The 56,905-nt window shown below is 66.6% G+C and carries 51 protein-coding genes (1 of these 51 cut by a window edge); 29 read left to right on the plus strand and 22 right to left on the minus strand.

Features of this window, described 5'->3' with window-relative positions:
- The 3 genes from petA to ACJ7C5_RS09815 form a co-directional block, all read right to left on the minus strand.
- Positions 1–532, minus strand: partial view of a ubiquinol-cytochrome c reductase iron-sulfur subunit gene (gene petA / locus ACJ7C5_RS09805; protein ID WP_010486121.1) — the 5' portion only. The gene continues 89 nt to the left of window position 1, outside the view; only the first 532 of its 621 coding nucleotides appear in the window; the start codon lies at positions 530–532; its stop codon lies off the left edge, out of view.
- Positions 533–743: 211 nt separating this feature from the next.
- Positions 744–1,673: a lytic transglycosylase domain-containing protein gene (locus ACJ7C5_RS09810; protein WP_412703768.1), complete on the minus strand. Its 930-nt coding sequence runs from the start codon at positions 1,671–1,673 to the stop codon at positions 744–746.
- A gap of 46 nt (positions 1,674–1,719) precedes the next feature.
- Positions 1,720–2,688: a helix-turn-helix transcriptional regulator gene (locus tag ACJ7C5_RS09815; RefSeq protein ID WP_097049171.1), complete on the minus strand. Its 969-nt coding sequence runs from the start codon at positions 2,686–2,688 to the stop codon at positions 1,720–1,722.
- An 80-nt stretch (positions 2,689–2,768) separates the two neighbouring features.
- On the opposite strand from ACJ7C5_RS09815, the gene ACJ7C5_RS09820 reads away from it, so the two are divergent.
- Both ACJ7C5_RS09820 and miaB read left to right on the plus strand, forming a co-directional pair.
- Positions 2,769–3,389: a glutathione S-transferase family protein gene (locus ACJ7C5_RS09820; RefSeq protein WP_313300275.1), complete on the plus strand. Its 621-nt coding sequence runs from the start codon at positions 2,769–2,771 to the stop codon at positions 3,387–3,389.
- Between the two features lie 186 nt (positions 3,390–3,575).
- Entirely contained in the window at positions 3,576–4,994 is a 1,419-nt protein-coding gene (gene miaB / locus ACJ7C5_RS09825; protein WP_412703769.1) for a tRNA (N6-isopentenyl adenosine(37)-C2)-methylthiotransferase MiaB, read from the plus strand.
- Positions 4,995–5,120: 126 nt separating this feature from the next.
- Here the strand turns inward: miaB and ACJ7C5_RS09830 are convergent, their stop codons facing one another.
- From ACJ7C5_RS09830 to ACJ7C5_RS09840, 3 genes are read right to left on the minus strand one after another with little or no spacing between them, the layout of a single operon-like run.
- Positions 5,121–6,233: an ABC transporter permease gene (locus tag ACJ7C5_RS09830; RefSeq protein ID WP_285316849.1), complete on the minus strand. Its 1,113-nt coding sequence runs from the start codon at positions 6,231–6,233 to the stop codon at positions 5,121–5,123.
- Entirely contained in the window at positions 6,230–7,153 is a 924-nt protein-coding gene (locus ACJ7C5_RS09835; RefSeq protein WP_125430865.1) for an ABC transporter ATP-binding protein, read from the minus strand. The genes ACJ7C5_RS09830 and ACJ7C5_RS09835 overlap by 4 nt, the downstream gene beginning before the upstream one ends.
- Before the next feature lie 20 nt (positions 7,154–7,173).
- Complete coding sequence (locus ACJ7C5_RS09840) at positions 7,174–8,130, minus strand: HlyD family secretion protein (protein WP_412703770.1); 957 nt, start codon at positions 8,128–8,130, stop codon at positions 7,174–7,176.
- Positions 8,131–8,668: 538 nt separating this feature from the next.
- Between ACJ7C5_RS09840 and ACJ7C5_RS09845 the strand changes: the two genes are divergently transcribed.
- The 8 genes from ACJ7C5_RS09845 (at position 8,669) to ACJ7C5_RS09880 (ending at position 15,287) form a co-directional block, all read left to right on the plus strand.
- The gene (locus ACJ7C5_RS09845) at positions 8,669–9,655 is read left to right on the plus strand and encodes a PhoH family protein (RefSeq protein WP_412703771.1); all 987 of its coding nucleotides are present in this window, start codon (positions 8,669–8,671) and stop codon (positions 9,653–9,655) included.
- A complete protein-coding gene (ybeY, locus tag ACJ7C5_RS09850) occupies positions 9,652–10,137 on the plus strand; it encodes an rRNA maturation RNase YbeY (RefSeq protein ID WP_057500243.1) in 486 nt (161 codons plus the stop codon). Before ACJ7C5_RS09845 ends, ybeY begins: the two co-directional genes overlap by 4 nt.
- Positions 10,138–10,185: 48 nt before the next feature.
- Positions 10,186–10,794 (plus strand): hypothetical protein, encoded by a 609-nt coding sequence (locus ACJ7C5_RS09855; protein ID WP_125430859.1) that lies wholly within the window; start codon positions 10,186–10,188, stop codon positions 10,792–10,794.
- A 95-nt stretch (positions 10,795–10,889) separates the two neighbouring features.
- Positions 10,890–11,480, plus strand: a complete 591-nt coding sequence (locus ACJ7C5_RS09860) for a hypothetical protein (RefSeq protein ID WP_412703772.1) — start codon at positions 10,890–10,892, stop codon at positions 11,478–11,480.
- Positions 11,481–11,507: 27 nt separating this feature from the next.
- Positions 11,508–12,065 (plus strand): hypothetical protein, encoded by a 558-nt coding sequence (locus ACJ7C5_RS09865; protein WP_094000133.1) that lies wholly within the window; start codon positions 11,508–11,510, stop codon positions 12,063–12,065.
- A gap of 64 nt (positions 12,066–12,129) precedes the next feature.
- Positions 12,130–13,011, plus strand: coding sequence for a CorC family transporter (locus ACJ7C5_RS09870; protein ID WP_005408827.1), 882 nt, complete (start codon positions 12,130–12,132; stop codon positions 13,009–13,011).
- The gene (locus ACJ7C5_RS09875; protein ID WP_412703773.1) at positions 13,008–14,258 is read left to right on the plus strand and encodes a lipoprotein N-acyltransferase Lnb domain-containing protein; all 1,251 of its coding nucleotides are present in this window, start codon (positions 13,008–13,010) and stop codon (positions 14,256–14,258) included. Before ACJ7C5_RS09870 ends, ACJ7C5_RS09875 begins: the two co-directional genes overlap by 4 nt.
- Before the next feature lie 15 nt (positions 14,259–14,273).
- Positions 14,274–15,287, plus strand: a complete 1,014-nt coding sequence (locus ACJ7C5_RS09880; RefSeq protein ID WP_412703774.1) for a magnesium and cobalt transport protein CorA — start codon at positions 14,274–14,276, stop codon at positions 15,285–15,287.
- A gap of 223 nt (positions 15,288–15,510) precedes the next feature.
- Here ACJ7C5_RS09880 and ACJ7C5_RS09885 read toward each other — a convergent pair whose 3' ends face one another.
- The 7 genes from ACJ7C5_RS09885 to ACJ7C5_RS09915 all read right to left on the minus strand — a co-directional run bounded on the left by ACJ7C5_RS09885 (position 15,511) and on the right by ACJ7C5_RS09915 (position 23,409).
- A complete protein-coding gene (locus tag ACJ7C5_RS09885) occupies positions 15,511–16,875 on the minus strand; it encodes an NAD-dependent succinate-semialdehyde dehydrogenase (RefSeq protein ID WP_412703775.1) in 1,365 nt (454 codons plus the stop codon).
- An 83-nt stretch (positions 16,876–16,958) separates the two neighbouring features.
- Complete coding sequence (locus ACJ7C5_RS09890; RefSeq protein WP_004151945.1) at positions 16,959–17,801, minus strand: ABC transporter permease subunit; 843 nt, start codon at positions 17,799–17,801, stop codon at positions 16,959–16,961.
- Positions 17,798–18,730 carry an ABC transporter permease subunit gene (locus ACJ7C5_RS09895; RefSeq protein WP_032130238.1) on the minus strand — a complete coding sequence of 311 codons (933 nt, stop codon included), beginning with the start codon at positions 18,728–18,730 and terminating at the stop codon, positions 17,798–17,800. The genes ACJ7C5_RS09890 and ACJ7C5_RS09895 overlap by 4 nt, the downstream gene beginning before the upstream one ends.
- Positions 18,727–19,863, minus strand: coding sequence for an ABC transporter ATP-binding protein (locus ACJ7C5_RS09900; RefSeq protein ID WP_010486163.1), 1,137 nt, complete (start codon positions 19,861–19,863; stop codon positions 18,727–18,729). Before ACJ7C5_RS09900 ends, ACJ7C5_RS09895 begins: the two co-directional genes overlap by 4 nt.
- Positions 19,864–20,052: 189 nt before the next feature.
- A complete protein-coding gene (locus ACJ7C5_RS09905) occupies positions 20,053–21,162 on the minus strand; it encodes a polyamine ABC transporter substrate-binding protein (RefSeq protein ID WP_004151739.1) in 1,110 nt (369 codons plus the stop codon).
- Between the two features lie 91 nt (positions 21,163–21,253).
- Complete coding sequence (locus tag ACJ7C5_RS09910; protein WP_097049183.1) at positions 21,254–22,651, minus strand: glutamine synthetase family protein; 1,398 nt, start codon at positions 22,649–22,651, stop codon at positions 21,254–21,256.
- On the minus strand, positions 22,648–23,409 hold the full coding sequence (locus ACJ7C5_RS09915) for a gamma-glutamyl-gamma-aminobutyrate hydrolase family protein (RefSeq protein WP_412703776.1): 762 nt from the start codon (positions 23,407–23,409) through the stop codon (positions 22,648–22,650). The genes ACJ7C5_RS09910 and ACJ7C5_RS09915 overlap by 4 nt, the downstream gene beginning before the upstream one ends.
- A 161-nt stretch (positions 23,410–23,570) precedes the next feature.
- Between ACJ7C5_RS09915 and ACJ7C5_RS09920 the strand changes: the two genes are divergently transcribed.
- The 3 genes from ACJ7C5_RS09920 to ACJ7C5_RS09930 all read left to right on the plus strand — a co-directional run bounded on the left by ACJ7C5_RS09920 (position 23,571) and on the right by ACJ7C5_RS09930 (position 28,288).
- Positions 23,571–24,848 (plus strand): NAD(P)/FAD-dependent oxidoreductase, encoded by a 1,278-nt coding sequence (locus ACJ7C5_RS09920; RefSeq protein ID WP_412703777.1) that lies wholly within the window; start codon positions 23,571–23,573, stop codon positions 24,846–24,848.
- A 51-nt stretch (positions 24,849–24,899) separates the two neighbouring features.
- A complete protein-coding gene (locus ACJ7C5_RS09925) occupies positions 24,900–26,507 on the plus strand; it encodes an MASE1 domain-containing protein (protein WP_412703778.1) in 1,608 nt (535 codons plus the stop codon).
- Positions 26,508–26,698: 191 nt separating this feature from the next.
- Entirely contained in the window at positions 26,699–28,288 is a 1,590-nt protein-coding gene (locus ACJ7C5_RS09930; RefSeq protein ID WP_412703779.1) for an MASE1 domain-containing protein, read from the plus strand.
- A gap of 105 nt (positions 28,289–28,393) precedes the next feature.
- Here ACJ7C5_RS09930 and ACJ7C5_RS09935 read toward each other — a convergent pair whose 3' ends face one another.
- Entirely contained in the window at positions 28,394–28,813 is a 420-nt protein-coding gene (locus ACJ7C5_RS09935; RefSeq protein ID WP_228756488.1) for a hypothetical protein, read from the minus strand.
- A gap of 345 nt (positions 28,814–29,158) precedes the next feature.
- Between ACJ7C5_RS09935 and ACJ7C5_RS09940 the strand changes: the two genes are divergently transcribed.
- From ACJ7C5_RS09940 to ACJ7C5_RS09950, 3 genes are all read left to right on the plus strand, one after another.
- On the plus strand, positions 29,159–30,694 hold the full coding sequence (locus tag ACJ7C5_RS09940; protein ID WP_412703806.1) for an MASE1 domain-containing protein: 1,536 nt from the start codon (positions 29,159–29,161) through the stop codon (positions 30,692–30,694).
- A 95-nt stretch (positions 30,695–30,789) separates the two neighbouring features.
- The gene (locus tag ACJ7C5_RS09945; protein ID WP_097049187.1) at positions 30,790–32,133 is read left to right on the plus strand and encodes a diguanylate cyclase; all 1,344 of its coding nucleotides are present in this window, start codon (positions 30,790–30,792) and stop codon (positions 32,131–32,133) included.
- Positions 32,134–32,218: 85 nt separating this feature from the next.
- Complete coding sequence (locus ACJ7C5_RS09950; RefSeq protein ID WP_004151683.1) at positions 32,219–32,680, plus strand: bacteriohemerythrin; 462 nt, start codon at positions 32,219–32,221, stop codon at positions 32,678–32,680.
- Here ACJ7C5_RS09950 and ACJ7C5_RS09955 read toward each other — a convergent pair.
- Positions 32,661–33,932, minus strand: coding sequence for an MFS transporter (locus tag ACJ7C5_RS09955; RefSeq protein ID WP_412703780.1), 1,272 nt, complete (start codon positions 33,930–33,932; stop codon positions 32,661–32,663). The two genes, ACJ7C5_RS09950 and ACJ7C5_RS09955, sit on opposite strands and share 20 nt — an antisense overlap.
- A 177-nt stretch (positions 33,933–34,109) precedes the next feature.
- Here ACJ7C5_RS09955 and ACJ7C5_RS09960 point away from each other — a divergent pair, with 177 nt between their 5' ends.
- A complete protein-coding gene (locus ACJ7C5_RS09960; protein WP_412703781.1) occupies positions 34,110–34,751 on the plus strand; it encodes a hypothetical protein in 642 nt (213 codons plus the stop codon).
- A 145-nt stretch (positions 34,752–34,896) separates the two neighbouring features.
- On the opposite strand, the gene ACJ7C5_RS09965 is transcribed toward ACJ7C5_RS09960, so the two are convergent.
- On the minus strand, positions 34,897–36,393 hold the full coding sequence (locus ACJ7C5_RS09965; protein WP_412703782.1) for an aldehyde dehydrogenase: 1,497 nt from the start codon (positions 36,391–36,393) through the stop codon (positions 34,897–34,899).
- Positions 36,394–36,497: 104 nt separating this feature from the next.
- On the opposite strand from ACJ7C5_RS09965, the gene aptA reads away from it, so the two are divergent.
- From aptA to ACJ7C5_RS10000, 7 genes are all read left to right on the plus strand, one after another.
- A complete protein-coding gene (gene aptA, locus ACJ7C5_RS09970) occupies positions 36,498–37,850 on the plus strand; it encodes an omega-aminotransferase AptA (RefSeq protein ID WP_412703783.1) in 1,353 nt (450 codons plus the stop codon).
- A gap of 63 nt (positions 37,851–37,913) precedes the next feature.
- Positions 37,914–39,215, plus strand: a complete 1,302-nt coding sequence (locus tag ACJ7C5_RS09975) for a hypothetical protein (protein WP_412703784.1) — start codon at positions 37,914–37,916, stop codon at positions 39,213–39,215.
- Positions 39,106–40,197, plus strand: coding sequence for a DUF445 domain-containing protein (locus ACJ7C5_RS09980; RefSeq protein WP_412703807.1), 1,092 nt, complete (start codon positions 39,106–39,108; stop codon positions 40,195–40,197). The genes ACJ7C5_RS09975 and ACJ7C5_RS09980 overlap by 110 nt, the downstream gene beginning before the upstream one ends.
- A 284-nt stretch (positions 40,198–40,481) precedes the next feature.
- Complete coding sequence (locus ACJ7C5_RS09985) at positions 40,482–42,683, plus strand: TonB-dependent siderophore receptor (RefSeq protein WP_412703785.1); 2,202 nt, start codon at positions 40,482–40,484, stop codon at positions 42,681–42,683.
- A gap of 107 nt (positions 42,684–42,790) precedes the next feature.
- Complete coding sequence (locus ACJ7C5_RS09990) at positions 42,791–43,105, plus strand: DUF3649 domain-containing protein (RefSeq protein WP_094000151.1); 315 nt, start codon at positions 42,791–42,793, stop codon at positions 43,103–43,105.
- Positions 43,102–44,730, plus strand: coding sequence for a PepSY-associated TM helix domain-containing protein (locus tag ACJ7C5_RS09995; protein ID WP_412703786.1), 1,629 nt, complete (start codon positions 43,102–43,104; stop codon positions 44,728–44,730). Before ACJ7C5_RS09990 ends, ACJ7C5_RS09995 begins: the two co-directional genes overlap by 4 nt.
- A complete protein-coding gene (locus tag ACJ7C5_RS10000; RefSeq protein ID WP_412703787.1) occupies positions 44,727–45,056 on the plus strand; it encodes a DUF3325 domain-containing protein in 330 nt (109 codons plus the stop codon). The genes ACJ7C5_RS09995 and ACJ7C5_RS10000 overlap by 4 nt, the downstream gene beginning before the upstream one ends.
- Before the next feature lie 155 nt (positions 45,057–45,211).
- Here ACJ7C5_RS10000 and rlmKL read toward each other — a convergent pair whose 3' ends face one another.
- Both rlmKL and ACJ7C5_RS10010 read right to left on the minus strand, forming a co-directional pair.
- Complete coding sequence (rlmKL, locus tag ACJ7C5_RS10005) at positions 45,212–47,350, minus strand: bifunctional 23S rRNA (guanine(2069)-N(7))-methyltransferase RlmK/23S rRNA (guanine(2445)-N(2))-methyltransferase RlmL (RefSeq protein WP_412703788.1); 2,139 nt, start codon at positions 47,348–47,350, stop codon at positions 45,212–45,214.
- Between the two features lie 144 nt (positions 47,351–47,494).
- Positions 47,495–48,022: an alpha/beta hydrolase gene (locus ACJ7C5_RS10010; RefSeq protein ID WP_100434353.1), complete on the minus strand. Its 528-nt coding sequence runs from the start codon at positions 48,020–48,022 to the stop codon at positions 47,495–47,497.
- Positions 48,023–48,094: 72 nt separating this feature from the next.
- On the opposite strand from ACJ7C5_RS10010, the gene ACJ7C5_RS10015 reads away from it, so the two are divergent.
- Complete coding sequence (locus ACJ7C5_RS10015) at positions 48,095–48,661, plus strand: N-acetylmuramoyl-L-alanine amidase (RefSeq protein ID WP_412703789.1); 567 nt, start codon at positions 48,095–48,097, stop codon at positions 48,659–48,661.
- 304 nt (positions 48,662–48,965) lie between these two features.
- Here the strand turns inward: ACJ7C5_RS10015 and ACJ7C5_RS10020 are convergent, their stop codons facing one another.
- The 3 genes from ACJ7C5_RS10020 to ACJ7C5_RS10030 all read right to left on the minus strand — a co-directional run bounded on the left by ACJ7C5_RS10020 (position 48,966) and on the right by ACJ7C5_RS10030 (position 51,506).
- Positions 48,966–49,868: a sulfurtransferase gene (locus ACJ7C5_RS10020; protein WP_412703790.1), complete on the minus strand. Its 903-nt coding sequence runs from the start codon at positions 49,866–49,868 to the stop codon at positions 48,966–48,968.
- Positions 49,865–50,668 carry a CoA pyrophosphatase gene (locus ACJ7C5_RS10025; protein WP_412703791.1) on the minus strand — a complete coding sequence of 268 codons (804 nt, stop codon included), beginning with the start codon at positions 50,666–50,668 and terminating at the stop codon, positions 49,865–49,867. The genes ACJ7C5_RS10020 and ACJ7C5_RS10025 overlap by 4 nt, the downstream gene beginning before the upstream one ends.
- 136 nt (positions 50,669–50,804) lie before the next feature.
- Entirely contained in the window at positions 50,805–51,506 is a 702-nt protein-coding gene (locus ACJ7C5_RS10030; RefSeq protein ID WP_094000159.1) for an FKBP-type peptidyl-prolyl cis-trans isomerase N-terminal domain-containing protein, read from the minus strand.
- A 167-nt stretch (positions 51,507–51,673) separates the two neighbouring features.
- Between ACJ7C5_RS10030 and ACJ7C5_RS10035 the strand changes: the two genes are divergently transcribed.
- From ACJ7C5_RS10035 to nth, 3 genes are read left to right on the plus strand one after another with little or no spacing between them, the layout of a single operon-like run.
- The gene (locus ACJ7C5_RS10035) at positions 51,674–52,456 is read left to right on the plus strand and encodes an enoyl-CoA hydratase/isomerase family protein (protein ID WP_043402633.1); all 783 of its coding nucleotides are present in this window, start codon (positions 51,674–51,676) and stop codon (positions 52,454–52,456) included.
- 4 nt (positions 52,457–52,460) lie between these two features.
- A complete protein-coding gene (locus ACJ7C5_RS10040; RefSeq protein ID WP_094000160.1) occupies positions 52,461–52,814 on the plus strand; it encodes a hypothetical protein in 354 nt (117 codons plus the stop codon).
- The gene (nth, locus tag ACJ7C5_RS10045; RefSeq protein ID WP_097049964.1) at positions 52,814–53,506 is read left to right on the plus strand and encodes an endonuclease III; all 693 of its coding nucleotides are present in this window, start codon (positions 52,814–52,816) and stop codon (positions 53,504–53,506) included. The genes ACJ7C5_RS10040 and nth overlap by 1 nt, the downstream gene beginning before the upstream one ends.
- An 81-nt stretch (positions 53,507–53,587) precedes the next feature.
- Here nth and ACJ7C5_RS10050 read toward each other — a convergent pair whose 3' ends face one another.
- Positions 53,588–54,820, minus strand: coding sequence for a porin (locus ACJ7C5_RS10050; protein ID WP_014036551.1), 1,233 nt, complete (start codon positions 54,818–54,820; stop codon positions 53,588–53,590).
- 552 nt (positions 54,821–55,372) lie between these two features.
- On the opposite strand from ACJ7C5_RS10050, the gene pstS reads away from it, so the two are divergent.
- Positions 55,373–56,389, plus strand: coding sequence for a phosphate ABC transporter substrate-binding protein PstS (gene pstS, locus ACJ7C5_RS10055; protein WP_014036550.1), 1,017 nt, complete (start codon positions 55,373–55,375; stop codon positions 56,387–56,389).
- The last annotated feature ends 516 nt before the right edge of the window (positions 56,390–56,905 follow it).

Here is a 56,905-nt window from a genome sequence, read left to right on the forward strand (position 1 = left end):
GCACGTCCTTGAAGACGCGGCCGGACATGTCGAAGCGCGACTTGTGGCAGGGGCAGAAGTAGCCGCCCTTCCACTGCGGGTCGTAGGGCTCGGGCCGGATCTCGGCGACCATTTCCGGCGAGCAGCCCAGGTGCGTGCACAGGCCGACCAGCACGGAAATATCCGGCTTGATCGAGCGCAGCTCGGGGTTCTGCTTCAGCACGTACTCCGGCTGCTGGTCCTTCTCGCCGGACTCGGGGTCCTTGAGACGGCCGTCCAGCCCATGCAGCGCATCGAGGATCGCCTTGGACCGCTTGACGATCCAGATCGGCTGGCCACGCCATTCCACGATCAGGCGTTGGCCTTCCTGCAGGGCGCTGATGTCGGCCACCACCGGTGCGCCGGCAAGCTTGGCACGGGCACTGGGGTTCCAGGATTTGATGAAAGGAACTGCGGTGAATCCGACGCCGACGGCGCCCACCACGGCTGTGGTGGCAGAAAGAAAACGCCGACGTCCGGTGTTGACTGGATCGTGTACCCCATCGTTGGCCATCCGGCACTCCGATATTGATTAGGTAGCTTTAAGGCTGCCAGCGGATCCGGTGGGGGCCAGAGCCGCATTGAATCACGGTCGAGTGTAGCGGAACCGTCGCGCGCCACACAACGCATTGCAACAACTCTTTCAGATGCGTGCCGACTGACAGTCGGCACCTACCTGTCCAAGGAGTGCCGACCAACGGTCGGCACCCACCAGTTAACGGCACCTACTGGTGACTCAGGGCGGTGCGGTAACGCTCGGCCAGCTGCCCGACCCGCCGCACGTAGTATTGGGTTTCGCTGTAGGGCGGCACGCCACCGTGGCGGTCGACCGCGCCTTCGCCAGCGTTGTAGCCAGCTGCGGCAAGGGTCAGATCGCCATTGAAGCGCTTCAACAACCACGCAAGATACTGTACGCCGCCGCGGATGTTCTGCCCGGCATCGTAGGAGTCACTGACACCGAAGCGCGCGGCGGTTGGCGGCATCAGCTGCATCAGGCCCTGCGCACCCGCGCGGCTGAGCGCGGTCGGGTTGTAGGCCGACTCGGCATGGATGATGGCCCGCACCACCGCCTCTTCCACGCCGAACTCGCGCGCGGCCGAGGTGATCTCGGTCTGGAAGGCCGAGGTGTTCAGGCGCACGGTGCCGAAGTCCACGCGTGGATTGATCCCGCACGCGTAGCAGCGCTCCATGAAGCTGTAGCGGATGGTCCGCACCGGGCCGAGGTTGGCGACCTGGGTCGGGCGCGCACTGGTGTAGTGGCGCACGCCGTCCTTCATGAAGGAATAGACCTGGCCGCTGACCATGCGTCCGGCGCGCGAGGCGACCGGCTGTGCCGGAGCAGCTGCTGGCGCGGCTGCAGCAGGCGCAGGCGCGACCGTTGCCGGCGTGGCGGCGCTGGCGGCAACGGCAACCGGGTTGCGTTCGATGCTGGCCACCGTGGTCGGCGCCGGCCTGGGCGCGGCCACCACCGGGCGCGGTGCCGGACGGGTGTCGCGGCTGTAGCTGATGGTGCTGCAGCGCGCACCCGCCACCCGCTTGCTCACATAACTGGTGACGCCGTCAGGGCCCTGGCACTTGTACAGGGTTCCGGCGCTGGCCGGCGCAGCGGTCAGCGCAGCGATGATGATCGCCGTTGTCCCCAGTATCCCCTTCATGGCGGCGAGTGTCCCAGCTTCGCCGGGGCTTGCCAAGCGATGTGGCTCAGCCTGTGACCGGCGGCACAGCCAGCACCCGGCCCAGCCCGGCCAGGCGCTGGGCCAGTTCGTCGCGCAGGCCCGGCGGCGTGGTCCACAGCGCCACCGGCACGCGGTCCAGGCTGAGGATCTGCGCCAGCATCATGCCCCGGCTCTCGGCCCCCATGCGCAGCAGGCAGTGCTCGGCGCCATCCGCCTCCAGCACCCCGCACCAGGGCGGAATGCGGCCTTCCAGCTCTGCACGGCTGCCGGCCAGGCGGACGATGGCCTGCAGCGCGAACGGGGCCTGGCTGACCGCCTGCCGCACCATCACATCCGGCGGCGCTGGCGTGCGGCGATGCAGGCCCGGCTCGGCGCATTCGCGTACCGCGCCCATCCGGTCCACGCGCAGGGTGCGCCAGTCCTGCCGGCCCAGGTCCCAGGCCAGCAGGTACCAACGCCGCCCGTAATTGACCAGGTGCTGCGCCTCGACCTCGCGCTGGGTGACGGCCTCCTGCGCGCTGCGGTATTCGAAGGCCAGCCGTGACGCCTGCCGGCAGTGCTGGGCCAGCCGTCCGAGCAGGCGCGCGTCGGTGGACGGAAGGTCGGACAAGGTGGCCGTCGCTGCATGCACCTCGCCGGCCTGCTGGCGGCGACGGGTCGGCACCAGCGGGTCGAGCTTGGACAACAGGCCGCGCGCGGTGTCGTCGATGCCGGCGACGGTCGCGGACGCGGCACGCAGGGCGATCGCCAGGGTCGTTGCCTCCTCCTCATCCAGCAGCATCGGCAGGACCGGTGCCCCTGCCCCCAGCTGGTAGCCGCCGCCAACCCCGGATGAGGCCTGCACCGGATAGCCCAGTTCGCGCAGGCGCTCGATGTCACGGCGGATGCTGCGCCGGTCCACGCCCATGCGCTCGGCCAACTCGGCCCCGGACCACTGGCGACGGGCCTGCAGCAGGGCGATCAGGCGCAGCAGTCGATGGGCGGTATGGCGCATGAAGGATCGAGGACAGAAGTCGTCCGCAATAGTGCCTCAGGATGGCCTCCAGTTCACCACCCACCGCAAGGAGCAATGCCATGAATTCACGCCAGATCACCCTGTACCATGCCGCCCGTTCCCGCTCGAGCGGCGCCGTGGCCCTGCTCGAAGCGCTGGGTGCCGACTACCGCATGCAGGTGCTGGACCTGAAGGCTGGCGCCAACCTGGCCCCGGCCTACCTGGCCATCAACCCGATGGGCAAGGTGCCGGCCATCGTCCACAACGGGGCGCTGGTAACCGAACAGGTGGCCATTTATCTGTACCTGGCCGACCTGTATCCGGAAGCCGGGCTGGCCCCGCCGATCGGCGACGCCCTGCGCGGGCCCTACCTGCGCTGGATGGCCTTCTACGGCGCCTGTTTCGAGCCGGCGATGATCGACAAGGCAATGCACCGCGAGCCACCGCCGCGCCTGATGTCGCCGTACAACGACGCCGAGACCGTGCTGCAGGTGGTCGAGGCCCAGCTGGCGCAGGGCCCGTACCTGCTCGGCGAGACAATGAGCGCCGCCGACGTGCTGTGGGGCAATGCGCTGTTCTGGACCAGCGATTTCGGCCTGCTGCAGCTGGCCCCGGCCACCAAGGACTACGTGGCCCGGATCGGTGCGATGACCGCGTTCGAGCGTTCGCGGCAGATCGATGCGGAGCTGGTAGCGGCGTAAGAGCGCCCGCCGGGGGGGGAGCCGGACCCGGAATTCCAGTAGAGCCACGCCATGCGTGGATGACCCGCCCGCAGCGCATGCGGGACGGAATGCAGCCAGGCATGGCGTGGCTCTACCAAGCCGACGCACGCCCCAGGATGCGGGTAGAATTGCCCGCTTTCCCGCCACCCGAATGGATTAAGCGCCATGACCGGGACGCCAGACGTCTTTCCGCCCGCCACGCCGGGCGGTACCCCGCTCGTTGCCCTGCCCGCTGGTCCGCGCAAGCCCGACCAGGTCAAGGGCAAGCTGTACATCAAGACCCACGGTTGCCAGATGAACGAGTACGACTCGGCCAAGATGGCCGACGTGCTTGCCGCCAGCGATGGGCTGGAACTGACCGACAGCCCGGACGACGCCGACGTCATCCTGGTCAATACCTGCTCCATCCGCGAGAAGGCGCAGGAGAAGGTATTCAGCCAACTGGGCGTGTGGAAGGGCCTGAAGAACAAGGGCCGTGAGGTCATCATCGGCGTGGGCGGCTGCGTTGCCTCGCAGGAAGGCGAAGCGATCATCAAGCGCGCGCCGTTCGTCGACCTGGTGTTCGGACCGCAGACCCTGCACCGCCTGCCGGAGCTGATCCGTGCCCGCCGCGAGCAGAAGCGCCCGCAGGTGGACATCAGCTTCCCCGAGATCGAGAAGTTCGACCGCCTGCCCGAGCCGCGCGCCGAAGGCGCTTCGGCCTTCGTCTCGATCATGGAAGGCTGTTCCAAGTACTGCTCGTTCTGCGTGGTGCCCTACACCCGCGGCACCGAAGTCAGCCGCCCGTTCGAGGACGTGGTGGTGGAGGTAGCGCAGTTGGCTGCACAGGGCGTGCGTGAGATCAACCTGCTCGGCCAGAACGTCAACGCCTACCGTGGGCCCTATGGGGACGGCGAATTCGCCGACCTCGGCCTGCTGATCCGCACCATCGCCGAGATCGATGGCGTCGGCCGCATCCGCTTCACCACCTCGCATCCGCTGGAGTTCAGCGATTCGCTGATCGATGCGTTCCGCGACGTGCCGCAGTTGGCCAACTTCCTGCACCTGCCGGTGCAGGCCGGCAGCGACCGCGTACTGTCGGCCATGAAGCGTGGCTACACCGCACTGGAATTCAAGTCGAAGATCCGCAAGCTGCGCGCGGTGCGCCCGGACATCTCGATCAGCTCGGACTTCATCGTCGGCTTCCCCGGCGAGACCGACGCCGACTTCGAGAAGACCATGAAGCTGATCGAAGACATCGGCTTCGACCACAGCTTCTCCTTCATCTATTCGCGTCGCCCGGGTACGCCGGCTGCGGATCTGGAGGACACGATCAGCGATACCGAGAAGCACGCGCGCCTGTCGCGCCTGCAGGAGCGCATCAATGCGCATGCCGCCGGCATTTCCGAGAAGATGGTCGGCACCGTGCAGACGGTGCTGGTGGAAGGGCCCTCGCGCAAGAACCCGAACGAGCTGACCGGCAAGACCGAGAACATGCGTTCGGTGAACTTCCCGGCGCCGGCACGGTTGATCGGCCAGTTCGTGGACGTGGTGATTACCGAAGCGCTGACCAATTCGCTGCGCGCGCGGGTGGTGGCGGAATAAGGTGTGCCGACCAACGGTCGGCACCCACCGGAATTGATGCCGGCCAACGGCCGGCGCCTACCGGAATTGATGCCGGCCAACGGCCGGCGCCTACCGGGGTGGATGCCGACCGTTGGTCGGCATGCCTCAATCCAATCGTTTGCGGAAACGCAGGATGGCAAGGGTCATCATCACCACGATGAAGGCCAGCAGCGCCAGCGCGTCGTGCCACAACTCCCACAGCGAGGCGCCGCGCAGCATGATGCCGCGCACCAGGCGCAGGAAGTGGGTCAGCGGCAGCACCTCGGCCAGCCACTGCACCGGCCGTGGCATGCCGGCGAACGGGAACATGAAGCCCGACAACAGGATCGACGGCAGGAACAGGAACAGCGTCATCTGCATCGCCTGGAACTGCGAGCGCGCACGCGTGGAGATCAGCAGGCCCAGCGCCAGGTTGGCCAGCACCAGCAGCACCGCGGCCAGGTAGATGTCCAGCAGGCTGCCGCGAATGGGTACCTGGAACAGCCAGGTGCCCAGCACCAGTACCAGCGTGGTCTGCAGCAGACCAATGGCTGCATAGGGCAGCACCTTGCCCACCATCAGTTCGCTGCGCGACACCGGTGTGGCGATCAGCAGTTCCATGTTGCCGCGCTCGCGTTCGCGCACCACCGCTACCGCCGTGAACATCACCAGGGTCATGGTCAGGATCACCCCGATCAGGCCCGGCACGATGTTCACCGCCGAACGCCGCTGCGGGTTGTAGAAGCTGGTCACGCTGATAGGACCACTGGCGATGCTGCCTTCGCGCAGGGGACGCGTGTTGCTGGTCGGACGCGAATCCAGCGGCACCTGTGCCAGCTGGATCGCTGCGCTCTGCACCACGGTGTCGCTGCCATCGACCAGCACCTGTACCGCCTCGCGTCCATCGAAGCGACGACGCTCGAAGTCGGCCGGCACCACGATGCCGACACTGATTTCGCCACGGCGCAGCGCCTGCATCAGTTGATCGGGCGTGTACGCCTCGCTGCGCGGCGTGATCACGCCGGTGGCGACCATGTCCTGCACCAGCGCGCGTGACGCCGCACTGTTGGCCTGGTCGGCGACACCAGCGTTGAGATGGCGCAGGTTGAGATTGATCGCGTAGCCGAACAGCAGCAGCTGCATCACCGGAATGCCGACGATCATCGCCAGCGTGATGCGGTCGCGGCGCAGCTGGCGCAGCTCCTTGAGCATGATCGCCCACAGCCGGCGCAGGTTCATGCCGCCGGCTCCCTGCCACGGCCGCGGGTAGCGGCGACGAACACGTCTTCCAGGTTCGGCGCCACCGCCTCGATGCGGGCCTGCGGATCGGCGCTGGCCAGCGCGCGCCGCAATGCGACGGCGTCCGCGACATCCTCGCTGCACAATACTCGCAGCTGGGTGCCGATCTGCGCCACGCTCAGCACGCCGGGCAGCTCAGACAGTGCGCGGCTGGCCTGTCGCGGCTGCGCCGACGTGACCTGCAACGTGCGGCCGTCCAGCCGTGCGCACAGTTCGGCCGGCGTGCCATCGGCCACCAGCGCACCACGATCCAGGATCGCCAGCCGGTGGCAGCGCTCGGCTTCGTCCATGTAATGCGTCGACACCAGCACGGTGGTACCGGCGTCGGCAAGTTCAAACAGGGCCTCCCAGAAATCGCGGCGCGATTCAGGATCGACCGCGCTGGTCGGCTCGTCCAGGAACAGCAGTTCGGGCGAATGCACCACGGCACCCGCCAGGGCGAGGCGCTGCTTCTGCCCACCACTGAGCGTGCCAGCCAGTTGTGGTTGGCGGTCCTGCAGCCGGTACTGCTGCAGCAAACTATCAACGCGCTGCTGCGCCTGCGCGCGTGGCAGGTCCTGGATGGCGGCAAGGAATTCCAGGTTCTCGCGTACCGACAGGTCTTCGTACAGCGAGAAGCGCTGAGTCATGTAGCCGATGCGCCGGCGCAGCGCTTCGGCCTGCTCGGGAACCGCCAACCCCAGCACCTCGATCTGCCCAGCGCTCGGCTCAAGCAGGCCGCACAGCATGCGGATGGTGGTCGACTTGCCCGACCCGTTCGGGCCCAGGAAGCCATAGACCTGGCCACGCGGCACGGTCAGGTCGACGTTGTCCACGGCCAGCAGCTCGCCGAAGCGACGGGTCAGCCCCTGCGCGTGCACCGCGATGTCGTCGCCGGTGTTCAGAAGCGCACCTGCACCGGCAGGCCGGCCGGCAGCTTCTGCATGTCGGTGGCTTCGGTCACTTCGATTTCAGCCAGATAGCTCAGCCGCTCGACGTCGTCGCCGGTCAGTGCGTAGTACGGGGTGAACGACGGTTCGCTGCGGATCGATCGCACGCGCCCTTTCAGCACCATGCTCCGACCTTCCAGCTGGATCTGCGCGGCCTGACCGACCTTCACCTGCAGGCGCAGCGGCTGCGGCAGGTAGACGCGCGCATAGGGACGCTCACCGACCAGCATCACCGCCAACGGCGCACCGATCGGCGCCTGGTCGCCCTGCCGGTAGGGCAAGGCATCGACCACACCATCGCGCGGTGCGCGCAGCTGCAGCTTCTGCAGGTTGACGCCCTGCACCACCTGCTGTGCGCGTGCGGCGTCGGCCGCGGCCTTGCCCTGGGTGATGTCCTGTACCCGGCTGCCGTGCACCAGCTCCAGCCAAGCCTGCTCGGCCGCGCGCGCGCTGGCCTCGGCGTTGCCGGCGGCGGCACGTGCACGATCCAGTTCAGCGGCAGCCACCAGCTGCTGGCGTGCCAGCGGCTGCACCCGGCGATAGTAGGCGCTGGCTTCGACGGCCTGGGCGCGAAGCGCGGCCAGCTGGGCCTGGGCCTGGGTGATCTGCTCCTGGCGCGGACCGATCTCCAGCTCTTCCAGCTGTGCCTGCGCGCGCAGCGTATCGGCCTGTGCGGCGGCGAACTGTGCGTCGCCACGGGCGGGATCAAGCCGCATCAGCACGGTGCCCGCCTTGACCGGCTGCCCCTCGCGCACCTCCACCGCAGCGATCACTTCGGCCGCCGGTGCCGGCACCGTGATCCGGTCCCACTCCAGCGTCCCCAGCGCGTGCGGCGTTGATGGGCCACATCCTGCCAGCAGGCCGAGACCCGCCAGTCCGATTCCCCGCATCCCGTTGCCGATGCCCATGCCATCCCCTCCTGCGACGGCGCCACGGTGGCATGCGCCCCGTGCACCCACAATGATCCCGATCAGACCTGACGGTTTTTTCACCACACGCTGGCGGGCCTTTCGCTGCAAGGCTCCGCACCACCTATCCACAGGTTGATTCAGCATCATTCCACAACCGGTGTGGAAAACCGGCGAAACAAGGCCCCCTTGCTCGTTTGGCAGCAGAACATGCCCCGCCATCAGGAACATGCCGGTGCGGATGGCGGGTTGAACGGGAATGCACGGCCCGCTGCCCCACCTCCCTGTACCGCCGTTCCCGGGGGAAGGAGCGACTGCAGGTCGTGACGGTTTTTTCACCAGCCCCTCATGATGCTTGTGGCACAAGCGCTGCGAAGGGCTATCCACAGCTTTCCGCAACGCCGGTCCACACCCGGTGTGGAAAACCGTCTGGCGCCACACCGTTCCGATGCCCGCGCTGGCCGCCCGCCCGGCACGCGCGTAACCTTGTCATCCCGAGTCCATCGCGGTGGACGGCGAACCCGCCCCACCCCAAGCAATGAAAAGCATCGAGCATCGAGACTTCACCCTGTCGCCGGAAGACAACGAGCGACTGGCCAACCTGTGCGGCCCCTTCGACGGGCACCTGCGCCAGATCGAGCTGAAGCTCGGTGTGGAGATCGCAAATCGTGGCTTCGTGTTCCGCATCAGCGGGCCCAACGAGGCCATCGTCGAGGCGCAGAAGCTGGTTGAAGCGCTGTACGCCGAAGCCGGCGAAACCACCTTCGACAACCACGCCATCCATCTGCGCCTGGCGCAGGCCAATGTCGAGCAGATCGCCGAGCGCTCCTATGAAGCACAGGAGGTGGCGATCAAGGTCAAGCGCGGCACGGTACGCGGCCGCGGTGCCAACCAGGGCCGCTACCTGCACCAGATCGCCACCCACGACATCAACTTCGGCATCGGCCCGGCCGGTACCGGCAAGACCTTCCTGGCCGTAGCCAGCGCGGTCGAAGCACTGAACGAATCGCGGGTGCAGCGCCTGATCCTGGTGCGCCCGGCGGTGGAGGCCGGCGAGAAGCTGGGCTTCCTGCCCGGCGACCTGAGCCAGAAGGTCGATCCCTACCTGCGACCGCTGTACGACGCCCTGTACGAGATGATGGGCGTGGAGAAGGTGGTCAAGCTGCTGGAGAAGAACGTCATCGAGATCGCGCCGCTGGCCTACATGCGCGGCCGCACGCTCAACGATGCGTTCGTGATCCTGGACGAAGCGCAGAACACCACCATCGAGCAGATGAAGATGTTCCTGACCCGCCTGGGTTACGGCTCCACTGCGGTGGTCACCGGTGACCTGACCCAGACCGACCTGCCCAAGCATGTGAAGTCCGGCCTGCGCGACGCCATCGACGTGCTGCGCGAGGTCGAGGGCGTCAGCTTCACCTTCTTCGAATCCCGTGACGTGGTCCGCCACCCGCTGGTCGCGCGCATCGTCAGCGCCTACGACCGCCGCGACCTGCATCAGATCCAACCAGGAGCAACTCCATGACCCGTGGCCCCGTGCGATTGGACGTCGCCGTCAGTTATGCCCTGCCGCGTGCCGGCCTGCCGGCGGCAGTGAGCTTCCGCAAGTGGGTGGCCGCCGCGTTGAAGGGCCGCATCCGCGAGGCCGATCTGGCCATCCGCGTGGTCGATACCAAGGAAGGGCAGTCGCTGAACCGCCATTACCGCGGCAAGGACTACGCGACCAACGTGCTCAGCTTCCCGGCCGAAGTGCCCGAAGGCCTGCCCAAGGGCGTCAAGTTCCCACTGCTCGGTGACCTGGTGATCTGCGCACCGGTGGTGGCCCGCGAAGCCGACGAACAGGGCAAGGCGCTCAACGCCCACTACGCGCACCTGACCGTGCACGGCGTGCTGCACCTGCTTGGCTGGGACCACGAGGACGACAAGGAAGCCGAGGCGATGGAGCAGCTGGAGCGCGACATCCTGGCCGAGCTGGGCATCGCCGACCCGTACGCGGGCGAGCGCTGACACCGGGCTCTGTTCCGGGCCCACGCACTCACGGAAGAGGAGCGCAGCATGACCCTGCCCGCACTTGTGCTTGCCGCGCTACTGCAGTCCGGGGCAGGCCTGATGCCCGATCCTGACCGTCCTTCACCGTTCCCTACCAGCGACAGCGAGGCCGACATCGCCGCAAAGGTCGCCGAACTACGGGCGTTCTTCGGCAGCAGCGAGCGCGACACCCGCAACACCGTCGCCACCGCCCAGCAGCGGGCGCTGATCGAGCGCCTGGAAGCGCGGCACGCGGCCCGTCTGGCCGGCATCTGGGTGGACAATGCGAGGGGCTGGAACGTTGTGGTGCGACTGACAGGCGCCGCACCCGAGGCCGATGAGACACACCCAGGGGCGGATGGCCCGCAACGTGTGCACTACATCACCGGCGCCGCGATGACCGAAGCGGAGATGACGCGCCGCCTGCATGCACAGCGGGACTGGCTGCGGGCCCAGCTGCCCGACCTGTTCGGCTATAGCCTGGATGTCAAGACCGGGGAGCTGGAGGTTGAGCTGCGGGATACCCCAGCCAACCGCGCGACCGCAGCGGCCCTGCGCGACCACCTGCAGGTGCAGCTGGGCTACCCGGTCAGGCTGCGCTGGTACCCGGCGACCACGCGCCGGAATCCGCCCTGACTGCGCCCGGGCTGAGTGCCAGCCCATGCGCTGCGCTATTGTTCAACACCGGCCAGGACGCGGAAGGAAAAAGGATGAACCCAGGGAACGGCTTCATGACGATCATGATGGCTGCCGGCCTTCTCGCCATTCTGCTGGTGCTGGGCGCGCATGCCGTTCGCCGTGTAAGTGCACGCGCCCCCAGCGGGCAGCACTGGCTGCTGCGCACGCTGGCACTGCTGTCACCGGCGTGCGTCATTGCCAGCCTGGTCGTCGGCGGGATCGGGCCTCATCTGCTGCAACAGCGGCACGGGATGAGCACCACGACGGGCCTGGTGACGGGGGCCCTGCTGCTGATGCTGATTGGCGCGCTCACCGCGCCTGTGGCCTGGCGCGTGGTAGTCCAGCAGCGCCTGCGACGCTCGGCGGCGACGTTGCCGTTCTTCCATGCCTCAACCGCCTCACTCTGGCTGTTGTACGCGCTCTGCGCAATGTACGTGCCACTGGCAAAGGCCGCCGAACCGGCACTGATGCCCTGGTTCGAACAAACGGGCCTGCTGCAGTTCGCGGCCCGCGGGCTGGTCACGGTCCTCCACGTTTCGATGCAGGCGGTGCTGCTCACGCTGCCGGTGATGGGTCTACGTGCCCTGCTGACCCGCGGCCGCCGCCGCAACAAGGCTGAGAACCCGCGCCCGTCACCGTTATGATGTCCGGCCCGACTGCGGAACCTGCCCGTGTCCCTGCGTTGCTGCCTGCCCCTGCTGTGTGCCTTTGCGGTGCCTTCGGCCCTCGCCTCCAGTCTTGACCTGCCGGCCCTGATCGAATGCCGCCAGGGCGTGGCCGAGCAGGCCGCGCTGGCGCCGCTGCTGGCCGATCCGCTGAAGGCCGTGGCCCAGGGCCTGCAGCCGCTGCCGCAGGGCAACCAGTTCATGAGCGAGTACCGGCTGGCCAGCCCGATCACCGTCTTCGGCCAACAGACCGAGCGGGTGGCGGTGGCCGGCGCCAGCATCATGGCCGTCCTCGACCAGGCCGACCCACGCCCGCTGGCCAAGCGCCTGGCGCTGGAGACCGGCTACGACCAGAACGGCAAGTTCATGGCCGGCCGCGAGGTGGTCAGCCGCGACGTGACCGACCCGAAGACCGGCGAGGCCCAGATCGAGTCGATCATCCTCAGCGTCTCCACCGTGGCCTCCCACCCCGGCAAGACCCTGGCCGGCTGCACCTACAGCCTGGACCTGCCCGAGGACGAGCCGGCCCCGGCCGCCCCTGCCCCGGCCACCGGCAGTCACTGACAGGCCGTCACATCCTGCTAGACTTGGGCCAACGCCCGGCCTGCCGGGTGCCTTTTTTCCAGAGATGTCAGAAGACGACAGTAGTAGCTCCCCTGCGGAGCACAGTGAAAAGAAGCGCGGCTGGCTTGAACGCCTGACCTCCGCCTTCTCCGGCGAACCCCATACCCGCGACGAGCTGGTCGCTGTCCTGCACACCGCGCAGGAAGAGGGTCTGATCGCCGCCGATACCCTGAAGATGATGGAAGGCGCCATTTCGGTCGCCGAGCTGACCGTGGGCGACGTGATGATCTCGCGCTCGCAGATGGTCTCGCTGCCGGTAGAAGCGCCCTTCCTGGAACTGATGAAGCAGGTGGTCGAATCCGGCCATTCACGCTTCCCGGTGCACGGCGAGAACAAGGACGACATCCTTGGCATCCTGCTGGCCAAGGACCTGCTGCGCGGCGTGGTTGCCGACAACGGCCCGGCCAACGTGCGCGAGCTGCTGCGCCCGGCGGTGCTGATCCCGGAGGCGAAGAAGCTCAATGTGCTGCTGAAGGAATTCCGTCTGTCGCGCAACCACATGGCCATCGTGGTGGACGAGTACGGCGGTGTCGCCGGCCTGGTCACCATCGAGGACGTGCTGGAACAGATCGTCGGCGAGATCGACGACGAGCATGACGAGGCTGAAGATCCCTCGGCGCAGATCGCCATCCAGTCCGACGGCCAGTACGTGGTCGACGCGCTGACCCCGATTGGTGACTTCAACGAGCGCTTCGGTGCCACCTTCTCCGACGAGGACTACGACACCATCGGCGGCCTGGTCACCGAGGCCGTGGGTCACCTGCCGGAAGTCGGTGACGAGCTGGCGCTGGACCGTTTCATGTTCCGCGTGGCCCGCGCCGATGCGCGCCGGGTACAGGCCTTCCACGTGACCGTGCTGCCGCCGGACGCGCAGGACGACGCTTGAAGCGCCGCGGCATGATCCTCACGGTGTGGCTGGCACTGTGCGTGGTGGCCATGGCCCTGCCGCTGGCCGCCTTCGCGCAGCCGGCGGCAGCCACACCTGCCGTACCTGCGACCAACGCTGAAGCCCCTGCTCCGCGCATCGGCGTGGTGACCATGCAGCCGGGCACCGTGTTCTTCGAACGCTTCGGCCACGACGCCATCGTCGTGCTCGATCCGGTCAGCGGCGAGGCGACCTCGTACAACTTCGGCTACTTCGATCCGTCCGAGGACGATTTCATCAGCCGCTTCGCACGCGGCGACATGATGTATTACCTGGTGGCGCTGCCGTTGCAGCAGGACCTGTCGTACTACGACGAGACCGGCCGCGGCGCCAGCGTGCAGTGGCTGGACCTGCGCCCGGATCAGGCGCGTGCGCTGGCGGCCGACCTGGCCGAGCGGGCCAAGCCGGAGAACGCGCGCTACCACTACGATTACTACACCGCCAACTGCGCCACGATGGTGCGCGACACGGTGGACAAGGCATTGGGTGGCGGCCTGCAGTCGCAGCTGTCGGGGCGCTCGCGCGGCAATACCTACCGCAGTGAATCGGTTCGCCTGGCATCGCCGGCACCGTGGATGTGGCTGGGCTTCGATGTAGGCCTCGGGCCGTTCGCCGACCAGCCGCTGTCGCGCTGGCAGGAAGCGTTTGTGCCGATGCGTCTGGCCGATGCGCTGCGCCAGGCACGCAACAGCGATGGGCGTCCGCTGGTGCAGTCCGAACAGGAACTGCTGCCGCACCGCATCGACCCGGAGCCGAAGGAGTTCGCACGCCGTTGGTGGCCGTGGCTGCTGTGCGGCCTGGTAGTCGCGGCTGGCGTGATGGCGCTGCGCAACCGCCCGCGCCTGCTGGCGGGGCTGGCCCTGCCGTTCTGGCTGCTGTGCGCCCTGTTCGGTGGCGTGCTGGTGTTCCTGTGGGGCTTCAGCATCCACTACGCCGCCTGGGCCAACCGCAACCTGCTGTTGCTCTCGCCGCTGGCGGTGCTGCTGCTGCCGGGTGCGATCGCCCTGCTGCGCCGGCGCGTGCCGGGCCGCATGTTCAGGATCGTGCTGTGGCTGCTGGCGGTACAGGCAGTGGCCGCGATGGTGCTGCACTGGCTGAGCCTGCAGGCACAGTACAACGTGCAGTGGATCGTGCTGCTGCTGCCGGTGCACGTGGCGCTGGCCTGGGTGCTGGGGCGGCGTCCTCACTTGTCGGAAACACGGCACTGACGCACGATGGCGGGCATGTCACTGCCCGCCTCCGCTTCCGCCCCTGCTTCGGCCAACCCTGCCTGCGTCATCAACTGCGTCCACTACGATGACGAGGGCAAACGCCACGACATCAGCCTGGATGCCATCAGCGATGTCATCGCCAGCGGCAACGGCTTCGTCTGGGTCGGCCTGTATGACCCCAACGACGATGTACTGCTGAAACTGCAGGAGGAATTCTGCCTGCACGACCTGGCCATCGAGGATGCGCGCAACGCGCACCAGCGTCCCAAGGTCGAGACCTACGGCAATTCGCTGTTCGTGGTGGTAACCACCGCACAGATGGTCGACGAACGCATCCAGTACGGCGAAACCCACGCCTTCCTTGGCCCTCGCTTCCTGGTCACGGTGCGCCACGGTGCCTCGCTGTCCTACGCGCCGGTGCGTGCGCGGGTGGAACGCGAGCCGCAGCTGCTGAAGATGGGCCCGTCGTACTGCCTGTACGCGGTGACCGACTTCGTGGTCGACAACTACCTGCCGATCGTGCACCGCTTCCGCGACACCCTGGACCTGTTGGAAAAGGACATCTTTGCGGACAACTACAAGCGCAGCACGGTGGTGCGGCTGTACGAGCTCAAGCGCGAACTGAACAAGATGCGGATGGCGGTGGCGCCGCTGCAGGATGTGCTGGCGCAACTGCGCCGCTACCAGGGCGAACTGATCCCCGACGAAGTGAAGCTGTACGTGCGCGACGTGCACGACCACGCCGTGCGCATCAGCGATGTGATCGACACCCTGCGCGAAATGCTGGGCACCGCTCTGAGCGTGAATCTGTCGCTGGTGACGCTGGCACAGGGCGAGACGGTGAAGCGGCTGGGTGCATGGGCCGCGCTGCTGGCGGCGCCGACGTTGATCACCAGCTGGTATGGCATGAACTTCAGCCACATGCCGGAGCTGAGTGAACCGTGGTCCTACCCACTGATGATCGTGGGCGTGGGTGGCGTGTGCGTGGGGCTGTACCGGTTGTTCAAGCGCGCGAAGTGGTTGTAGGGCGTATCGACCAACGGTCGATACCCACCGCGCCGGTAGGCCACGACCGTTGGTCGTGGCGCATGACCCGCCTTGGGTAGTGCCGGGCGCGGGGCGGCCCCCCCCCCAAACCCCCCCCCCCCCCCCCGTGTGGGGGTGGGGGCCCCCCCGCGTGGTGTGGGGGCGGCGGGGGCCCCCCCCCCCCCCCCCCGCCCCCCCCCCCCCCCGCCACTACCGTTGGGAATCAAGCCACGTAGACGGTCTTGATGTTCATGAACTCATGGATGCCGTGGTCGGCCAGCTCCCGACCGAAGCCGGACTGCTTGCTGCCACCGAACGGCAACCGCGCGTCGCTCTTGACGATGGCGTTGACGAACGCGGCGCCGCATTCCATGCGCTGGGCGAAACGTTCACCGCGCACGGGGTCGCGTGTCCACACGCTGCCGCCCAGGCCGAAACGGGTGTCGTTGGCCACGCGCAATGCCTCGGTCTCGTCCTTGACCCGGATCACCGCAGCCACCGGCCCGAACAGTTCCTCGTCGTAGGCCGGCATGCCCGGGCCGACCTGATCGAGCACGGTCGCCGGATACCCGGCATGCGTGCCCGCAATCGGCTCACCACCCACCAGCACCCGCGCACCCTTGGCCACGCTGGCCTGCACCTGCTTGTGCAGTTCGTCGCGCAGGTCCGCGCGCGCCATCGGCGCCAGCGTGGTGCCACGCTCATTGGGATCGCCGTACAGGCGTTCGCCCGCAGCTTCAACGAAGCGCCGGGTGAAGTCATCGGCCACCGCATCGACCACGATGAAGCGCTTGGCCGCGATGCAGGTCTGCCCGCTGTTGTCGAAGCGCGACTTCACCGCCGCCGCCACGGTCTTGTCGAGGTCGGCATCGTCGAGCACCACGAAGGCATCGCTGCCGCCCAGTTCCATCACCGATTTCTTCAGCTGGCTGCCGGCATTGGACGCGATCGAGCGCCCCGCCCGTTCGCTGCCGGTCAGTGTTACCGCCTTCACCCGTGTGTCGCGCAGCACCTCGGCGGCCTGGTCGTTGTCGATGTGCAGCACGTCGAACACGCCGTCCGGCAGGCCACCGTCACGGCAGACCGCCAGGATCAGGTCGGCGCACTGCGGCACGTTGCTGGCGTGTTTGAGCAGGGCCACATTGCCTGCCATGAACGCCGGGGCGAGGAAACGGAACACCTGCCAGATCGGGAAATTCCACGGCATCACCGCGAACACGCAGCCGATCGGCTCGTAGCGCACATAGCTGCGCTGGGCTTCGGTATCGATCAGCTGCGGCTTGAGGTAGTCGGCGGCGTGGTCGGCGTAGTACTCGCAGGCGGCGGCACACTTGTCCACTTCGGCCAGCGCCTCGGCCTTGAGCTTGCCCATCTCGCGGGTCATCGCCTGCTGCAGATCATCGCGCCGCGCACGCAGTTGGCCAGCGATCTGCTTGAGGATCGCCCCCCGCTCCTGCAGCGAGCGCTCGGCCCAGCCGGGGAAGGCATCGGCGGCGGCGTGCAGGCGATGCTCGATGTCGGCAGCACCCATCAGTTCGTGGCGGTAGGTCACCAGGCCGGTGGCCGGGTCGACAATCTCGACGGTCATGGGGGATCTCCATCTGGAAGACCCCCATTGTGCGCCGCTGTCCGTGAGCCGGGTGTTGCCGACGCTGTCGACAAACCGTGTGCTCAGCCGTTGTCCTGGCGTGCCAACTGCAGGTCGCGCTGGCGCCGTTTCTCGGCGCGGGCATTGATGTACCAGCCGATCACCGCGGCGATCGACACCGCCGACACCAGCAGCGTGGCCAGTGCGTTGATCTTCGGGCTGATGCCCATGCGTACCGAGGCAAACACCTTCATCGGCAGCGTGGTCGAACCCGGCGTGGCGACGAAGCTGGCCACCACCACGTCATCCAGCGACAGGGTGAACGCCAGCAGCCAGCCCGCCACCAGCGCCGGCGCGATGATCGGCAGGGTGATGCGGCCGAACACGGTCAACCGGCTCGCGCCCAGGTCCATCGCGGCCTCTTCCAGCGACAGGTCCATTTCCTGCAGGCGCGAGGACACCACCACGGTGACGAAGCACAGGGTGAAGGTGACGTGGGCGATCCAGATGGTGGTCAGGCCGCGCGCCGGGAAGCCGGGAATCGCACCCATCGAGGCCAGCAGCGCCATCAGCGAGAAGCCCAGGATCACATCCGGCATCACCAGCGGCGCGGTCACCAGTGCGCCGAACAGCGGCTTGCCACGGAAGCGCTTGAAGCGCGTCATCACCATCGCCGCCAGCGTGCCCAGCACGGTGGCGGTACAGGCGGTCCAGAACGCGACCACCAGGCTGGTCCACATCGCATCCATCAGCGCGCGGTCGGCGAACAGGTCGCTGTAGGCACGGGTGGAGAACCCGGCCCAGACCATCGCCAGCCGCGAGCTGTTGAACGAATAGAACATCAACAGCAGGATCGGCAGGTACAGGAAGGCGAAGCCGAGCAGCAGCACGCCCAGCCCCAGGCCCTTGGCGGTACGCGGGCTCATGCCTGCTTCCCTTCCAGCAGGCGCTGCTGGGAACGGTTGAACAGCAGGATCGGCACCAGCAGCAACAGGATCATCGCCACCGCCATCGCCGAGGCGCCCGGCCAGTTGCGGTTGTTGAAGAATTCATTCCACAGCTGGCGGCCGACCATCAGCGTTTCCGAGCCACCCAGCATTTCCGGAATCACGAATTCGCCGATGGCCGGGATCATCACCAGCATGCAACCGGCGATGATGCCGGCCTTGGACAGCGGCAGGGTGATGCGCAGGAACGCCTGCCACGGCTTGGCACCGAGGTCGTAGGCCGCTTCCAGCAGGCGGTGGTCATGCTTGACCAGGTTGGCGTACAGCGGCAGCACCATGAACGGCAGGTAGCAGTAGACGATGCCGATGTAGGCGGCGGTCGGGGTATCAATCAACTGCAGTTTCGGCAGGCCCATGCTGGTCATCAGCGATTGCAGGCCGGTGAACTGCAGGAACTGGTCGAGCAGGCCGTTGCGGTCCAGGATCGCCTTCCATGCATACACGCGGATCAGGAACGAGGTCCACGACGGCAGCACCACCAGCATCATCGCCACGTTGCGCGCGGCGGGCGACAGGCGGGCGATGGCGTAGGCCATCGGGTAGCCGATCAGCAGGGTCAGGAAGGTCGAGATGGCCGCGATCTTGATCGAGCTCAGGAACGCCTGCGCATAGATCGAATCGCGGAACAGCGCCAGGTAGTTTTCCAGGTTCAGCTTCAACGAGAAGCCGCCGTCCGCATACTGCAGCAGCCAGGTGTACGGCGGCGAGCCGACCCGGCTGAGCGAGAAGCTGATCATCAGCACGATCAGGAACGGCACTGCGAAGAACAGCAGCAGCCACAGGTACGGAATGCCGATCACCGTGGCACGCAGCCCCGGCAGCCAGCGCTTCAGGCCGGCGACGCTCATGAGGTCAGCACCACGCCGTCGTTGTCACGCCAGTGCACCCATACGCTGTCGCCCCACGTCAGGCCATCGCTGGCCCAGCGCTGCGAGTTGGCGAAGTTGGCCAGCACCTTGGCACCGCTGGGCAGGCGCACGTGGTAGACCGAATGGCTGCCGAAGTAGGCAATGTCCTCGATCACGCCCTGCGCCTTGTTGGTGTGCCCTTCCGGCTCGTCCTTGCCGATCATCACCTTCTCCGGGCGCAGCGCGAACGCGACCGGCTGCCCTTCATAGCCGGTGATGCCATGGGCGATGTAGATCGGCGCCGGGAACAGCGGCGAGCGCACGGTCACGTACTCGGGAAGGTCCTCGTCGATCACCCCGTCAAACAGGTTGACCGAACCGATGAACTCGGCGACGAAGCGGTTGGCCGGCTGCTCGTAGACCTCGTCCGGCTTGCCGACCTGCTGGATCCAGCCGGCATCCATCACCGCGATGCGGGTGGCCATGGTCATCGCTTCTTCCTGGTCGTGGGTGACCATCACACAGGTCACGCCCGACGATTCGATGATGCTGACCAGTTCCAGCTGCATCTGCGAGCGCAGCTTCTTGTCCAGCGCGCCCATCGGCTCGTCCAGCAGCAGCAGCTTCGGCCCCTTGGCCAGCGACCGCGCCAGCGCCACGCGCTGCTGCTGGCCGCCAGACAGCTGGTGCGGCTTGCGCTTGCCCAGGTGGCCCATCTGCACCAGGTCCAGCATCTCGCCGACGCGCTTGCTGATCGCGTCCTTGCCCAGACCGTCCTGCTTCAGGCCGAAAGCGATGTTCTGCTCGACCGTCATGTGCGGGAACAGCGCATAGGACTGGAACATCATGTTGACCGGCCGCTGGTACGGCGGCAGCGCGTCCAGGCGCTGGCCATCGAGGGTGATGCTGCCCTTGGTGGGCGTCTCGAAGCCACCCAGGCAGCGCAGCAGGGTCGATTTGCCACTGCCGGAGCCACCGAGCAGAGCAAAGATCTCGCCCTTGCGCACGTCCAGATTGACGTCGTCGACGGCGACGAAACCGTCGAATTCCTTGCGCAGGTCACGAATGGAGAGATAGCCGGGCGCACCGGTCGTGTCGACGACGGCGGCTACCGGCTGGGCTTCAACGGGCATGGGGGCTCCGGGAGCGGGCGGTGGACAGCGGCCGCCATTCTACCGGCCGGGGGCCGATGGGGATATGACGGCTGTGGGCGGCATCCACCGGGCCGGGGGGATCTGCAGATCTGGTGGGGGCCGACCGTTGGTCGGCCCTGCCGGAAAAGCGTGCCGACCAACGGTCGGCACCCACCTGCCAACCAGCCCTTAGCGGCCCGTCTTCACTTCGGTCCACAGCCGGGTGTAGAGCTTGTCGGTCTCCGGCGTGTTGATCGAGTAGGTGAACATCTTCTCGGCCACGTCGGCCGGCGGGTAGATGGTCGGGTCGGTACGGATCGCCTCATCCACCAGCGGGGTCGCGGTCGGCACCGGGTTGGCGTAGTGGATGAAGTTGGTGTTGGCCGCGGCAACCTTCGGCTGCAGCAGGTAGTTGATGAACGCGTAAGCGGCTTCCGGGTGCTTGGCATCCTTCGGGATCGCCAGCATGTCGAACCACTGCGGGGCGCCTTCCTTCGGGATCGAATAGGCCACGTGCACGCCATTGCTGGCTTCCTCGGCCCGGTCGCGGGCCTGGATGATGTCACCGGACCAGCCGACCACCAGGCAGGTACCACCGTTGGCCAGCGAACCCACGTACTGCGAGGAGTGGAAATTCTGCACGTACGGGCGGATCGACTTCAGCAGGTCGGCCGCCTTCTGCAGCTCGGCCGGGTCACCGCTGTGCGGGTCCAGGCCCAGGTAATGCAGCGCGATCGGAATCATGTCGGCCGGCGTGTCCAGAATGGTCACACCGCAGTCCTTCATCTTGCTGATGTTTTCCGGCTTGAACACCAGGTCCCAGCTGTTGGCGATGTCGGTGCTGCCGCCAAAGCGCTGCTTCAGCATCTCCACGTTGTAGCCGATGCCGGTGGTGCCGATCATGTACGGCACGCCGTACTGGTTGCCCGGGTCCTGGGTGGCGATGCGCTTCATCACCGCCGGATCGAGGTTGGCCAGGTTCGGGATCTTGCTCTTGTCCAGCGGCAGGAACACGCCGGCCTGGATCTGACGACCGAAGAAGTTCAGGGTCGGCACCACCACGTCGTAGCCGCTGTTGCCGGCCAGCAGCTTGGTCTCGACCATCTCATCACTGTCGAACACATCGTAGGTCACCTTGATGCCGCTCTCCTTCTCGAAGGTCGGGATGGTGTCCTCGGCGATGTAATCGCTGTAGTTGTAGACGTTCAGGACCTGGCTGTCCTGCGCGCCGCCGTTGCCACCGCTGCAGGCGGCAAGCATGGCGGAGGCCAGGCCGAGCGTGAGGATACGCAGCTTCATCGGGTGCTCCAGAATGCGGGAAGGGGGGCCGGCGGGGCCGGCAACGGGTGCCAGCCTACCCCCCGGCGGCGGATTTTTCTATTCCAGATGCTCAGACGTTCAGCAGCAGGAACTCGCGCTCCCACGAGCTGATGACGCGGAAGAAGGTCTCGTATTCCTTGCGCTTGACCGAAATGTAGGCGCGGCAGAAGCGCTCGCCCAGCAGCGCCTGCAGCTCGCTGCACTGCTCCAGCCCGTCCAGCGCCTCGCCCAGCGAGCGCGGCAGGTTGTAGCCCAGTTCCTTGGCGCTGCCGGTCACCGGTGCGTCCGGTGCCAACCGCTCGCGGATGCCCAACAGGCCGCAGGCCAGGGTCGCCGCCATCGCCAGGTAGGGGTTGGCGTCGGACCCGGCGAAACGGCTTTCCACGCGCATGTTCTCCGGCGTGTCCAGCGGCACGCGCAGCCCGCAGGTGCGGTTGTCATAGCCCCAGTGCACGTTGCTCGGCGAGACCTCGCCGAACACCAGCCGCCGATAGGAATTCACGTTCGGCGCGAAGAAGGCCATCGCCTGCGGCACGTACTTCTGCAGGCCGCCCAGATAGTGGCCGAACACCGGGCTGAACTCGCCTTCGGCATGGGTCTCACCGGCGAACACGTTGCTGCCATCGCTCACCCGCACCAGGCTCTGGTGGATGTGCATGGCGCTGCCCGGCTCGTTCTCCATCGGCTTGGCCAGGAACGTGGCATACACCCCGTGGCGCATCGCCGCCTCGCGCATGGTGCGCTTGAACAGGAACACCTGGTCGGCCAGGTCCATCGCATCGGCGTGGGTGAAGTTGACCTCCAGCTGCGCGGCGCCGGATTCGTGGATCAGCGTGTCCACGTCCAGCTTCATCGCATCGGCGTAGTCGTACATCAGGTCGAGGATCGGATCGAATTCGTTGACCGCGTCGATCGAGTACGACTGCCGCGCGGTTTCCGGGCGCCCGGAGCGGCCGGCCGGTGGCAGCAGCGGGAAGTCCGGGTCGGTGTTCTTCTGCACCAGGAAGAACTCCAGCTCCGGCGCCACCACCGGGCGCAGGCCCAGCTCGGCGTAGGCCGCCAGCACGCGGCGCAGCACGTTGCGCGGTGCCAGCTCATGTGGCTCACCGTTCTTGGTGTAGCAATCGTGGATGACCTGGGCGGTGGCATCGGCCGCCCACGGCACCATGCGCACCGTGTCCGGATCGGGGCGCAGCATCATGTCCGAGTCCGACGGCGACGTCAGGTCGTAGTAATCGTCAGGGAACTCGCCGGTGACGGTGGTGGCGAAGATACCTTCGGGCAGCCGCGTACCGTAGTCGTGCGAGAACTTGTCGGCGGGAATGATCTTGCCGCGCGCGTTGCCGGTGATGTCCGGCACCAGGCACTCGACCTCGGTGATGCGCCGCTCCTTCAGCCAGCGCAGCAGGCTGCTTTCCTGCGGTGCGGGGGGCGTGGCCGTCTTGCGCGGGCGCGTTCGGGAGCTCATCGGGAATCCAGTCGGTTCTGTTGGTGCTGTCGGCAAGCTTGGCCGAACGCACGGAAAATAGCGTGATAGAACGGCGCCTGCATGACACGCCACTCCGGATGCCACTGTACGCCGAGCACGAAACCATGGTGCAGGCTGCGCGCCGCCTCGACCAGTCCATCATCAGCCACGGCCTCGATCTGCAGGCCCTGCGCGAGGCGGGCAATGCCCTGCCCGTGCACCGAATTGACCTGCACGCGATCGCTTCCGTACCACTGCGTCAGCCAGCCATCGGCAACCAGGGTAACCGCGTGGGCCGGCCCGTACTGCACCTCCACCGGCGCCTGTGGATCTTCACGATGGTCAGCCAGGCCAGGCACCGCGTGTACCTGCGGATGCAGGCTGCCACCCAGCGCGACGTTCAGTTCCTGGAGGCCACGGCAGATCGCCAGAACCGGCAGGTCCAACGCCAGCGCTTCGCGCAGCAGCGCAAAGGCGTTGGCATCCCGGGCCGGGTCGTGCGGATTGCTTGGCCAGCTGCGGCCGCCCTCATAGTGCTGCGGTTCGATATTGCTGACCGCACCGGTCAGCAGCAGGCCATCGAGCCCGCGCAACCACTCCGCAGCCGGCAACGGCGGCTGCAGGCTCGGCAACAGTACCGGGGTTACCTCGGCGGCCTCGGCCAGCGCGCGCACGTACTTCTCGCCGGCCACCGCAAAGCGGTGATGGCCGAGCACGGTGCTGTCGGTGGGCAGGCCCACCCAGGGCAGGCGGCGCATGGGAAAACTCCTTGGCGTGCCGACACGTTACCCGTCGCCCGGCGAACGCGGCAAGTCGTCACCGTCACACCATGGCCGTCACGCATCGGCGAAACTAAGGGCGTGAACGCTGATCGCCCTCCCCCGCTCCGCCCGTCCGTACTGCGCCCGCAAGGCCTGCGATGAGCGCCGCCTTCCCGCCCAGCTGGTATGCCGCCAGCCTGCCCGAGCCGCCCGCACTTCCCTCGCTGCAGGGGAATGTGCAGGCCGATGTCGCAGTGCTTGGCGCGGGCTACACCGGCCTGACCGCAGCACTGGAACTGGCTACGCGTGGCCAGCGCGTGGTGGTGCTGGACGCGCAGCGGATCGGTTGGGGCGCGTCCGGTCGCAATGGTGGCCAGGCGCTGGTCGGCTATGGCTGCGAGGTGGACGAACTGGAGCGTCAGCTCGGTCGTGATGATGCGTGCCACCTGTTCGACTGGTCGCGTGACGCGGTGCAGGCGATGCGCACTCGCATCGATCATCATCGCATCGACTGCCATTGGGTGGAGGGCCACGCCAGCGTCGCGATCCGCGAACGCCATGAGCGTGAACTACTGGCCAACTGCGAGCACCTGCAGCGCCACTACGACTACCCCATGCAGTGGTGGGGCCGTGATGCCCTGCGCGCGCAGCTGGACAGCCCGCGCTACCGTGCCGCGATGTTCGACCCGCTCAGCGCGCACCTGCAGCCCCTGGCCTATGCCCGCGGACTGGCCGATGCAGCGCGCGCGGCCGGCGTGGTGATCCACGAGAACTCCGCAGTGACCCGCGTGCAGCGTGGACCGCAGCCTGCCCTGCACACCGCCTTGGGCAGCGTGCGCGCTGCGCATCTGGTGGTGGCCGGCAACGCCTGGCTGCAGGGCCTGCTGCCCGAGCTGGAACGGCGGATCATGCCGGTCGGCACCTATATCGGCGCCAGCCAGCCGCTGGGTGCTGAACGCGCCCGGGCCCTGATCGGCAACAACATGGCCGTGGCCGACACCGCCTGGGCACTGGATTACTTCCGTCTCAGCCACGACCACCGCCTGCTGTTTGGCGGCCGCGCCAGCTACTCGGCGCTGCCCCCACCCGGCCTGCGCGGGGTGATGCAGCGGCGCATGCATGAGGTGTTCCCGCAGTTGGCCGACGTGGCGCTGGAGCAGGTCTGGGGCGGTTATGTGGACATTACCCGCAACCGCGCCCCGCATTGGGGCCGGCTGGACGGCAACCTGTACTTCGCGCAGGGGTTCTCCGGCCATGGGGTGGCCGCCGCCGGGCTGGCCGGCGAGGTGATCGCCGCCGCGATTGCCGGCCAGAGCGAGCGCCTGGACGTGTTCCAGCGCCTGCGGCACGCGCCCTTCCCTGGTGGGCGGCTGCTGCGGATGCCGCTGCTGGTGGCAGCGATGTCGTGGTACAAGCTGCGGGATGCGTTGTGGTAGCGGAACCCTTCCCGCCCACATAATCGGTGCAGGAGCTGGGGGAGCACGTGGATGCAGTGGTGGAAAGACGGCCTGCTGGTGAGGATACGGGTCAGCCCCGAGGGGCTGGTGCTCGCACTCGTCTATGCCGTCGCCTGCTGGGGTGCGCGCAAACTGTCATTGGACCAGTTCTTCCTGCCTGCCGGCGTACGGGTGGCCGCATTGCTGTTGTGCCCGCCTCGACTGTGGCCCTACCTGCTGATTGGTGAATACGCCTACTTCGCGCATCTGCGCATCCCCCTGATCAGCAAATACAACCTGACCTGGGTGATCCTGGCCTCGGTGTTCCTGATGCCTGCCGTGATGCTGATCGTGCGCCTGCACCGAAAGCTGCTGGCACGCACCACGATCGTCGGCGTGATCTCCATCGCGGTATGCGCCGCGACGATCATCAGCCTGCTCAACCTGGGAATCTCGTACCTGCTCTGGGAGCCGTTGCAGAACGCGTCATTCATCACCAACGTGTTGCGCTATGCGCTGGGCGATTTCACTGGCATCCTCATCCTGGCGCCACTCGCACTGCTCTGGATCCGTCGCGCCGAGGAGCAATGGACGCCCCGGTCCGTTGCTGCTGTGGCAGGAGCACTCGCAGCCATGCTGGTCGTTGGCCTGCAGGCAACTCCGGTACCTGCCTCGATCACGGCGCCTGGCTCGCTGCAGTTGTTGTTGATCCTGCCTATTCCCGCAATCGCCCTGACCTGCCTGCTGGGATGGCGCGGTGCGGCCATCGGTGTCGCCGCCGTTAACATGATTCTTGGCGTCAGCACCCCCGCCGACCATCCGACGGCATTCGACCCGGCCACTTTCGCTACCCAGCAGGCCATGGCCATCGCCAGCATCGCCCTGCTGTTGCTGGGCGCGCGCATCACCCACTTCCAGAACCAGCACCGGTTGCGCGAGGAAGATGGCAGAGCGGCACTGCAGCTTGCACGGAATTCACATCTGGCCAGCGAGATGGACCTGCGTGAGCGCGCGGCCCATCTGCGCCAGTTGGGCGATGGCATGGACCTGTCGCTGAACGAAATGGTGAACTGGCTGCATGCGCAGGGCCATCACGCCGTGGCCGACAGCCTGCGGCATACCTCGGAGGTGCATTCACGCCTGTTCCGGGCCCAGGCCAGCATGATCTATCCCGCCGCCCTGGAACGGCTGGGCTTGTACGTGGCCTTGCAGGCGGGTGGAGTGCGTGAGGCGTGGAATGCCACGCATCGAATCGGGCAACCCAGGTTAATGGGTGATCCGTGTCAGCTCAGCCCCGGCTTGCAGCTGGCAGCCTATCGCTCGATCGTCGAAGCGGTTTCGATCCTCCTGGGCAGCGAGAAAGGCCAGCTCATGGTCCGGGCCCGCTGCGGGCAACGTGCCGGTCACCGCGGCATCGTCGTTGTGGTTGCGGCGATGGATCCGCATCAGACGCTGTCAACGGCAACCCTCGATCTTGCAACGTCCCAATTATCTGCTCGGATAACCGCCTATCGTGGTGCGCTGCATTGTGGCCGTAGGAGAATCAGGCTGATGCTGGTTGAAGCAGCCGATGCATCACAGGGCGAAGAGGCCTCGGTCTGGGGAACCGGTGTACCTGCCGGACTGCAGCCGCCCGGGACAGCCCCCCACTCTTTGTAGCCCGGTGAAAAATGCGATGAATATCACAACCTTGTCGTGACATTCTCCAAGTCTCCTTTTCGTATGCCCGCATCACGGATAGTAGGGTGAGATTGCGCCCATCTGAATCTATCGATACTGTCGCGCTGAAGGGAGTGCGTCATGTATCGACTGGACAGCGATAGTGTTCGACGAGCAGGGGAGGCTTGCGTTTGAAGTGGCTGAGAAATGGGTTTGAGCTGAGTTTCCGTATCCGCCCGGCAGGCCTTGCGCTGGCGGTACTCTACGCTGTCGCGTGCTGGACCACCTGGCACCTTTCCGTCGATCAGTTCTTCCTTCCGGCTGGAATCCGTGTTGCGGCGCTCTTGCTGACCCCGAAGCGAATGTGGGCCTATCTGGTCCTTGGCGAGTATGCCTACTTCGCCCACATGCGCTATCCGATGATTGAAGATTACGGAATGGCCTGGGTCATTTTCGGATCCGCATGCCTCATACCAGCAGTGGCGCTGATCGTTCATCTTCATCACAAGCTGATTGCTTCCACCACCGAAAGCTGGTTGCTTTCGATCGCGGCATCCGCTGCGCTGGTGGCCACTGCTCTCAAGCTCGGTCTGATTCACATGCTGTGGCCAGCTCCACCGAGCATGCCGTTCTACACGAACGCGATGCTCTACGTGCTCAGCGACTACATTGCAATCCTTACGGTCGCGCCCCTGGCGCTGCTCTGGATACGCCGACACAGCGGCTATGACTGGACGACCTGGCGACGCCGACCGACCATCGCAGCCCTCACTTCGCTGGGCATGCTGGGCGCCCTGCTGCTCCAGGTCAGCACGGAGGATCACTCGGCACGAGCAACGCTGCAGTTGTTGCTGGTGCTGCCAGTCATCGCACTGACTTGCATGCACGGTTGGCGAGGGGCCGCTGTGGGTGTTCCTCTGATGAACATCATCCTCAGCCAGACCATGCCAACCACGGGTCTGCCCGGGTCATTCGACGAGACCACTTTCTTCACCCAGCAGATCATTGCCATCACTAGTACAGCGCTTATCGCGCTGGGACCGCGCATCACCCATCATTACAATCAGCGCACACCTGTAGCGATGTCAGCATCGCGGGTCAATGCACTCTCGCGCTCGGCGCATCTTGCCAACGAGCAGGACCTGCGCGAACGCGCGCTGGGCCTGCGCCAGATTGCAGATGACATCGAAGAGGCTCTGGGAGAGACCGTGCAACAACTCAAGGCCGATGGCCATGAAGTTCCTGCGTCTGATTTGCTCCGCACCTTCTCGCAACGCTCACGACGATTCCGTGAACTGACCAGTATGGTCTATCCCACGGAGCTCGAGCATGCAGGCCTCTATGTCGCCTTGCGTGCCGGGGGACTCAGCGAAACCTGGAACGCCAGCCATCGCATCGTCCGTCCGATACTTGGCGGGGATCCATGCCAGCTGAGCATGGGCCTGCAGCTTGCCGCGTATCGCACCTTTGCCGAAGCCGTATCCCTTTTCCTGAAGGACGAATCCGGCCAGATCCAGATCAGCGCTCGCTGCGGTCGCTATAGAGGCGTGCACGGTATCGTGCTGAGGGTCGCGCTGCTGGACCGACATCGCACACTCGCCTCGCGAACCATGGAAAGCGCCATTGATCGACTCTCTGCACGCGTGCACGCCTATTCCGGACGCGTGCAATGCCGGGGCCACCGCATCACCATGGTGTTGCTGGACACCACAGGCGAGGCCGAGCGCGGAACACTTCCATACAAGCGAAACGACATTTGCGAGACGCCCGCGCGCCAGTGATCGCAGGCGGACGATCGAGCCCAGGCGACGCCTGTGGCTCGCCCCGCAGAGGTGTTTCCTCCCTCTGCGAAGCAAGCAACAGGCAGGCCACCTGTATTCAGCCCGTCATTTGTTACTGACCTCGCGCTCGACGGACCAGACTGCCCCACGCCCCTCTCCATAGACGACCAGAGAAAAATCAGGCCCGCGGAAGACAACGCTGCGGCGAGCATTCTTCGGTATCGCCAAAGGCTTGGACGGCAACGACACGCGAGCTACGGTCTTGCCGGCCGGCAATGCCCAGAACGTCGATTCGATGTTGGCAACGATCAGATTGACCTGGCCGGTCAGATCATTGACCTGGTAGTACGACACTCCATCCCGCTCGAATGCGTAGACAAGCCATGCGGGATCTGAACTCAGATCAAGCGCCGCAGGCTGGCTCTCACCCAACCCAGCCGTTGCCAGTGGTACACCCTGCCCTCCGCCCGGACAGCAGGCAAACGACAGCGCAGGAACGACCAGCAGCGCAGCAGCGGCGCTCAACTTCGACAACCGGGAAAATCTCACAGGCATCTCCATGATTGAAAGGTGGACAACATCAATGCAACACAGGCGCGGCCTTGGCAGATAGTGCAATATCCTCTGAGTGCCCGCTGGCGACGTGAACAATCTCAGGACACGCCTCCCTGTCAGCATACTTTCGCCGCTCACAACCCCGCCGTTCACATCACTCGCCCTACGTGGATTCGGACAACGGCGGAGTTTCTGCCAATACCGTTGCACACCTCGCGAAGTACCGCTACTTTCGCCGCTGGACCGTTACCGCCCCGAGGGAATGTGAGCGTTGCTCGCGCACCAGCCCATCCGAGATGGAGCACCGTGAAGAACATGGCACTAGCCGGCATTCCAGTGCACCCGGCTGGGCTTCTCTTGGCTGCCGCGTACGCTATTGCCTGCGTTTCCGCCCGACAGTTTTCCCTGGACCAGTTTTTCCTTCCCGCCGGTATCCGCGTGGCAGCGCTTTTGATCGTTCCACAACGCCGATGGCCTTATGTATTGCTGGGAGAATTGGGCTACTTTGCATATCTGCGCATCCCTACGATCGACGAGTACGGTCTGGAATGGGTCATCCTGGCGTCCACGCTGCTGATGCCGATGGCCATGCTGGTAGTTCACCTCCATCTGAGAAAAACCATATCCGAGGCAGCCACCGGATTCTGGCTGCTGTCCCTTTCAATCTCGGCAGCGGTTGCGGTTACCGGCCTCAACCTGAGTCTTTCTCGCCTCCTGTGGCCAGTTCCTCCCCCGGACACCCTGCTGGATGCTGCCGAAAGAGTCGTATTTGGTCATTTTGCCGCGATCATTACCATGGCCCCCCTGGCCCTTCTTTGGGCCCGGCGGCGCTCCGGTTCTCCATGGCAGAAGAGGTTGCTCGTTCCATCCCTCGTGGCCATTGCTCTGATGCTGGCCCTGGGGCTGTGCATGCAGCTGATTTCGACGGATGCCCATTCGACCCGTACCCACCTTGTGCTGTTGGCGGCACTCCCAGCCATCACCCTGACCTTCATGCATGGATGGCGTGGCGCTGCCATCGCGATTCCACTGTTGAACCTTCCCCTTCATTTCGCCACCCCCAGCACCGGCCTGCCGGCCTCGTTCGATCTGGGCACGTTTTCCACCCAACAGAACATGGCGGTGATGAGTGTCGCGCTGCTTGCGCTCGGTTCCAGCATCAGCTATCACCATCAGCGCGCCCGATCCCGCGGTCTGGCCGAGGAAACGACGCTGCGCCTGACACGCAGTTCTCACCAGACCAGCGAACGTGAGCTGCGTGAACGGGCCGCCCATCTGAAGCGTCTGGGCGACGGCATGGACAGCTCGCTCGTTGAAATGGTCAGCTGGCTCAAATCGCAGGGCCATCATGCCGTGGCGAACAGCCTGCAACACGCGTCATCCGTGCACTCACGTCTGTTCCGCGAGCAGGCCAGCATGGTCTACCCCACTGGATTGGAACAGGTGGGGTTGTACATCGCGCTGCAAGCAGGCGGCGCATGCGAGATCTGGAACAACACGCATCGCGTCATTCCGCCCAGGCTGGCGGGTAACCCCTGCCTGCTGACTGTGGATCTGCAATTGGCCATCTACCGCTCCTTGATCGAGGCGGTGTCACTGCTGCTGGAGCTGGAGACTGGGCAGGTCTACGTGCGTGCCCGAAGTGGCCAGGCGGGCGGACGTCGCGGCATCGTTGCTATCGTGAGCCTGCTCGACCGTGGTTGCACGCTATCGGCACGCACCACCGACCAGGCCGTCGAGCGTCTGGCCGGACGGATGCTTGCCTACGGCGGAACGGTCCACTGCCGAGGCAATCGCCTGCGACTGGTCCTGCATGAATCGATCACCCACGCGTCGCCAGCGGCGGCCTGATACGGAATCTTGCCCAGCGCACAGCGTTCACCTCTAAAGTTGCGCCCGAAACCGCCGCTATCCGTGCCGAGCCCTCCTCCGTGAGCCACCGCCTCATGCCCGTCCTGCCGCAGGTCGCCGTCGATGGCGACCTGGCTGATCCCCTGCCACAACGGATTCTGCTGGTCGAAAACTCCCGTGCCTTCACCGGCATGCTGCGCGAGGCCATCGAGCAACGCCTGGAACTGCCGGTGGTGATCGCTTCCACCCTCGCCGAGGCCGATCGCCTGCTGAGCGAAGGCGGCGGCTGGTTCCTGGTGCTGACCGGGTTGGTGCTGGCCGACGGCGACCGTGATGCGGTGGTCGAGTTCTTCCTCAAGCGCGACCTGCCCACCGTGGTGGTCAGCGGCGTGTACGACGAGGACCTGCGCAAGCGCGTGCTGCAGCAGCAGATCATCGACTACGTGCTGAAGAACACCCCCGGCAGCATCGACTATCTGGTGTGGCTGGTGCAGCGGCTGGAACGCAACCGTCGCATTGCCGCGCTGGTGGTGGACGATTCGCCGTCCGCGCGTGGCTATGCCGCGGCCCTGCTGCGCATGTACGGCCATGAGGTGCATGAAGCCGCCGACGGCAACGAGGGCCTGGCTGCAATCGAAGCGCATCCGGCAATCCGCCTGGCGGTGGTCGACCAGGAAATGCCCGGCATGCAGGGCGTGGAATTCACCCGCCGCCTGCGCACCCTGCGATCGCGCGACAAGGTGGCGGTGATCGGCATCTCCGGCAATACCGATGCCTCGCTGATCCCACGCTTCCTGAAGAACGGTGCCAACGACTTCCTGCGCAAGCCGTTCTCGCGCGAGGAATTCTTCTGCCGCGTCTCGCAGAACGTGGACCAGCTGGAACTGATCGGCACCCTGCAGGATCTGGCCACCCGCGACTTCCTCACCGGCCTCCCCAACCGCCGCTGCTTCCTGGAGCAGAGCCAGCGCCAGTTGCCGCAGCTGCAGTTGCATGGCCAGTGCGTGGCGGTAGCGATGATCGACATCGACCACTTCAAGCACATCAATGACACCCATGGCCATGAAGCCGGCGATGATGCGCTGCGCGCGGTGGCCGGTGCGGTGGCCGCACACGCACGCAGCCAGGATCTGATCGCACGCTTCGGCGGCGAAGAGTTCTGCCTGCTGGTGCCGGACATGGAACAGGACGAGGCGCTGCTGTACTTCGAGGAACTGCGCCAGCGCATCGCCGCACTGGAAGTGGACATCGGCACCGCCACCCTGCGCATGACCGTGAGCATCGGCCTGTGCTGCCTGCGTCCGCAACGCGATGCACTGCACCGGTTGATCTCCGAGGCCGACCGCCAGCTGTATCTGGCCAAGGCCGGTGGCCGCAACCGGGTCAGCTGCACCACGGTGGCCAGCCCGCTGCGCCCGCGCGAGCCTGCCCTGCCCTGACCAGCCCGCTTTGATCCAGATCAACGCCGCACCCGCGCGGCGGCTCTACAGTCGGCCCCGACATACGCATGAAGGGGAGCCGGGGATGGCACTACTGGTCTGGCAGGACGATCTGAACATCGGCATCGATGTGATCGACCAACAACACCGCCGCATCATCGAGATGCTCAACCACCTGCACGTGGCCCAGGCCAGCATGCAGCGTGCGGCGGTGGGAGAAGTGATCGACGAGGTGGTGGACTACACCATGTCGCACTTCGCGTTCGAGGAAGAGCTGATGGAGGAAGCAGGCTACCCGTTCTGCGCCGCGCACAAGCGCGTGCATGAGGTCTTCATCAAACGGGTATCGGAATACCGCATGCGCTTCCAGGCCGGCGAGGACATCAGCGACGAGCTGCGCACCATGCTCTCACGCTGGTTGTTCAACCACATCCGCGGCGACGACCAGGCCTACGCCGAACAGGTCAAGGCGCACCTGAACCAGTTCGCCCGCGAGCATCAGGGCGGCGGTTGGCTGGGCCGCACGCTCAAGCGCTTCTTTGGTTGAGCCGCAGGGCGCGCCGGTGCAGTGCCACCAGCGCGCACAGGGTCGCCACCGCGGTCAGGCACAGGTAGTAGCCTACCGCGACCAGGCCGAAGCGTTCGGCCAGCCAGGTGGCCAGGTACGGCGCCGGTGCCGCGCCGAGGATGCCGGCCAGGTTGAATGACAGCGACGCGCCCGTATAGCGCACCTCCACCGGGTAGATCTCGGCCAGGAAGGTGCCGCAGGGGCCGTAGGTCAGGCCCATCAGGAACAGGCCCAGGCACAGGAAGCCAGTGACCAGCCACGGGCTGTGCGGTTGGAACAGCGGTGCGAACAGCACACCGAAGCCGACGATCAGTACGCTGGCGACAATCATCGTGCGCCGCGTGCCCCAACGGTCGCCATAGCGCGCCGACAGCGGGATGCCCAGCGCGAAGAACAGCATGCCAGCCATCTGCATCAGCAGGAACTGCTCGCGGCTGTAGCCCAGCACCGCAGTGCCATGGCCGAGACTGAACACCGTCATCAGGTAGAACAGCACGAAGGTGGCGAACGCACCCAGCGTGCCCAGCAGCATCGGCACCGGGTGGTCACGCAGCACCGTCAGCATCGGCAGCCGCACCGGCGCCTTGCGTTCCAGCGCCTTCTTGAAGTCGGGGGTCTCGTGGATGTTCAGCCGCACCCACAGGCCGAGGCCGACCAGCAGCGCGCTGGCCACGAACGGGATGCGCCAGCCCCACTGCAGGAAATCGGCCTGGCTCAGGCAGCGGCCGAGCACGAGGAAGATGCCGGCTGACAGCAGGAAGCCGAGCGGCGCACCCAGCTGCGGGAACATGCCGTACCAGGCGCGCTTGCCCGGCGGTGCATTCTCGGTGGCCAGCAGCACCGCCCCGCCCCACTCACCGCCCAGCCCCAGGCCCTGGCCGAAACGGCACAGCGCCAGCAGCGCGGGGGCCCACAGGCCAATCTGCGCATGAGTCGGCAACAGGCCGATCAGCACCGTGGACAGGCCCATGGTCAGCAGCGCGGCCACCAGCGTGGCCTTGCGGCCGATGCGGTCACCGAAGTGGCCGAACACAGCCGAGCCGACCGGGCGCGCGATGAACGCCACCGCGAAGGTCGCCAGTGACTGCAGCAGCGCCGCCTGTTCGCTGCTGTCCGGGAAGAACAGGTGCGGGAACACCAGCACCGCGGCCGTGGCGTAGATGTAGAAATCGAAGAATTCGATGGTGGTGCCGATCAGGCTGGCCAGCAGGACACGGCGGGGAGAATTCACGGGCGGTGCGGCAGCGGTGATCGTCGACATCGGCAACACGGGTAACGGCGGATCGCCCGATTCTGCCACGGGCCGATGGCCGCACGGGGCGATGGTTTCAGCCGACACCGATGCCAACGAAATTTTTCGGGTCGCCCGCTAGGCTGCGCCACCGGTCCCTGCATGGATGCTTTGCCGATGACTGCAGTCGCGCTGTCGTGGTCCGATTCGCCGAAGCTGCCGCGCATGGCGGCGTGGCTGGTGGTACTGCTTGTGCATGGGTTGATGGCACTGTGGCTGCTGGGCAGTGGCAGGGTGACGCTGCGCAGCGATGAAGCTGCCAGGATTTCATTGCGCTGGTTGCCGCCGGACCAACCCGCGGCGGTTCAACCACAGCCGGCGCTGCCCTCCGCATCGGCGGCGCGGCCCGCCGCATCGACAGCGCCACGCCCGACCCCGGCTGCACCCACGGATGCCATTGCCCCCGCGTCCGAGGAACCGCCTGCAACGGCGCCACTGATGCTGGACCTGCCTGCGGGCAGCATCGATGGCGGTGACGGCATCAGCGCAGCGGGCGTGGCCCCACGCCTGATCGGTCGGCGCGAGGTCCATCCCGCGTTCGGGCCGCGCCGCAACTACTTCCGCATCCGTCGGCAGATGAGCCCCGAGCAGATCGTGCATGGGGTGGCGCAGCTGCTGGGTTTGTGGCCACCGGGGTACATTGTCGACCCCTGCGAACTGGGCAAGCAGGACATGGAGTATTTCCAGAACGCCGTCGAAGAAGCCGACCGCGACATGCTGCGTGCGGCAGTGCTGCAGGTGAGTGCCCGCTGCCGGTAGCGGGCACTCCTCTGCAGAGCCGAGCCCATGCTCGGCTGGGTGTTCGAGCGTGCGGACCAACGGTCCGCAGCTACCGGGCAGGGGGAGCAGCCGAGCATGGGCTCGGCTCTACAGAACAGCACGAAGCCGTCCAGCAAGCACGTCGTTACAACTGGATCCAGGTGGCCTTGATCTCGCTGTACTTGTCGAAGGCGTGCAGTGACTTGTCGCGGCCGTTGCCGGACTGCTTGTAGCCGCCGAACGGTGCGGTCATGTCCCCGCCATCCCAGCCGTTCACCCAGACGCTGCCCGCGCGCAGCTGGCGCGCGACGCGATGGGCGCGGCCGAGATCACGCGTCCACAGGCCGGCGGCGAGGCCGTAGCGGCTGTCGTTGGCCAGGCGCACCGCTTCGGCTTCGTCGTCGAAGCCGAGCACGGCCAGCACCGGCCCGAATACTTCCTCGCGCGCCAAGGCCTGCTCCGGGCGCACCTGGTCGAACACCGTCGGCTGCACATAGCTGCCGCCGGCCTCCACCTCGGCCCGTCGCCCACCCAGTAGCAACCGCGCACCCTCACCTTCAGCGCGTGCGATGTCGTCCATCACCTTGTCCAGATGCGCGGCATCCACCAGCGCGCCCATCGGTGCGTCGGCTTCAAGCGGGTGGCGTGGCTGCATGTGCTGGCCGTAGGCAACCACCTGGTGCACGAAATCCTCGCGGATCGAGCGCTGTACCAGCAGCCGCGAACCGGCGGTACAGACTTCGCCCTGGTTGAAGAAGATGCCCTGTGCCACGGCCTTGGCCGCCGCGTCCAGATCGGGGGCGTCGGCGAACACCACGTGCGGGCTCTTGCCACCGCATTCCAGCCAGACCCGCTTGAGGTTGGATCGCCCGGAATACTCCAGCAGCTTCGCGCCGGTGGCAGTGGAACCGGTGAAGGCCAGCACGTCCACATCCATATGCAGGGCCAGCGGTTCACCGACGCGCGCACCGTGGCCGGGCAGCACGTTCAGCACGCCCTCCGGCAGGCCCGCCTCGGCGGCCAGTGCGGCCAACCGCAGCGCACTCAGCGGTGACCGCTCGGACGGCTTGAGCACGACCGAGTTGCCCATCGCCAGCGCCGGCGCGATCTTCCAGCAGGCCATCAGCAACGGGAAATTCCACGGCACGATGGCCGCCACCACGCCCGCGGCCTCGCGCGTGACCAGCCCCAGCTCGTGCGGCCCGGTGGGCGCTACCTCGCCATACAGTTTGTCCACCGCTTCGGCGGTCCAGCTCAGGCAGCGCACCACACCGGGCAGGTCGATACGGCGCGCGTCACGCACCGGCTTACCCATGTCCAGGGTTTCCAGCAGGGCCAGTTCATCGGCGTGCGCTTCCACCAATGCCGCCAGCGCCAGCAGCACGCGCTTGCGATGGCCCGGGCTCGCCTGCGACCAGTGGCCCGCCTCGAAGCTGCGCCGCGCGGCCAGCACCGCGCGCTCGACATCCTGCGCGTCACAGTCGGCAACCGCGCCCAGCACGCGACCGTCGATCGGGCTGATGCAGTCGAAGCGGGCGCCACTGGCGGCATCGACATAGCGGCCGTCGATGAAGGCCTGGCCCGGCATCGACAGCTGGAGGGCCAGCGCCTGCCAATGGCTGCGGTCGGGGAAATCGGCCATGGGAAGCTCCAACATTCAACGAGCCCTGGTTATACCGGGGCCGCCGCGACTCCGCCGTGACGCAGCTGCGCTACATTCGTCGCATCGGACCCGATGGAGCTGGCATGAAGCGTCCCGAAAGCGACCTGCACGACCTGGCCACCCAGCGTCCCGAGTCACTGGACGCGTACTGGATGCCGTTCACCGCCAACCGCCAGTACAAGGCCGCGCCGCGCCTGCTGGTACGCGCCGAAGGCATGCACTACGAGGACGTCGACGGCCGCCAGATCCTCGACGGCACCGCCGGCCTGTGGTGCTGCAACGCCGGCCACGCCCGCCCGCGCATCGTCGAGGCCATCGTCGAGCAGGCACGCACCCTCGACTATTCGCCGGCCTTCCAGATGGGCTCGCCGCCAGCCTTCGCGCTGGCGCAGCGGCTGGCCGCGCTGGCGCCTGCCCCGCTCAACCATGTGTTCTTCACCAGCTCCGGCTCCGAGGCGGTGGATACCGCGATGAAGATCGCGCTGGCCTATCACCGCCAGCGTGGCGAGGGCCAGCGCACCCGCTTCATCAGCCGCGAGAAGGCTTACCACGGGGTCGGTTTCGGCGGCATGGCGCTGGGTGGGCTGCCCAACAACCGCAGGGCGTTCGGCCTGCAGCTGGGCGGCGTGGATTACCTGCGGCACACCCTGGACCTGCAGCGCAACGCGTTCAGCAAGGGCCTGCCACGCCAGGGTGCGGAGCTGGCCGACGACCTGGAGCGGCTGATCGCGCTGCACGATGCCTCGACGATTGCCGCCGTATTCGTCGAACCCATTGCCGGTTCCGCCGGGGTGATCCTGCCCGCGCCCGGCTACCTGCAGCGCCTGCGCGAGCTGTGCGACCAGCACGGCATCCTGCTGGTGTTCGACGAGGTCATCACCGGCTTCGGCCGGGTTGGCATGCCGTTCGCCGCACAGCGCTTCGGGGTCACCCCGGACCTGCTGACGTTCGCCAAGGCGGTCAGCAACGGCGCGGTGCCGCTGGGCGGCGTGCTGGTGGGCGATGCCGTGCATGCCGGGCTGATGCAGGCGCCGCCGCAGGCCATCGAGCTGTTCCATGGCTATACCCATTCCGGTCACCCACTGGCCTGCGCCGCAGCGTTGGCGACGCTGGACGTCTACGCGGAAGAACGCCTGTTCGAGCGCGCCATCGAGCTGGGCGAGTACTGGCAGGAACGGCTGCATGCGCTGCAGGGCCTGCCCAACGTGATCGACATCCGCAACTTCGGGTTGGTCGGCGCGGTCGAGCTGGCACCGCGCCGCGATGCCCCCGGCAGCCGCGGCTACGAGGTGTTCCGGCGCTGCTTCCACGACGGCCGGCTGCTGGTGCGCTGTACCGGCGACATCATCGCGCTGTCGCCACCACTGATCGTGGACAAGGCACAGATCGACCAGATTATCGGCACCCTGGGCGAGATGATCCGGGCCACTGCCTGAGCCCGGGCCAGCGGTGGCGAGCGGGTACAATGGGCGGTTCCGCTCCTGCTCGCTGCCGTGCCCATGGATATCGTCGTCAAAGAAGAACTCAAGGCCTACATCGACCCGCTGACCGCGGACGAACATGACGCGCTGGAGCGCAGCATCCTGGCCGAAGGCTGCCGCGATGCGCTGGTGCTGTGGGGCGAGGTGCTGGTCGATGGCCACAACCGCTTCGGTATCTGCCAGAAGCATGGCCTGCCGTTCAATACCGTGCAGAACACCCGCTTCCAGAGCATGGAAGACGTGCATCTGTGGATGATCGAGCAGCACCTGGGCCGCCGCAGCGTGTCCGACTTCCAGCGCGGCGTGCTGGCACTGCGCAAGCGCGACATCCTGGCCGCCCGCAAGCAGATGGAGCAGGCGCAGCTGCAGCGCGAGAGCGATGGCACCGCCGACGTCGTCGAAGACGCCGGGGAAGACAGCCCGCCGTGGGAACCGGCGCCGAAGATCAGCCGCGCCGAGCTGGCCCGCGAGGCCAAGCTGAGCACCAGCCAGGTCGGCATGATCGAACGCATCCACGCCCAGGCCGCGGCCGAGGTGGTGGAAGCGGTGAAGGCCGGCGTGATCTCGATCAGCGCTGCCGCTGCCGTGGCCGACCTGCCGGAAGACGAGCAGCGCGCTGCCGCCGCCGGTGGCAAGGACGAGCTGAAACAGGCCGCCAAGCGCGTGCGCGAGTCCAAGCGCAAGCCGCGCGCACCGAAGCCGGAAGCAGCCGAGATGGACTTCGAGGAAGCAGACGAAGAGCAGATCGCCAGCCGCGACGCCGAGGTGCTGTCGGCGCTGGAACAGCTGGGTGAGGATGCCCCAGCGCTGCGCCGCCGCGTCGTCGCGCTGACCCGCGAGAACGATACCCTGCGCGCGCAGCTGGCCGCGCTGCGCAAGCAGCTCGAAGCGCTCTCAACCACGGGTTTGGGCCGGCCGCGGGCCGGCAACCCCATGAACGTATCGGGTGGACTGCAGATGCCGGCCAGCGGCCGGCACTACCAGATGCTCATGCCGTGCCGGTTAGACTTCCGCCATGACGCCTGCCAACGATCCGCGCCGCGCTCAGCTGCGGCGCCTGAAAGCCCTCGCGCTGGGCCTGCTGCTGTTGATGCTGGCCGGTTTCGCGATCAGCCATTGGCAGGGCGAGCGCGGCATCTGGGCCTGGGTCTCGGCGTTCTGCGAGGCTGCAGCCGTGGGCGCACTGGCCGACTGGTTCGCCGTCGTTGCCCTGTTCCGGCGGCCGATGGGCCTGCCGATTCCGCATACCGCCATCATCCCGCGCAGCAAGGAGCGCATCGGCGACAGCCTGGCCCTGTTCGTGCGCGACCAGTTCCTTGAACCAAAGGTGCTGCTGGCAAAGCTGCAGGTATTCGATCCGGCCAGCCGCCTCGGCAGTTGGCTGGCCGATCCGGCGCGCTCACGGATGCTGGCCGACATGGCACGCGGCTGGGCCCTGCAGGCACTGGACTTCTTCGACGAAACCGCGGTGCGCCGGCAGCTGCACACCTTCGTGGTGCAGCAGCTGCGGCAGTGGAATGCCGCCGCCACCGCCGGTGAGCTGCTGACCCTGCTGACCGCCGACGGACGCCACCAGCGCGTGCTGGACGAGGGCCTGCAGCGGCTGGGGCACTGGCTGGAGCAGCCGGAAGTGAAGGAGCGCGCCTCGCAGCTGATCGTGCGTTACATCCAGCGCGAATGGCCGACGCTGTCGAGCACGGTGAACTGGGTCAAGCCGATCGACGAGATCGGCGACAGCCTGGCCGAGCGACTGGCGCGGGCGGTACTGGAAGAACTGCAGCAGGTACTGGCCGAGCCGCAGCATCCGCTGCGCCAGGACTACGAGACCTGGCTGCAGAACTACGTGCAGCGCCTGCGCGAGGATCCGGCCCTGGCCGAACGCATCGAACAGCTCAAGCAGGAAATGATCGATCACCCCGCCCTGCAGGACTACGTGCAGGGGCTGTGGGCGCGCATCCATGCCAGCCTGCGCGCAGACCTGCAGCGTGAGGATTCAGCGCTGGTCGGGCACCTGCAGCGCAGCCTGGCCTCGCTGGGCAGCAGCCTGCAGGCCGACCCGGCCCTGCGCGACGCGCTGAACCAGCATCTGCTGGAGGGCGCCCAACGTCTGACCGGCCGCCTGCGCGAAGGCGTGACCACGCATATCGCACAGACCGTGAAGAGCTGGGACGAACGGCACCTGGTCGAGCAGCTGGAACTGAGCGTGGGCCGCGACCTGCAGTTCATCCGCTTCAACGGCACCCTGGTGGGTGGCCTGATCGGCCTGCTGCTGCATGCGGCAACGATCCTTTTCCGCTTCTGAAGCCCCCTCTGGATCACCGTCCACGCGGGCATGCGCGCCATCACGCTTGATTAACGAAATGCGAATGCCTATCATTTGCTAATCGGTTGTACGCTTAGCCAAGCGGGGCACGGAAGCACGCACCCACCCGCCCCTTCGCCCGTGTACATCCCCCGACTACCGGGTCACCCGCTCTGCGCGGGTGGCGCACCGTCGATGGGACTCGCTGGGCGACGTGCGCGGAGCGCGCGGCTGCTGCGTCTGCGCATTCCATCGCCTGTTTCGTCCTGCATGGAATCGCACCGATGGTAACGCCGCTGAATCTCCCTCGTCCCACTCTGCTGGCCCTGGCCGTGACCGCACTGATGATCGCCCCGCTGGCCCACGCCGACGGCACCGCCGAATCCTCCGCGCGCACGCTGGATACCGTGAAGGTGACCGCCGACGGCGAGATTCCCAACAGCTATACGGTCAAGGGCGCGCGCAGTGCGACCAAGCTGGACCTGTCGCTGCGCGAGACGCCGCAGTCGGTGACGGTCATCACGCGCCAGCGCCTGGACGACATGGGCCTGTTCTCGCTGTCGGACGTGATGGGCCAGGTGACCGGGGTCAGCGTGTCGGTCACCGACAGCGAGCGCATCAACTATGTCTCGCGCGGCTACACCATCGACAATTTCCAGATCGACGGCATGCTCAACACGTTCGGTGGCTCGGTCAAGACCAACACCGACAACGTGATCTACGAGCGCATCGAAGTGATCCGCGGCGCCACCGGCCTGACCACCGGTGCCGGCGATCCTTCCGGCACCATCAGCATGATCCGCAAGCGCCCCACCGACTCGTTCCAGATGGGCGCCAACCTCACGGTGGGACGATGGGGCAACCGCCGCCTGGAAGCCGACCTCGGTGGCCCGATCGCCTGGGACGGGCGCATCCGCGCCCGCGTGGTCGCCGCCAAACAGCAGAGCGATTCGTTCCGCGACGTCTATGCACTGGACAAAGACGTGTTCTACGGCATCGTGCAGGCCGACCTGAGCGACAGCACGCTGTTCGAGGTGGGTTACGAATACCAGTCGCCGCGCACCACCGGCGTGACCTGGGGCGTAGTGCCGTACTGGGGCGCCGATGGCGCGCCGGCCAACCTGCCGCGCTCGACCAACCTGTCCGCGTCATGGAGCGCTTGGCCGATCGTGGAGAAGACCAGCTTCGCGCGCCTGGAGCAGCAGTTGGGCAACGGCTGGTCGGTGAAGGGCAACGTCAGCCACGCCGTGCGCGATACCGATGGCAGCGTGTGGTACGGGGCGGCCGGCTATCCGCGCGCCGATGGCACCGGCGTCACCGCCTACATCTCGCACTTCAACGAGCACAGCACGATGGACGTGTTCGACGTCAACGTCGGTGGCCCGTTCCGGTTGTTCGGTCGTGAGCACGAACTGGTGTTCGGGCTGGGCCAATCGGTGCGCAAGGGCGAATCCAAGGCGATGTCGTTCGATTCCAGCGCACCGGGCTACTCGCAGGTGCCCGACTGGCGCCACTGGACCGGCGAGGTGCCGGTACTCCCGGTGACCCGCTTGGGTCGCCTGTCGTCGCAGGACGAACTGCGCCAGCGTGCCGCCTATGTAGCGGCTCGCCTGCGCCTGGCCGATCCGTTGCTGGCCGTGGTGGGCGCCCGCTATGGCAGCTGGGAAACCCGCAAGTGGACCTATGGCTACGACGCCAACGGCAACCGCAACAGCATTACCCGCACCGGCTACCGGCCGGACGACATGCTCACTCCGTATGCCGGCCTGGTCTACGACTTCAATTCGATCTTCAGCGGTTATGTCAGCTACACCGACATCTTCAAGCCGCAGAACTACCGCGACCGTAACGGCAATTATCTGGAGCCGGTGGTCGGCGACATGTACGAAGCAGGCATCAAGGCCGAGTTCTTCGGCGGCCTGCTCAATGCCTCCGCCGCCGTGTTCGAGGGCAAGCAGGACAACGTCGCCGAGATCGATGATTCGGTGCCGGTGAACTCCCTGCCCGATGGCAGCCAGGCCTACCGCTCCACCGGCAAGGGCAACAAGGTGAAGGGCTGGGAGATCGAAACCCAGGGCAGCATCGGCGAGCAGTGGAACGTCTCGGCCGGCTTCGCCCACACCGTCATCCGCAACAAGGACGGCGTACTGCAGCGGACCACCGCACCGCAGGATACCTTCCGGCTCAACACCAGCTGGCGCCCCGGCGGTATCGATGGCCGCTTCTGGCTGGGCGGTGGCGTGACCTGGCAGAGCCGCATCTGGAGCACCAGCACCAAGCCCGATCGCAGCAAGGCCAACATCACCCAGGACGCGTTCTACCTGGTCAACCTCGCCGGCGGCTACCGCTTCAACGAAAACTTCAGCGCCCAGCTGAACATCAACAACCTGCTGGACAAGAAGTACTTCAACAACGTCGGTTTCTACAACGGCGTGTACTGGGGCGAACCACGCAACGTCACCGTGACACTGCGCTGGAAGCTCTGACCCTCGATGGATGGCGCTGGTTCTGCGACCAGCTCCCGGCCACGGATGGCCAATCCCGGCGCGCTGCGGTGCGCCGGCCTTCTTCCTTTTAACCCTGCAGGAACGCCGTGGACCGCTCGCCCGCAACCGCCAGCCCCCGCACCTTCTTCTCCAACCCGCGCTGGGGCGTGCTGTCACGCTCGTTGGCTGCAATCTTCGGCGGCTACACGCTGGCCTCGGTGACCAGCGTGTTCTGCGCGGTGGCCCTGCCCGGTGCTCGCGGCCAGACCGTGCTGACCGGCATGCTGCTGGCGATTCTGGTGGCCGCCTGCGCGGCGCTGTGGGCATTCGCCACCCGCAGCGCGCTGCGTGCGTGGGTTGGCATTCTCGCTCCCACCCTGCTGATGGCAGCCATCGCGCGCCTGCTGGGGGCCTGGGCATGAAGAACGGATTCCGCCAGTCGATGGCCTGGCTGCACACCTGGACCGGCCTGCTGGTCGGCTGGTTGCTGCTGCTGATTTTCATGGCCGGCACGGCCAGCTACTACCGCGAGGAAATCAGCCGCTGGATGCGCCCGGAACTGCCCTCCAGCAACGTCAGCATCGATGTGGCCGCGCAGCGTGCCGTGGACTACCTGCAGGCCAACGCCGCGCAGGCCGAGAACTGGTTCGTCACCCTGCCGCAGCCGCGCAACCCCGGCATGCAGATGTTCTGGCGGCTGCCGCCGGAGCTGGCCGATCCCAGCCGTGGCCGTCGCGGTGGCTTCGGCGACGCAACACTGGACCCGAACACCGGGCAGGCACTGAAGGCCCGCGAGACCCGAGGCGGTGATTTCTTCTACCGCCTGCATTTCGACCTGCACTACATCCCGGTGCTGTGGGCGCGCTATCTGGTCGGCTTCTGCGCGATGTTCATGCTGGTGGCAATCATCACCGGCGTCATCACCCACAAGAAAATCTTCAAGGACTTCTTCACCTTCCGCAAGGACAAGGGTCTGCGTTCCTGGCTCGATTTCCACAACGTCAGCGCGGTGATGGCGCTGCCCTACCACGCGATGATCACCTACACCGGCATCGTCACCCTGATGATCATGTACCTGCCGTGGGGCGTGAAGGTGGCTTACCCGCAGGACGAGGACAAATTCTTCAGCGAAGCCTTCGGCGGCATGCCGGAGGTGACCGCGCCGGCCGAAGGCCGCGCCACGCCGCTGCCGATCGCGCAGCTGCTGGACAGCGCGCGAGCGCATTGGCACGGCGTGGAGGTGGCCGGCTTCACCGTATCCAACCCGGGCGCGGCCAATGCAGTGATCGACATCCGCCAGCGTGACGGCAAGCGCCTGTCCACCGACACCCCGGCCGTGCGCTACGACATGGTCAACGGAACACTGCTGGAAGAAACACCGCCTTCCGGTGGTGCCACCGCCACCCGCGGCGTGCTGTACGGCCTGCACCTGGCGCGCTTCGCCGACTGGGGCCTGCGCGCACTGTTCTTCCTGTCTGGACTGGTCGGCTGCCTGATGGTGGCCAGCGGCGTGGTGCTGTGGGCGGTGAAGGAACGGCCCAAGCACGCCAAGAGTGGCCGCACCGGCTTCGGCCTGCGCCTGGTCGATGCGCTGAACATCGGTACCGTGGCCGGCCTGCCGATCGCCTTTGCCGCCTACTTCTGGGGCAACCGCCTGCTGCCGTTGGACATCGCCGAGCGCTCCAGCGCCGAGGCCAACGTGTTCTTCTACGCCTGGGGTGCGGCACTGCTGGCCGCCTTCATCTGGCCAAAGCGGATGATGTGGGCCTGGCAGCTGTACCTGGGCGCGGCCGCGTTCGCGCTGGTGCCGGTGGTCAATGCGCTGACCACGCATGCGCACCTGGGCAACACCCTGCGCAACGGGGACTGGGTGTTGGCGGGCTTCGATCTGTCGATGATCGCGTTCGGCGCGATGCTGGCGCTGTGCGGCTGGCGCATGCAGCGCTGGACGCCACCACTGTCTGCGGCCGAGAAGAAGAAGCGTGCGGCGGCTGCGGCGGCGCCCAAGACTGTGGCAGAACCCGCCGAAGCGGAGGCCAGCGCATGATGCTGCTGGCGTTGACCCTGTCGTTCTCCGCGTTCACCGCGCTGTCGCTGGCGATGGAAAAGCACCAGCACGACCTGCATGGCAAGGCGGCAGCCCCCCCGGCACGGCGCACGCAGTGGCGGGTGCTGGGCTGGGCCCTGCTGACGGCGGCGTTCGCACTGTGCGTGGTCGACCACGGCTGGGCGATGGGCCCGGTGCTGTGGCTGGGCGTGATGACCGTGGGCGGCGTGGCGTTGTCGTTCGGGTTGTACCCGTACCGGCCGAAGTGGATCGCACCACTGGCGATCGCGCTGCCCGTGGCCGGGCTGCTGGTGGCGTTGCTGTAACCGCCATCCACGCATGGCGCGGATCTACTGAACAATCCTCCACGCATGGCGTGGATGTACCGGCCAGATATGGGTAGTGCCGGCCGCTGGCCGGCATCCCATGAACTCTCTGCGGATCTGACACCGTTGCCGGCCAGCGGCCGGCACTACCGGGCTTACCCCAACCGCTTCAGTTCCCACGCGCGGTGGATGCGCGCGTTGCGCTCGAAGTCCGGGCCGATGGTGCGCGCGGTGATCTCGCGGCACTGGGCGAATTCGGCGATGGCGTTCTCTTCCAGCTTGAAGCGGCGGAAGTTGTTGGAGAAGTACAGCACGCCGCCCGGTGCCAGTCGCGCCACTGCCGCGCGCAGCAGCTTCAGCTGCTCACGCTGCACGTCGAAGTCATCGGCGCGCGCGGAGTTGGAGAAGGTCGGCGGGTCACAGAAGATCACGTCGTACTGGCCTCGGTCGCCTTCCAGCCACGCCATCGCATCGGCCTGCACCAGCAGGTGCTGGTTGCCGCCCTGCCCGTTCAGCGCCAGGTTGTCGTAGCACCACTGCAGGTAGGTCGCCGACAGGTCGACGCTGGTGGTGCTGGCCGCACCGGCAACAGCCGCCTGCACACTGGCCACGCCGGTGTAGCAGAACAGGTTGAGGAAGCGCTTGCCACGCACCTGCTCGGCCATCATCCGGCGCAGCGGGCGGTGGTCGAGGAACAGGCCGGTGTCCAGGTAGTCGAACAGGTTCACCTGCAGCAGTGCGTGGTTCTCGCGCACCACGATGAACTCGTCACGCTGCTCGAAGCGGCCGTACTTGCTGCCACCCTTGCCGCGCTCGCGCGACTTCATCGAGACCTGCTCCGGCGGCACGCCGAATACTTCGCGCGCGGCCGCCAGCAGTTCGTTGCGGCGGCGGCGCACGTCGTTCTCCGGAATCGCCGCCGGTGCGGCGTATTCCTGCACATGCAGGAAGGTGCGGCGCTTGCCGCCGTCTTCCTCGTAGACGTCGATGGCGGCTGCGTACTCCGGCAGGTCGGCGTCATAGGCGCGGAAGCAGGTGATGTCCTCGCGGGCACGCCAGCTCTTGAACTTCTTCAGGTTCTTGCGCAGGCGGTTGGCCACCATCTGCGCACCTTCGCTCAGCTCGCGCGGCTGTGCCGGATCACGGCCCGGCACGGCGATCGGATCGCAGACGATCAGCGCGCATTCCAGCGCACCGTTGAACATCTGGTACTTCTTGCCCGCACGCAGGCCGGTGGCGAAGGCCAGTTCGTCGTTGCCGCACAGCAGGCTGGCGCGCCACTGCGGTACGGCCTTCTGCAGGGCGTTGCCCAGCGCGCGGTACAGCGCCGGATCGGCGGCCAGGCGCTCGTCGTACGGCGGGTTGCAGACCACCGCACCGATCTCCTGCTCCGGCGCGGCCAGGTCGGCCACATCGGCGCGGGTGAAGCGGATCGCGTGGGCGACACCGGCCACCTCGGCATTCTCGCGTGCCGCCTGGATTGCGGTCGGGTCGATGTCGCTGCCGTGGATGACCGGCTTCAGCGCAGCCAGGCCAGCAGCTTCGCGGTCACGTGCCTCGCTCTGGATCGCCTTCCAGGCGGCCTTGTCGAAACCCAGCCAGCGGCTCGGCGGCAGGCTGCCGTGGCGCATCAGGCCGGGGGCGACGTCGGCGGCCATCAGCGCACCTTCGATCAGCAGCGTGCCACTGCCGCACATCGGGTCCAGCAGGCCACCACCGGCGGCGTGCAGACGCGGCCACTGCGCGCGCAGCAGCAGGGCGGCGGCGAGGTTTTCCTTCAGCGGCGCCTCGTGGGCGGCGCCACGCCAGCCACGGCGGTGCAGCGAGCCGCCGCCGAGATCGATCGACAGCGAGGCACGGCCCTTGCGCAGCGACAGGTTGACGCGCACATCGGGCAGGTCGGTGTTGACCGACGGCCGCTCCAGGCCCTCATCGCGCATGCGGTCGACAATGGCGTCCTTGATCCGCTGCGCAGCGAAGCGCGCATGGGTGATCTTGTCGCCGGACACGTGCGCATCCACCGCCAGAGTCATTTCCGGCTTGATGTGCTCATGCCACGGCAGGGCGCGCACGCCGTCGTACAGGGCCTGCTCGTCCGGGCACTCGAACGCGTCGATCGGCCACAGCACCCGGCTGGCCAGGCGCGACCACATCACGATCCGCAGCGCCTGCTCCAGTTCGCCCTCGGCGTTGACGCCGGCAATGGTGGCAGTGGCCTTTTCCAGGCCCAGGGCCGACAGCTCATCGGCAAGCAGGTATTCCAGGCCCTTGGCGCAGGAGACAAAAAATTTCACGGGATCGGTTCACAGGTGGTCAGGCACGGCAGGAAGCCGGGCCATTCAAGAGGGAGGGCCGTGGACACGGCCGGCAGGCCCGCGCCGGGGGCGGCGGGGCTGCCATTGTAGTCAATGCGGGCGGGCGCGCCGTGCGCCCGGGCTTCACAGCTGGCGCAGCAGGCGCTCGAAGGCCTGCGCAGAGGCCTCCACATGCCGTTCCAGGCGGTGGCCATCGTCGACCAGCAGCAGCTGCGCCGAACGCGCCTGGGCCCAGGCAATCACGCCTGCGGCCGGCACCACCTCGTCATGCCAGGCCTGCACCACCGTGGTCGGCACCGGCGCAGCGTCCAGCGCCGGCATCGGGCCCATGGTGGTCGGCGGCACCATCAGGAACAGGCCGGCCACCGGCACCTGCAACGAGGCGATGGCGGAGATATAGGCGCCCAGGCTGGAGCCGGCCAGCACCACCGGGCCCTGCTGGGCGGCGATGGCGGTGCGTTCGACCAGGCGGCGCAGGCGGGTCGGCACGTCGCCCACCCGGCTGACCTCGCTCATCGCGTCCAGGTCGGTGTAGTCCGGGCGCTCATGGGTCCAGCCCAGGCGCTGCGCCACGTCGGCCAGCGCGGTGACCTTGGTCGCCTCCGGGCCGCTCTCGAAACCGTGGGACAGGATGCAGTGGCCGCGGCTCATGCGCGCGCTCCGTGGGAGCGGGTCGGCGGCGAAAGAGGAGGCAGGTTCATGCCGCAATGCTAGCATCGCCGGATGCCCAACCCGCTCCTGCCCGGCCTGCAGCTGCAGCCCCTGCCCTACGAAGACCGTCTGCCACTGCGCGACCCGGCCACGCTGGAGATGGTGGTGATCCACTGCACCGAGCTGCCCGATCTGGCGATGGCCCGCGAGTACGGCGAGCGCGTGCTGTATGACAGTGGCGCCGGCAACAGCGGCCACTTCTACATCGACCGCGATGGCAGCGTGGTCCAGTACGTGGCACCGGAACGCGTGGCCCACCACGTGCGCGGCATGAACGCGCATACGCTTGGCATCGAATTGGTCAACACCGGGCGCTACCCGGACTGGTTCGACAGCCGCCAGCAGGCGATGGACGAGCCGTACACCGAGGCACAGCTGCAGGCGTTGGAGCAGCTGCTGCAGGCGCTGGTGGTGCGCTATCCCTCGCTGCGGCGGATTGCCGGGCACGACCAGCTGGATCTGGAGCAGGTGCCGGCCAGTGATGCCCCGTCGCTGATGGTGGCGCGCAAGCGTGACCCGGGGCCGTTGTTCCCGTGGGCGCGGATTCTGGCGAAGGTGCCGTTGCAGCCGGTTGGGTAAGCGGCAGGGCTGCGCCCTGCACCCGCAGAAGCCGAAGCCGAAGCCAGAGCAACAGCAAAAGCAGAAGCTGACTTCCTGAGGGGAGGCGGGGTGGGTCCGGTTGCGGGGGACGCTGCAAGTACGTCCATGTAAGCTCGGTCGCCGCATCCATGCGGCTCACGCCCCCGCAACCGGACCCACCCCGCCTTCGACAGATTCCTGCTGCTGTTGGTGGGTGCCGACCGTTGGTCGGCACGGGATCGAATCGATCGGAGGGTGCCTTAGTAGAGTCGAGCCACGCTCGACTGTTTTTGGCTCGGATTGCTCAGGCGCCGGTCGCAACCGGGCGGGTGCTGTCGCTGACCCAGCCGCTCCAGGAATCGGCATAGATGCGTGCGCCGGACAGGCCTGCGGATTCCATCGCCAGCAGCAGGTGGCAGGCGGTCACGCCTGAGCCGCACATCAGCACCACCTGCTGCGGATCACGGTTGCCGATCACGCCCTGCAGTTCGGCGCGCAGTTCCTGTGCATCGCGCAGGCGGCCGTCGGCGACGTTCAACGCAAACGGACGGTTGACCGCGCCGGGTACGTGGCCGGCGACCGGGTCCAGCGGCTCGACTTCGCCGCGGAAGCGTTCGCCCGCGCGTGCATCGACCAGCCAGCCCGGCGCGTGCTTCAGACGTGCGCTGATTTCATCGGCATTGGCGATCTGGGTGGTGTCGAAACGGCCCGGGTAAGCCGGCAGCGCCGTTACTTCGCCCTGGCCGGTTGCCAACGCGTGACCTGCGGCCTGCCACGCGGCGATACCACCATCGAGCACAGCCACCTTGGTGTGCCCGATCAGGCGCAGCAGCCACCACAGGCGCGAGGCGGCCATGCTGCCGTCGCTGCCGTCGTAGACCACCACCTGGGTGTCGGGACCGATACCCCACTGGCCGAGCTTCGCGGCGAAGGCATCGCTGTCCGGCAGCGGGTGACGGCCGTGGCCGCTGCGGGTCAGATCCGACAGGTCCCGATTGAGATCGGCATACACCGCGCCCGGAACATGCCCCGCCAGATACTGGCCGCTACCCGCCTGCGGATCGGCCAGCGAGGACCGTGCATCGACCACGCGTACGGCGGTACTGGCAGTAGCACGTGCGTCGACCACGCGAACGCCCTCGCCCAATGCAGCGGCCAGGGTGGCGACATCGACCAGGGTGGTCCACGGCGGATCGATCGGCTTCATTGCACTTGCTCCAGGCGGCGACGCAGGTTGTAGAGGATGGCGGCGGTGGCGCCCCAGATGCGCTGGCCGGGCCAGCCGTATTCGAGGACGTGGCGGACGCGGCCGCGGTGATTGATTTCGACCTGGCGCAGATTGTCTGCGGCCATCAGGTAGGCCAGCGGCACTTCGAACACTTCGGCCACTTCGCTGGGCTGCGGCACCGGCACGAAGTCCGGATCGACCACGGCTACCACCGGCGTGACCCGGTAGCCAGTGATCGTCACAAAGGGATCGAGATAACCCAGCGCCTGCACCTGGCCCGGAGCCAGTGCGATTTCTTCCTGGCTCTCGCGCAGCGCGGCCGCCAGTGCGTCGCGGTCATCGGGTTCGGTGCGTCCGCCGGGGAAGCCAACCTGGCCACCATGGGTGCGCAGGGTTTCGGTGCGACGGGTGAGGATGACCTGTGCGCCGTTGGCGCGCGGCACGATGCCGGCCAGCACGGCGGCTTCCACGGGTGGCCCGGGCGGCAGCAGGTCACTCAGTTCGCTGCGGTTCCAGCCGTCGCCGGCCGGCGGCTCGGCCAGTGGATGCAGCGCGCGCATCAGGCGTTCGTGATCGGCCAGCGAGCCACGCAATGATTGCTGCAGCTGTTCACGCAGGGGTTGCACGCGATGCAGGATGCGGCTGCGTTCCTCGTTGCTCATCGACGACCACCGCGCGATTTCATCGATGTGCCGCCCGCAGCCGGTGCATTGCCGGTCCGGATCCAGCGTGCACACTCCGATGCAGGGACTTGCGACAACACGCGCCGTTTCTTCCATTGTTTGCACCCGGCAACAGTAGCGCGATCGGGCTGAATTTGCGCGGGGTGCAGATGCGGTGCGTGGCACCGTCGCGCTCCGCGCAAACAAAAACGCGCCGGTGGAATCACCGGCGCGTTTCGTTTACGGCGTCGATTTACTTGACGCTGACCAGCTTGATCTCGAACTGCACAGCCACGTTCGGCGGGAACGGGGTGCGCGGGTCGGCACCGTACGCCTGGTCCGGCGGCAGGGTGACTTCCCACTTCGAGCCTGCCGGCATCTGCAGCAGGGTCTCGCGCATGGCCTTCATTTCGACTTCGCTGACCTTGATCGACGGAATCTGCTGGGCCGGGCGGGCTTCGGTCGGGCGCTGGCCGTACGGGAACGGACCGGCCACTTCCAGCTGCACGGTGCTGGCCTGGGTCGGCTTGGCGCCCTTGCCGGCTTCGATCACGCGGTACTGGACGCCGCTCGGCAGGGACTGCACGCCGGCCTTGGCCTTGTTCGCCGCGACGAACTGATCGCTCTTGGTCTTGTTTTCGGCAGCAGCCTTTTCGTACTCGGCCTTGGCAGCCTGGGCACGGCCCTGCTCGCGCTTCTGGAACGCTTCAACGGCCGGCTTCAGCTGGTCGGCGGTGATCGCCGGCTGCTTCTTGGCGTAGGCGTCCTGCAGACCCTTCACCACCGAGTTGATGTCCAGCTGCTCACCACGACCGGTCAGCTCCGCCAGGTTGTTGCCGTAGTCGTAACCGAAGTAGTAGCTCAGCTTGCCCTTTTCGGACGAGACGTCCTGGGCGAAGGCATTGCCCGTCAGGGCCAGGGCCGCGACGGCGACCGCGATAGAACGCAACTTCATCAAACAGTTCTCCAGGGGTGGTAACTCAGGGACGTTCTGCGCCGCCCTGAGGCGACGGGTTAGGATAACGGGCACAACGTGTAACCGCTACTCACGATGCAGGCTAAGACCCGTCTGCGTTGGCGGAGTTCAATCTCACTTTTTTTTAACGTTTCAGGAGTTTTCCCGTGGCCGATGCCCTGATCGCTGTCGCCGACGACGGCGCCATCCGCACCGTGACCGTCCAGCGCCCGGACAAGCTCAACGCCTTGAATGCCGCGACCCTGCAGGCGCTGGCCGAGGCGTTCAGCGCCGCCGCCGCCGACCCGGACGTACGCGTGGTGGTGCTGACCGGTGCCGGTCCGAAGGCTTTCGTGGCCGGGGCCGACATTGCCGAGATGAACACACTCAGTGCGGTTCAGGGACGTGATTTCTCCCTGCTCGGCCAGGCCCTGATGCGTCAGATCGAGCGCATGCCCAAGCCGGTGATCGCGCGCGTGAACGGCTTCGCCCTGGGCGGCGGCCTGGAACTGGCGATGGCCTGCCACCTGCGCATCGCTGCCGATACGGCCAAAGTCGGGCAGCCGGAAATCAACCTCGGCCTGATTCCCGGCTTCGGCGGCAGCCAGCGCCTGCTGCGTCTGTGCGGCCGCGCCGCCACCCTGGAGTTGTGCCTGCTGGGTGCACCGATCAACGCCGCGCGTGCGCTGGAACTGGGCATCGTCAACGAGGTGGTACCCGCCGACGCGCTGGACAACCGCGTGCAGGACGTCGCCCGCCAGCTGGCACGCTCGGCCCCGCTGGCCCTGCGTGGGCTGCTCGACGCGGTACACGTAGGCGGCGAATGCAGCCTGGAGGCCGGGCTGGAGTACGAAAGCGCGCAGTTCGGCCTGCTGTTTGCCACCGAGGACATGCGCGAAGGAACCAGCGCGTTCCTGCAGCGCCGTCCGCCGGCCTTCCAGAACCGCTGACGCCATGGCATCCCGACCCAACCCCGCGCAGTTGTTCGCCCGGGTCCAGGCAGACGATCTCGATGGTGCCCTGCAGGCAGGCCTGATGGACTACGTCGCCCGCGCTGGCGACGAACAGCTGCTACCCGGCCACCCGGACCTTCCGCGACGCCTGCAGCAGGCGCAACAGCAGTTGCACGCAGCATGGGCCGCACGCGAACGCTACCGTGCGCGTGCGGTGCGGCTGGCACGGCGCGAAGCCGAGCGCGATGCGCGCCGCACACCGGCCCCGGCGCCAGACGTGAAGCCTGCCCTGCCCGCCGCGGCGGCCGCCATCCTCGCCCGGGCCAAGGCCCGCGCCAGCGGCAAGGAGCAGTAATGGCCACCACGAAGAAGACCCCGCGCGCGCCGGCGCGGCGTGGCGGCACGATGCCGCGCGCCGACGTGGTGGAGATGTTCACCCGCCTGCGTGAACTCAATCCGCACCCCAAGACCGAACTGGAGTACAGCTCACCGTTCGAGCTGCTGGTGGCCGTCGCGCTGTCGGCGCAGGCCACCGACGTCGGCGTCAACAAGGCCACGCGCCGTTTGTTCCCGGTCGCCAACACCCCGGCAAAGATCCTCGCGCTTGGCGAAGACGGCCTGAAGCAGTACATCGCCACCATCGGTCTGTTCAACGCCAAGGCGAAGAACGTGATCGCCACCTGCGCGATCCTGCTGCAGAAGCATGGCGGTGAAGTGCCGCGCGATCGCGATGAACTGGAGGCGTTGCCAGGCGTAGGCCGCAAGACCGCCAACGTGGTGCTCAACACTGCATTCGGTGAGCCGGTGATGGCGGTGGACACGCACATCTTCCGCGTCTCCAACCGCACCGGTCTGGCACCAGGCAAGAACGTGCGCGAAGTGGAAGACAAACTGGTGAAGGTCATTCCGGCCGAGTTCCTGCTCGACGCGCATCACTGGCTGATCCTGCACGGACGTTATGTATGCAAGGCGCGCAAGCCGGATTGCCCTGGCTGCGTGATCGCCGACCTGTGCCGGTTCAAGGAAAAGACGACGGCCGAGGCGTGACCGCGTTCGTGGTGTGACAAAACAAAGACGGCGGGCACAAGGCCCGCCGTCTTTGTTTGTAGACAAGGGTGCTTCAGGAGATCAGAACGACAGGTCGCCCCAGACGCCGAATTCCTTGGTCTTGTCGTTCTTCTTGTCGCCGGCATTGGCCAGGTGCGTGTACTTGTACACGGTCGACAGCTTGAGGTTCTTCATGACCGGGAACTCGACGCCGACGTTCCAGTACTTGTCGCTCAGGGTCGGGTCCAGGGTCTTGCTGACGTCGGTGTCATCGTAACGACCGAACACGTTGATGCCGCCGTCGGTGACGCGCACGCTGCCCCACACCGACCAGCCGCTGGTCTTGTCGGTGGCAACGGTCAGCACGTTGTTGAGGTTCTTGGCCTGGAAGTACTCGCCACCGACGCGGAAGTTGCTGTCGGCGTAGGCCACCATCGCGTTGGCGCGGGTGTAGGTGTTCTCGGCGCTCTGGATGTCGGTTTCCTTGCCCAGCTTGCCGCTGTAGCCGCCGACGGCCACTACGAAGTTCTCGTTCGGGGTGTAGGCCACGCGGCCTTCCACGTCCATGCCCTTGCTGCGGGTCGGGTTCTTGTAGCCGGCGCCGGACACGACCGACACGGCGTAGTTGAAGTTGTTGCCCAGGTTGCCGAAGCCATGCAGGCCCCAGTCGGACGAGTTGCCGTACTTCAGGCGGTCGGTCAGGGTGTTCTCGACATAGCGCATGCCGTAGAACTTCTCGACGTACGGGATCCACGGCATGTCGGCGGCACCGACGCGCAGGTTGAAGGCCGGGTCGAAGCTGCCCTGCACGTAGGCCTTCTTGACGAACAGTTCGGTGTTGCCGATGGCCGAGCTGTACTGGAAGTCGGTGGTCAGGTTCGCCGACCAGATGTCGTTGAACTTGTGGTCGACGGTCAGGTAGAAGCGCTTGACGTCCAGGCCGGTGCCGCTGGCGGCGGTGTCCTTGCCGTTGCTGGTCTTGTCGATGTTGGTCAGGTCGAAGAACATGCGACCGCCAATCTTGTTGTCATTGACCAGCTTGGCCAGCTTGTCGACGCTGGTCTGGGTCTTCTGCGCACCTTCCAGGGCCTGGGCCTGGGTGATGTTCACTTCAGACTGCGCATCGGACTGCGCCTGCAGCGCCTGCGAATCGTTCTGCAACTGCTGGACCTGGGCCTGCAGCGCAGCGATCTGTGCCTGAAGCTGCTGCAGCTGAGCCTGGGATACGCCCGAGCTGGCGGGGGCTGCGAAGGCGTCGGCGGAAACCAGACCGAGGCTTGCAACGACCGCGGCGGCGAGCAAATGGGAACGCATTTTGGATTTCTCCAGAGGGTTGGAATGGCTTGGGCAGAACGCCACGCCGGCAGGCCGGTCAAGCGTTTTGCGAACGTTCCGTTAAAACCATGACAGCCGAATGACAGATTGAGCACCAACCACAGATTTCTTCGTGCGGTCATGCGTACGACTCATTTGCGGGCACATGCTTGTCGATCCCTTGCGGCATATGGCGTCATGTATCAGCGTCCCGGCCCGGACCGACCGCCGCGCAGCCCTCACCTGCATCGATGGTTTCGTGTGGATGACGCGGCATCACTGCGGAATGCCGGGCCGGGACGGCATTGACGACTACAGCGGACAGGTCATCAGCGACATATAGAACGTGATCTCAACCGGCTTGCGTCTGTCTCCGGCGCATTGGTCATCCCGTTGCCAGCAGCACCCAGAACCTTCACGCCCCTGCTGTACGGGCACCGGGCAGCACTGTAACGGTTGCGTCATACAACGGTCCCTGCGCTGTCATCGAACCGTTATGGAATGTGCGCCGGGCGGGTAACCCCGCATCCCAATCAACCCAGGAGCCACCCCGTGATCCACGCCTTCAAGTCGCGCGTTGCCGTTGCCGTCTTCGCAGCGTCGTCCGTGTTCGCCGCCAACGCCGCTGAAATCACCGGCGCGGGCGCCTCGTTCATCTACCCGGTGATGTCGAAGTGGTCGGCCGACTACAACGCTGCCACCAGCAACAAGGTCAACTACCAGTCGATCGGTTCCGGCGGCGGCATTGCGCAGATCAAGGCCAAGACCGTTGATTTCGGTTCGTCCGACGCCCCGCTGAAGCCGGAAGAACTGGCTGCTTCGGGCCTGGCCCAGTTCCCGTCGGTGATCGGCGGCGTGGTGCCGGTGGTCAACGTGGCCGGCATCGCCCCAGGCGCGCTGAAGCTGGACGGCACCGTGCTGGCCAACATCTTCCTGGGCAAGATCAAGACCTGGAACGACCCGGCCATCGCCGCGCTGAACCCGGGCGTGACCCTGCCGAGCGCCAAGATCACCGTCGTGCACCGTTCGGATGGTTCGGGCACCACCTTCAACTTCGTCAACTACCTGTCCAAGGTCAGCCCGGAGTGGAAGAGCTCGGTCGGTGAAGGCACCTCGGTCCAGTGGCCGGCCGGCATCGGCGGCAAGGGCAACGAAGGCGTTGCCGCTTACGTGAAGCAGATCAAGGGCGGCATCGGCTACGTCGAACTGTCCTACGCACTGCAGAACAAGCTGTCGTACACCGCGATGAAGAACGCCGCCGGCAAGTTCGTGCAGCCGAGCGACGCCTCGTTCGCCGCCGCTGCTGCCAGCGCTGACTGGGCCAGCGCCAAGGACTTCTACCTTGTGATGACCAACGCCCCGGGCGCCGAGTCCTGGCCGATCACCGCCACCAACTTCATCCTGGTGCACAAGAAGCCGAAGAACGCTGCCAACGGCAAGGCCACCCAGGAGTTCTTCCGCTGGGTCTACAAGAGCGGCGACGCCCAGGCCCGCCAGCTGGACTACGTGCCGCTGCCGGACAGCCTGGTCCGCCAGATCGAGACCTACTGGTCGCAGAACCTGAAGTAAGCAAGCGCGTTCCCCCGCAGGAACGGGATCGGCGGGTCCTCTCTCCCCCGCCGATCCCACCCGGGCGCGAGATCCTCGAGATCTCGCGCTCTTCTTGTTTTTGGGGGTTGGTCGTGAAGAGCGCTGCGCCTTCGCTGATCCGTGGGGGAGTCGGTGGGCCAGGGCGTGCAGGACACGCCGTAAACCCGTCCCTGGGGGCTCGGCCACGGCATCCATGCCGTGGACGGTCCTGCACGCCCTGGCCCACCGCCTCTCGACAGTTCATCGGGGGGCGCGGTGGGGTCATGGAAGGCAGGAGCGGGAGCAAAGGCAAGGGCGTTTGTAGAGCGGGGGGGGTATGGGTTGGGTGGTGGGGGTGAAATGGCTTGGGGTTTTGTTGCGCCGAGCCCATGCTCGGCTGGGTGTTCGAGCGTGCGGACCAACGGTCCGCACCTACCGAGGGCAAGGAGTCCGCACCTATCGAGGGCAAGGAGCAGTCGAGCCTGGCTCGACTCTACAAGGGCCAACCGACCGTCA

This window comes from Nocardiopsis yanglingensis, from assembly GCF_045809185.1.
Lineage (GTDB): Bacteria > Pseudomonadota > Gammaproteobacteria > Xanthomonadales > Xanthomonadaceae > Stenotrophomonas > Stenotrophomonas yanglingensis.

Coding starts and splice junctions, on each gene's coding strand:
- ACJ7C5_RS09895 (WP_032130238.1), bottom strand. CDS start 18,730: ATGAGCGTCGCCGGCCTGAAGCGCTGGCTGCCGGGGCTGCGTGCCACG.
- ACJ7C5_RS09945 (WP_097049187.1), top strand. CDS start 30,790: ATGCCCGTCCTGCCGCAGGTCGCCGTCGATGGCGACCTGGCTGATCCC.
- ACJ7C5_RS09975 (WP_412703784.1), top strand. CDS start 37,914: ATGGATATCGTCGTCAAAGAAGAACTCAAGGCCTACATCGACCCGCTG.
- ACJ7C5_RS09885 (WP_412703775.1), bottom strand. CDS start 16,875: ATGACCGTCGAGATTGTCGACCCGGCCACCGGCCTGGTGACCTACCGC.
- ACJ7C5_RS09985 (WP_412703785.1), top strand. CDS start 40,482: ATGGTAACGCCGCTGAATCTCCCTCGTCCCACTCTGCTGGCCCTGGCC.
- ACJ7C5_RS10020 (WP_412703790.1), bottom strand. CDS start 49,868: ATGAAGCCGATCGATCCGCCGTGGACCACCCTGGTCGATGTCGCCACC.
- ACJ7C5_RS09820 (WP_313300275.1), top strand. CDS start 2,769: ATGAATTCACGCCAGATCACCCTGTACCATGCCGCCCGTTCCCGCTCG.
- ACJ7C5_RS09900 (WP_010486163.1), bottom strand. CDS start 19,863: ATGCCCGTTGAAGCCCAGCCGGTAGCCGCCGTCGTCGACACGACCGGT.
- ACJ7C5_RS09840 (WP_412703770.1), bottom strand. CDS start 8,130: ATGGGCATCGGCAACGGGATGCGGGGAATCGGACTGGCGGGTCTCGGC.
- ACJ7C5_RS09880 (WP_412703774.1), top strand. CDS start 14,274: ATGTCACTGCCCGCCTCCGCTTCCGCCCCTGCTTCGGCCAACCCTGCC.
- ACJ7C5_RS09815 (WP_097049171.1), bottom strand. CDS start 2,688: ATGCGCCATACCGCCCATCGACTGCTGCGCCTGATCGCCCTGCTGCAG.
- ACJ7C5_RS09940 (WP_412703806.1), top strand. CDS start 29,159: ATGGCACTAGCCGGCATTCCAGTGCACCCGGCTGGGCTTCTCTTGGCT.
- aptA (WP_412703783.1), top strand. CDS start 36,498: ATGAAGCGTCCCGAAAGCGACCTGCACGACCTGGCCACCCAGCGTCCC.
- ACJ7C5_RS10050 (WP_014036551.1), bottom strand. CDS start 54,820: ATGCGTTCCCATTTGCTCGCCGCCGCGGTCGTTGCAAGCCTCGGTCTG.
- ACJ7C5_RS09910 (WP_097049183.1), bottom strand. CDS start 22,651: ATGAGCTCCCGAACGCGCCCGCGCAAGACGGCCACGCCCCCCGCACCG.
- ACJ7C5_RS09925 (WP_412703778.1), top strand. CDS start 24,900: ATGCAGTGGTGGAAAGACGGCCTGCTGGTGAGGATACGGGTCAGCCCC.
- ACJ7C5_RS10040 (WP_094000160.1), top strand. CDS start 52,461: ATGGCATCCCGACCCAACCCCGCGCAGTTGTTCGCCCGGGTCCAGGCA.
- ACJ7C5_RS09870 (WP_005408827.1), top strand. CDS start 12,130: ATGTCAGAAGACGACAGTAGTAGCTCCCCTGCGGAGCACAGTGAAAAG.
- ACJ7C5_RS09845 (WP_412703771.1), top strand. CDS start 8,669: ATGAAAAGCATCGAGCATCGAGACTTCACCCTGTCGCCGGAAGACAAC.
- ACJ7C5_RS09810 (WP_412703768.1), bottom strand. CDS start 1,673: ATGAAGGGGATACTGGGGACAACGGCGATCATCATCGCTGCGCTGACC.
- ACJ7C5_RS10025 (WP_412703791.1), bottom strand. CDS start 50,668: ATGGAAGAAACGGCGCGTGTTGTCGCAAGTCCCTGCATCGGAGTGTGC.
- ACJ7C5_RS09915 (WP_412703776.1), bottom strand. CDS start 23,409: ATGCGCCGCCTGCCCTGGGTGGGCCTGCCCACCGACAGCACCGTGCTC.
- ACJ7C5_RS09960 (WP_412703781.1), top strand. CDS start 34,110: ATGACTGCAGTCGCGCTGTCGTGGTCCGATTCGCCGAAGCTGCCGCGC.
- ACJ7C5_RS09890 (WP_004151945.1), bottom strand. CDS start 17,801: ATGAGCCCGCGTACCGCCAAGGGCCTGGGGCTGGGCGTGCTGCTGCTC.
- ACJ7C5_RS09965 (WP_412703782.1), bottom strand. CDS start 36,393: ATGGCCGATTTCCCCGACCGCAGCCATTGGCAGGCGCTGGCCCTCCAG.
- ACJ7C5_RS09855 (WP_125430859.1), top strand. CDS start 10,186: ATGACCCTGCCCGCACTTGTGCTTGCCGCGCTACTGCAGTCCGGGGCA.
- ybeY (WP_057500243.1), top strand. CDS start 9,652: ATGACCCGTGGCCCCGTGCGATTGGACGTCGCCGTCAGTTATGCCCTG.
- ACJ7C5_RS10000 (WP_412703787.1), top strand. CDS start 44,727: ATGATGCTGCTGGCGTTGACCCTGTCGTTCTCCGCGTTCACCGCGCTG.
- ACJ7C5_RS10030 (WP_094000159.1), bottom strand. CDS start 51,506: ATGAAGTTGCGTTCTATCGCGGTCGCCGTCGCGGCCCTGGCCCTGACG.
- ACJ7C5_RS10015 (WP_412703789.1), top strand. CDS start 48,095: ATGCCCAACCCGCTCCTGCCCGGCCTGCAGCTGCAGCCCCTGCCCTAC.
- ACJ7C5_RS09830 (WP_285316849.1), bottom strand. CDS start 6,233: ATGAACCTGCGCCGGCTGTGGGCGATCATGCTCAAGGAGCTGCGCCAG.
- ACJ7C5_RS09920 (WP_412703777.1), top strand. CDS start 23,571: ATGAGCGCCGCCTTCCCGCCCAGCTGGTATGCCGCCAGCCTGCCCGAG.
- ACJ7C5_RS09860 (WP_412703772.1), top strand. CDS start 10,890: ATGACGATCATGATGGCTGCCGGCCTTCTCGCCATTCTGCTGGTGCTG.
- ACJ7C5_RS09950 (WP_004151683.1), top strand. CDS start 32,219: ATGGCACTACTGGTCTGGCAGGACGATCTGAACATCGGCATCGATGTG.
- nth (WP_097049964.1), top strand. CDS start 52,814: ATGGCCACCACGAAGAAGACCCCGCGCGCGCCGGCGCGGCGTGGCGGC.
- ACJ7C5_RS10010 (WP_100434353.1), bottom strand. CDS start 48,022: ATGAGCCGCGGCCACTGCATCCTGTCCCACGGTTTCGAGAGCGGCCCG.
- miaB (WP_412703769.1), top strand. CDS start 3,576: ATGACCGGGACGCCAGACGTCTTTCCGCCCGCCACGCCGGGCGGTACC.
- ACJ7C5_RS09995 (WP_412703786.1), top strand. CDS start 43,102: ATGAAGAACGGATTCCGCCAGTCGATGGCCTGGCTGCACACCTGGACC.
- ACJ7C5_RS09905 (WP_004151739.1), bottom strand. CDS start 21,162: ATGAAGCTGCGTATCCTCACGCTCGGCCTGGCCTCCGCCATGCTTGCC.